We start from the raw sequence: 40,551 nt of genomic DNA on the forward strand, positions 1-40,551 counted from the left end.
TGACCTGCCACGGAACTTTCACCCAGCAGCGACTAGAGCCCCGGCGGTTCTGAATACGCCAAGTGGCGCGGTGTGAGCAACCGGCGGAAACGCGAAGCTTTCATCTTGTGCAGCGTTGGAGCCGGTTGCGGCGATGGTCCCGGCAAAGTCTGCCGGGGTTTTGTATCCGAGCGATGAGTGCGGCCGGAAATGGTTGTAATCGTCCGCCCATTCAGCAATGGCGCTTCGGGCATGATCGAGGCCGAAGAACAGGCTTTCGTTGAGCAGTTCGTCGCGCATGCGCCCGTTGAAACTCTCGACATAGCCGTTCTGCATCGGCTTTCCCGGCGCGATGTAGTGCCATTCGACCTTGTGATCTTTCGACCAGGCGAGGATGGCATTCGACGTTAGTTCGGTGCCGTTGTCTGAGACAATCATTCCTGGCTTGCCGCGTCGTTCGATCAGCGTCGTCAGTTCTCGGGCGACACGTCGACCGGAGATGGATGTGTCCGGGATCGCCGCCAGGCATTCGCGCGTCACATCATCGACAATGTTGAGGACGCGGAAGCGTCGGCCGCAGGCAAACTGGTCATGCACGAAGTCCAGCGACCAGCGGGCATTGGCCTTCGCCTCGACCAGGATCGGCGCACGCGTGCCGACCGCACGCCGCCGGGCTTTGCGCTTGCGAACGGAAAGACCTTCCTCGCGATAGAGCCGGTAGATGCGATTGACGCCGGACGGCTCCGGAAAGACCTTCCTCGCGATAGAGCCGGTAGATGCGATTGACGCCGGACGGCTCTCCGTCCCGCCGAAGCAGGACGAACAGTCGCCGGTATCCGAAACGCCGTCGCTCATTGGCGAGGTCGCGTAGCTTCGCCCGCAATTCTACCTCCGGCGGTCGGCAGGACCGATATCGCACCATCTTCCGATCCGCAGATATAATCTGGCAGGCCCGCCGTTCCGAAAGACCCATGACGGTCTTCAGATGCGCGACGGCGTCGCGTTTGGCGGCAGGCCCTACCATTTTTTTGCAAGAAGCTCGCGAAGTGCGGCTGCATCCAGCATCTGTTCGGCCAGCAGCTTCTTCAGTCTCGCGTTCTCGTCTTCAAGCGCCTTCAGCCGCTTCGCCTCGGAGACTTCCATGCCACCGTATTTGGCTTTCCAATTATAAAACGTTGCTTCTGAAATTCCGTGCTTGCGGCAGAGGTCGGCCACCTTCGCGCCAGCCTCCTGCTCCTTCAGCACCGCAATAATCTGCTCTTCCGTAAATCTCTGCTTCTTCATTCGTCCGTCCTTTAATGGGCCGGACTCTAATCCATTCTGGAGGAAATTCTCAGGGGCAGGTCAAATCTCGACGCGTTCTGTCGACGACCTCGTCAAAGCGATGGGCATGAGCGGCATCTCCAAAAGCCAGGTGAGCCGCCTGTGCGAAGAGATCGACGTCAAGGTGAAGGCGTTCCTCGACAGGCCGATTGAAGGTGACTGGCCATTCGTGTGGGTCGACGCGACTTACCTCAAAGTCCGGCGTGGTGGTCGCATCGTTTCCGTTGCCGTCATCATCGCCGTCGGCGTCAACAGCGACGGGCGGCGCGAGGTTCTGGGCATGGAAGTCGGCACGTCCGAAGCTGAGCCGATCTGGACGGAGTTCCTGCGCAGGCTGACACGCCGAGGATTGCGTGGCGTGAAGCTCGTCGTCTCCGATGCGCATGAAGGCCTCAAGGCTGCAGTCACTAAGGTGCTCAGTGCCACCTGGCAAAGATGCCGGGTTCACTTCATGAGGAATGTTCTGGCGCACGCCGGAAAGAGCGGCAGGCGGGTCGTCTCCGCCTTCATCGCCACGGCCTTCGCACAAGATACGCCCGAAGCAGCCAGCGCTCAATGGCGCAGCGTCGCCGATCAGATACGGCAGAAAGTTCCAAAGCTCGCGTCCATTATGGACGATGCTGAAGAGGATGTGCTCGCCTACATGACCTTCCCGAAAGAGCACCGGGCAAAGCTGCATTCGACGAATCCAATCGAGCGTCTCAACGGCGAAATCAAGCGACGCACCGAGGTCGTCGGCATCTTTCCGAACGACGAAGCCATCGTCCGTCTCGTCGGCGCACTGCTGCTCGAACAGAATGATGAATGGGCCGTCCAACGCGCCAGATACCTGACACTTGAGACCATGGCGCAAATGAGCGATGATCCCCAAATCAGTCTGCCCGCTGTGGCACGCTGATATCCCTCCGGCCCTATGTCTGTGTTTCGGCGTGCAAATTTGGCTCTGACTCATTTTTGATGCAGTCGTAATGATGCTGTGTTGCTGGTTTCCACAAAGGAATCAGCATGATGAGCACGAAGCTCTGCGCTTCTGATTTGGTCCCGGCTGGCTTCATTGCTGAACGCATTACGCGCGTCGGCGATGAGACCTGCATCCTGCTTTCCCGAACCAACGCAACGGCGGCTTGTCCAGCGTGCGGACGAATGTCTCGAACGGTCCGAAGTCGCTATTGCCGCCAGGTCGCGGACCTTCCCCTATCAGGAAGGCGCGTCAGACTTCTCGTGCGGACTCGGAGGTTCGCTTGTGATGCCGTGCTTTGTGGGAGACAGATATTCGCCGAGCGGTTTGGCGATGTACTGCCGCCTTATGCCAGACGAACCGGACGCCTCGAGCATGTTGTCCATCACTTGGCCCTCGCGCTTGGTGGACGCCCGGCGGCCCGTTTTGCCCAACGTCTGATGCTTCCCGTCAGCAACGACACCTTGCTACGCGTCATCCGCAGGCAAGGCCTTCCGCCATCAGCCCCACCCTCGGTGATTGGCATCGATGATTGGGCCTGGCGTCGCAATCATCGCTACGGCACGATCGTGTGTGATCTGGAACGGCGGCGGCCGGTCAGTCTGCTGCCAGACCGCGAGCCAGCGACGGCGGAGGCTTGGCTGCGGCAGAACCCCCAAATCCAAATCGTTGCCCGCGACCGTGGCGGCGCTTACGGGCTGGCAGCCGCAAGGGCGTTGCCTGATGCCGTGCAGGTCGCTGATCGATGGCATTTGATGGAGAATGCCAGTCGTGCATTCCTGGACGCGGTCCGCAAATCGATGCGGCAAATCCGCAAGACGCTCGGCGCAACGCGCGTCGATCCGAAGCTGCTGACTGCGGCAGAACGCCTTCAATACGAAGGTTATCTCCGACGGGAACAGACCAACGCGGCCATCATGGCGCTGTCGAAGGACGACATGACGATCAAGGAAATCGTGCGCCGCACCGGTCATAGCCGCGGCTTGGTCCGCCAGGTGCTCAGAGGGCAACGAAACGATGTCTTTCGGTCCCGAGAAAGTTCGTTGGAAATGTATCTGGAATGGCTCGACGCACAATGGGCTGCCGGCAGGCGGAACGGCACTGAACTATGGCGGCGTTTGAGAACACAGGGCTTTCGCGGTTCGCGCCGAGTCGTGAGTGAATGGGCCACACGGCGGAAGCGGGCCGACAAGGCGGACGCGGATACGTTGACCCGCACTCCCTCCGCCAGGACGATTGCTCGCCTCCTAACAACCAACAGAGACAACTTGACGAAATCCGAAACCGTCACCATCGCCGCGATCGAAAGCGGCGTCCCGCTGCTCATTGCGGCTCGCGATATCATTACCGACTTCCATGTGATGGTTCGGCGCAAAATGGAAAGCCAGCTCATGCCGTGGATCGACCGCGCCCGAGACAGTCTGGTCGCCTCCTTTGGCAACGGAGTAGTGAAAGACATTAAGGCGGTTCGAGCGGCGATCGCCTCACCATGGTCCAATGGGCAGACCGAAGGGCAGATCACCAAGCTCAAGCTGGTAAAACGCCAAATGTACGGACGCGGAAAGCTCGATCTTCTTCAAGCCCGGCTGATCGGTGCGACATGAAAGGGATGCATCAAATCTGCGTCAGAGCCAAAATTGGATGCCGATAAGGGGTGAATTTTGGATGCTGATTGACAGGCGAGAAGCCGGAAAACCATAGAAGGCGATTCCACGATAGCATATTCGGATGTGACCGAGCATCACGAGCGGGAACTGGAACTTTGTCAGCTGAACGATCGCTTGGCGGCACTCGCCAGCACGGACGGGCTGACCCAGCTTCCCAATCGCCGTGCCTTCGATGCTGCTCTGGAGACCGCGTACTCCATCGCCGTTGAAAAAGGCGGCTACATTGGGCTGCTGATGATCGATGTCGACCGCTTCAAGGCCTATAACGACACCTATGGCCATCCCGCGGGAGACGCTTGTCTGAAGAAAGTTACACAAGCAATCAGCGATGCGTTGGCACCGATGAGAGGCAGTGTAGTTGCGCGCTACGGAGGCGAGGAGGTGGCGGTGATTTTGCCGGGCGCTGAGCTCTCAGAGACCCTGGCGATTGGGGGCATTGTCTGTGCCGCAGTTCGAGCTCTCGGCGTCGACCACATCGGCAGCGAAAAGCGTGTCGTGACAGTGAGCATCGGATGTTCGGCGATCAAGCCATCGAAAAACGGCACCAAGAGCCATTTGTTGCGTCAAGCCGACTTGGGCCTGTATGCTGCCAAGGCCGCGGGGCGGGATTGCATTCGAATCGCTGAGACCGAGCAGGAAACTGCGGCAGTCTGACTCGCAGGTTTTTTCGAACCCCCGTGCGGGCAGGCTCAAGATGGCTCGATAGCCTTTGGTACGCGGCGACCCTTGACGACGCCGAGGACCGCGCCCAAAGTTCCACCGGTAACTGCACCTGCGGAGCCACCCGCCAGAACTGCGATGAAGGCGTTCAATAGGGCGGGCAGGAGACCGGACGCGGCTTGTACGAAAATTCCTGCCACCAGCCCCACAACGGCTCCGATAATACCGAGTATAATTGCGAAGCCCGTCACCGTTTCTGACGGATCGATCATTGCTGGAAGTGCCGGATCACTCATCGATGGATGTTCGGTTCGGGTGTCTGCGCTGTGCTCCATTTTCCACTCCCTATCGTCGCTTCAACTGCCTACTTGCGAAACGCCCTTATATCGTTGGCGTTCCTTGTGTGAAGTAAGGCCTTCAACATCGGAGACGCCATCGCCGTCGTTTACGAGGATTCGCGCCGCTGCACCGTCCAAATCGTGGTATTGCCCAGCGCGCAAGGACCACAGGAACGCAGCCAGCCCGACTGCGCCCATAAGGAGTGCCACGGGGATTAGAACCACGAGATAACTCATGATATCATGGCGGGGTGGCCGCTCCATTGTTCCCGGCGAAATACTGGTCTAGCTAACCGCATGGAATTGCACACGACAAGAACCGACGACAACGACATCGCGATCGCTGCAGCTAGTGGCGTGACGTATCCCGCAATCGCAAACGGGATACTGACGACGTTATAGGCCACCGCGAAACCGAAATTTTGGCGGATAAGATCCTTTGCTCGTTTGGCGGTCTCGACAATTTCTCGCACAGCCAACAGATTATCGCCCAGGAATATGAAGTCAGCATGGTTTCGGCCGATGTCCGAGGCCGTTGATGGCGCGATCGAAACATCGGCAGCGGCGAGAGCAGGGGCGTCATTTAATCCATCGCCAACCATCAAGACTTTATCTGATGAGGATTGGAGAGCCCTTATCGCTGCAACCTTGTCAGCTGGGAGCAGTTCCGCGCTGAATCTTTCAATTCCGAGACGGTTTGCAACGCGAGACACGGCACGTTCATTATCTCCCGAGACAATACCGAGTGAGGTTCCACCCATTGTCAGTGATTGAACCAGTTCTGATGCTCCTGGTCGGACCACGTCGTCAAATTCGAAGACTGCAAGTATCTCATCGTCTCTGGTGAGCACTGAAGCGGTCCCAACGAAGTCTCTTGAAAGGTCCGTATGGTTCGTTGCCCAGGATGCACGGCCCAAACGGTAGATCTGCCCGTGCCTCCGGCCCTCGATGCCAAGGCCGTGAAGTTCATCCACGCTGTCAAATGTTTCCGGCTTCAAACCCTGGCGCGTACCGACCTCGGCAACCGCTCGTGCGATAGGGTGGTTTGAAAGCCGCGCAAGGCTGGCTGCAATACCCAGAGCGCCAGCGGGAATTGGCTGGGCATTGACCAACTGAGGTGCACCAAGCGTGAGCGTTCCCGTCTTGTCGAACAACACGGTGCGCGCGTGGCTTACGCGTTCTAGGGCAGAACCGTCCCGGACCATGATGCCCCGTTCGAAAAGCCGCCGTGTGGCGACAACCTGGACCATGGGAACTGCCAATCCAAGTGCGCATGGGCAGGTGATGATCAGGACCGCGATCGCAGTTGTGACGGCTTGGTGAAGGTCTCCTGAGACGTACAACCAGCCGGCAAGCGTGATTGCGGCGATGGAGTGGACCACCGGCGAATACAAAGCTGCAGCGCGATCCGCCACACGCCTGTAGCTTGTTCGAGCGCTCTCGGCTGCGTCCACCAAGCGTGCCATTTCAGACAAAAAAGAATCGTCAGCGGATTTCGTCGCAACGACGACGATTGGGCCGCCAACATTCAGCGCGCCCGCTGACAACGTTGCGCCCACGTCGACGGATTTCCATCGACTTTCACCTGACACTACGGACGAGTCGATTTCGGTTCCTCCCTCGTGCACAACGGCGTCGACCGGCACGCGATCGCCGGACCGGATAAGCAGGCGCATTCCCGGCTGAACATCCTCGAGTGGGGTGTAAGAAAACAACCCGTTTTCATGAATGAGGTTGGCGCCGCGGGGGATCATTTTTTGGAGATCATCGATCGCCGAACGTACCTTGCCCCGCATCATTTGATCCAGGGTTCTGCCAGCCAGAAGGACGAAGATGAGCGACACGCTGGCATCGAAGTAAACATGTCGCGCGCCTGTAAACGTGTCGTACAAACTGAGGATAAACGCGACCATGATGCCGACACTAATGGGTACATCCATGTTGGTGCTCCCGCTCCGCAGAGCCCTCCACGCGGAGACGTAAAATATCCTGCCGGAGTAGAAAACAGCGGGAACGGCCAAACCAGCGGAAATCATGTGAAATGCGTTTCGTGTTGCCGGATCTGCCCCTGACCAGACCGAAACAGAGAGGATCATGATGTTCATTGAACAAAAGCCGGCAACCGCAAGCGCTACCAACAGTGACGACAAAGATCCGTCGGCGGACACGTTAGTGATGATGTGAGCAGAATAGCCGGCCCTGGCTAACTCCCCAATGAAATCGGGGCAGTCGGCCCTTCCGCTGTTCCAACTGACTGTGACGCGTCTTTGGGACAGGTTCACACGCGCGGATTCAACAGCTTGGAGGTCGCTCAGCGCACGTTCGATCTTGGCGATACAACTTGCGCAATGCACTTCAGGTGTTGAAAGGGTCACCTGTCGAAGTCCATTGCCAATACCCCTGCTTGCCAGGAGTATTTCCTCGCCACGGGAACGAACCGCATCGTTGTTTAGAGAAATGTCAGCGAAGGAGCAGCAAGCCATGGCTACTTCACCGCTTTATACGCATGCCAAGTTGCGTGGCCGAGAAGGGGGAAGATTACGATCAACCCTATGCCCGCCGTGGCCACTGCGATCACAAATAGAGCCAAAATTAGCGCACCCCAGAGCAACATTGGACGCAAATTGTTCCAAACCAACGCGGCACTGACACCCATTGCCGTGAAGGCATCGATCTCCTGGTCGAGAAGCATTGGAATTGAAAAGGCGCTGATTGCAAAGGAGAAACCGGCGAACAAGGCCCCCACAAATACGCCCACGACTAGCATCGCCCAGCCGGTCGGAGTGGTGAGGAGCAATTCGGCGACGTGCCGGAGGCCGGGGAAGGGGCGAACGCCAAAAAAAAGTGCATAAATCAAGACTGCGGCTCGCATCCACAGAAGCATGAGCATGCAAAGGAGCAGCCCTGTGAAAAATACCTGTGCGCCAGCTCTCGGGCGGACGCCAAGCATTCCACCGAACGTGGTCTGCTGCGAGTTTTCAAGGCGCGCACTCTTCAAATAAAGACCAGACGCCAGAAGTGGTGCGATGATCATCAGACCTGCAACAACAGGAAAGAGAAAGTAATCACGTCCTGTTGCAAACAATACCCACACCGAGAGGATCCAAAGAACGAAGACGGCGATTCCATAGGCCAGACTTTGGGCGGGGGAGATCGAGAAGTCGCACCAGCCTTTAGCCAGCCAGGTGAACGGGGCGTTGATGGGAAGGTGTCGTTGCCACTTGGGGTTCCAGGTTTCTTCTATACCCGAGACCTCACTAATGAGACGCCTGGTTTTGTTGTGCGAAACCATATGACTCTCCTTAAGCTTGGGATCAGCACGATGACTTCGCTGCCTTGAACTGCCCCGGTGAGGTTCCCGTATTCTTCAGATGCGCTACACATCCAGGATCGCTGTCGTATGCCACAAACAACAAATGAGCATTCGCGCCAACAAAGAGCGCGCATGCCGCAGCAATGAGAGAGAAAACTAGAATGGGCGATTTTGATCGGTGTCTTGTCGTCATCACGGCTTCTCTACTCCAAGGGAGTTCACATAAAGAGCCAGGGCCTTGATCTCGAGGGGCGTCAACCTCTCGTCCCAAGTTGGCATGTGGCCCTGCCGTCCGCCGTGAACTGTGTCGATGATGTTCTGGAGGCTGCCGCCATACACCCAATACTGGTCTGTAAGGTTGGGCGCGCCAACCTCCCGGTTCCCTTTGGCATCCTCACCATGACACGCGGCGCACGTTGTCAGGAAGACTTCGCGGCCGCGCTCCATTTGCCCGACATTATCGGCAGTAGAGGCGGCGGGATCAGTTAGGGAGCGAACATACAACGCAACATCCCTGACCTGATTGCGATCCAACATTTCGTCACGGCCAAAGGCGGGCATCTGCGCCACCCGGCTTTCCGCATGCTGGGTGTTGATCCCGACTTTGAGTGTCTGAGCGATGTTTTCCGGACTGCCGCCCCACAGCCAATCGTCATCCGTGAGGTCTGGGTAGTTATTCCTACCCCTCCCATCGACGCCATGACAGGCAGCACAGTTATCTCCGAACAATTGGTGACCCATCGATCTGACGGTGGCCATCAAACGTTCGTCGGCTCTGATTTCGTCGAAAGATAGCGTTTCAAGTTGTGTCGTCAGAGCGGCCCGGTCTGACGTGGCAGTTGCCAATCTCTCTTCGACGGTTTTGCGCTGGTCGATTCCCAGTAGCCCCTTGGTGTACGTTGACCCAAGCGGCCATGTAGGAAGCAGCACCCACCACACAAGCGCGAAGATATGCGTAATAATCAGGAAGAGAAGGACCCCGCGCGGCACCGGAGTGTCCAGTTCCTTGATGCCGTTCCATTCATGCCCAGTTGTCTTGCGGCCGCTAACGGGATCGATTTCGTCTACTTCCATGGCACATCGTCCTCATCGAGAATGTTGTGTTTAGCGCGATCGAACCGAGCCTTGTTCGACGGCCAGAAAGTGTAAATAAGCACGCAAATTGAAAAGCCGATGAGGTAGAACAAGCCCCAACTCTTGGCTGCTTCAACCAGAGTATCGTGCGTAAACATTTCGGCTCTCCCATGGGTTCAATCGTTGGGATCGGGTGCTTGTTCCGTCGCTGCCGTGTTGGCATGGGCGGCTTCGGTCAGACGGCCGAGCACTTGGAGGTAGGCGACGAGCGCATCCATCTCGGTCACGTTCGTGGCAACGCCATCGAAGGCACTGACTGTCGTTTTCTCACCGTATCGCTCGGAGACACCTGACGATTGCGGGCTGTCGGGCATTGCCTGGCCGTAGGCGTCAGACGAGGCGTTGGCAATCATCTCGTCCGTGTACGGCACACCAACCATTCGCTGAGCTTGAAGATGCTCGGCGAGGTCGTTCACCCGCAACGGCGTCCTCGCAAGCCAAGCATATGCCGGCATGTTCGATTCCGGCACAACGTCACGAGGATTGCTTAGATGAGCGACGTGCCAGAAGTCTGAGTACTTCCCACCAATGCGGGCAAGATCGGGTCCCGTGCGTTTGGATCCCCATAACATTGGATGATCGTATTTCGACTCGACTGCAAGCGAGTAGGGGCCGTACCGTTCAACCTCATCGCGTAGCGTGCGGATCATCTGGCTGTGACAGGCGTAGCAACCTTCCCGGACATAGATATTGCGGCCTGCCAACTCGAGCGGCGTGTAAAGCCGCATGTCGTCCACGGTCTCGACCGTCTCGTCGATCGTGAACAAGGGGGCAATCTCCACAATGCCTCCCACACTTGCCGCAGCGATGATCGCCAGTACAAATCCAATTGCAGTCCGTTCGAGCTTGCGATGAAACAGTTCTGGCATCGCCTTACTCCGCTGGGTCTGTTGCGGTGTTCTGTGGAATCGACGTGATAGGCGGCGCATCTGCTGCGTAACCACCCACAGGGACTTCCCGAACGGTCATCCAAATATTGTAGGTCGCAACGATCGCACCCAACAGGAAGAGGAGTCCTCCGAAGGCTCGGGCGATATAATAGGGATACATTGCGACAAGCGAATCGATGAACGAGTAGGCAAGATTGTTGTCCTCACTATAGGTGCGCCACATTAGACCCTGGATGATGCCCGAGTTCCACATGGCAAACACATAGATCAGGGTGCCTGCGAGGGCGAGCCAGAAGTGGACTTCGACCAGCGTGGCTGAATACATGCGTTCGCGTTTCCAGATTGCGGGAACAAGCGTGTACAGCGATCCGTACGTGATCAGCGCTACCCATCCGAGTGCACCCGCATGCACGTGCCCGACGGTCCAATCCGTATAATGGGAAAGGGAGTTCACCGGGCGTATGGCGAGAAACGAACCTTCGAACGTAGACAACCCATAGAAAAAGGCGGCGGTCATCATGAAACGAAGTGTGGCGTCATCCCGCACCTTGTGCCACGCGCCGTTGAGCGTGAGCAGCGCGTTTCCCGCTGACGCCCATGATGGAACGAGCAACATGACCGAAAATGTCATGCCCAAATTTTGTACCCAATGGGGCAGTGCCGTGTAGTGTAAGTGATGGGATCCGGCCCACATGTAAAAGAACGTGATACCCCAGAAGCTTAGTATCGATAGGCGATACGAAAAAATGGGGCGTTCGGCTCGTTTCGGCAAATAGTAATAAAGCATTGCCAAAAAGCCGGCGGTCAAAAAGAAAGCAACGGCGTTGTGCCCATACCACCATTGAACCATAGAATCCTGGACGCCTGCCCATATTGTGTAGCTTTTTGCATGGCCGAATGAGACAGGGACCGTCAGGTTGTTGACGATGTGCAAGATGGCGACCACGAGGATGAAAGCCATATAGTACCAGTTGGCGACATAGATATGGGGTTCGCGGCGGCGCGCCAAAGTCCTGATGTACAGGATAAAGTAGGTCACCCAGACAACTACCAGCCAGAGATCAGCATACCATTCGGCCTCGGCGTATTCTTTCGATTGGGTGATTCCCATGAAATAGCCGGTGACTGCCAATATGCAGAAAAGATTATAGCCCATCAGCACGAACCACGGACTGAGCTGGTCTGCCAACCTTGCACGGGACGTTCTCTGGACGACGTGGAATGAGGTTGCGATCAAGGCATTGCCACCAAAACCGAAGATGACGCCGGTCGTATGCGCTGGACGGATACGACCGAAACTTGTCCACGCCGTATCGAAGTTAAGGCTAGGCCAAGCTAGCTGTGCCGCCGCCCAAACTCCGATGAACATCCCAAAGATCGCCCAGGCCAGGGTGAATGCGACACCGGCTTTGATCGGGTCATCATAATATCGCTCGATCCGGGTCGGATCGGGCAAACCCTCGAAGGCACGCGAAATGATGATGAATATGAGCGCGACACTGTAGAAGAAGATTATTGCGCCATGAACGCCCAGCGGGTCCGTTCGACCAGCCGCTCCCATCGCGATCCCGATAATCGCGAGCAAAATTAGTATTGCGGACGCCAATCCCCGTTCGGTGGTCGTCAACTGTCCCATTGTTGGCCCCCTCCTGCAGTGCCTCGTCTTCGACCATCTATCTCCGATAGTGCGCATTTCAAGTGCGAAATCAACGAATTGATATTTGTCAGTCGGAGGCGGAGGTACTTCAAAACGGCCTCCACCGCTCTCAAGGCGGCTTGGTCAGTTCATCGCACCGTGGCAAGATAGCAGAACCATCTTCTGAGCGAGGACTATGATTTGTCCAAATCGGCTGCAATCTTGTTGTTGGCTCTCGTAGTCGCGATCATCGCAGCTCTCCTCTACGGCCTGCCCGGTCAAAACGAAGCGGGTCGGGGAATTCCGTCAACTGACGGCGTCGAGATCGTTGATTGAAGAATGCTCTCTTCAGGCACGTCAGTTCTGTTCCACATCCTCGCCCGGGGAGCGCCCATGCCTGCAATTTGGTCTGCACTCCCGCGCCTAATGCACGGTACAAAGACCGGGTTTGAGGCACTTCGGCGGTATTTGAAGAGAGGGGGTTTGGCGTTTCACCAGCCAGTGGGCACATTCGAAGAGGCAGCGCTCATCGCGGTTGCCGTAGCAAAACTCGGTCACGAGGAACCTTGCAAGGTACTGTCCTCTCGGACCGACCGGATCGATGTTCTCCGAGGTGCAAATGCGGTCAAAGATGTGACGAACGATTTGGCCATCATCGCGCGTTTGCCCGTTCCCCGAATACCCACTTCGACAAAACACGTCGGCCTCCCAAATGACGCCTGAAGCACAGTCTATTCTAGCTCCCTTAGGCAGTCTACAGGGCTAAAATTGGGCGGATTGAAGACCGAATAGTCCAACGGGTGCTCTCAATGATTCGGCCGGGAGTGCTGGCGTTCTGCCTGAAGTGAGGCGAGCGCACGGCCAAATTTGAGCGCAGGAAATGTCACGAACGCCCTCTCGGAGGGCTCATGTTGCTCAACCGCACTGCCCGCAGGCGCTCGGTCTTCTCCTGCCGTTGCTGGATCTCGAGTGCAATTGTCGCCCTCGCGATATCGGATGTGCGTTCAAATTGTAGGCGGCGCTCATCTAGTGGTAGTGCTCGACTAGGGCGGCGGTGGCTACGGTCTTCCGGTCCATCTCTGTTCGTCGTCATGGGTCAGGAAATTGGAGCGGCATTTTCCATGGGCAAGTACCAAGCACAGCAGTTCGCCCCTTCAGAAAAGTAAACGCGGTCCGCCGACCGCCGCCCCAATCCGATGTTTTAAACGGCAGATAGACCCTGCCATTCGAAATTTTTCACACTGCGATACCGACGTGTTTTGCGCTGCAGAGATCTGGAGGCAATCAGTTTACGGTATTGGCAGATGTTCGGCCCTCGGTTTGCGGGCGTGGCCGGAAGCTCACGATTTGCTCCGCATCCGGTCATCGGTTAGCTTCCGGATCGTCACCAAGCAGAGGCGCATGATGCTCGAAGAACTTTTTTCCAGGAACAAAAAATGGTCCGAGGCGCGCAAGGTTGAGAAGCCGGATTATTTCGGGCGCTTGTCTAAATTGCAGCAGCCAGAATATCTTTGGATTGGATGTTCCGACAGCCGGGTGCCAGCCAATGTCATCGCCGGGTTAGAGCCAGGCGAGGTCTTCGTGCATCGCAACGTCGCTAACCTGATTCATGCGACAGACCTCAACATGCTGTCGGTCGTCGAGTATGCGGTGAACCAACTCGACGTAAAGCACATAATCATCTGCGGCCACTACGGTTGCGGTGGGATCAGAGCCGCTGTCACCGGTGGGCGTTTTGGCTTGATCGACCATTGGCTCCAACCAATTCGAGATACAGCCGATTCACACTTCGAATGCCGGGAATGCAACCGCTGGAGCGACGAAAATCTCGATCGGCTCTGCGAGGCCTCGGTTGCCGAACAAGTCCAGCGGCTTGCTCGAACGCCGACAATGCAAGCAGCATGGCTGCTCGGGAAAGACGTCTCCATCCATGGCTGGATCTACGGATTGAATGACGGACTACTTTCTGATCTCAACTGCACGTTAACAGGCAATCAACTGCCAGCTAAGGCAAGACGCGCGTATTGAGTTTTGCCATCAATAGAAGAGGCGGCGTAGGACCAGCTTCGCTTCAAGGCATTCTGATGCACTGTCTGCAAATGCACAGTCAATTTCTCGAATGCGCCTGAGGGCCTCTGCCCTTGCTCGTTCATTCACTTGATCGACAGGTAATGTCTCAGATGTCCCGTCCCTGTTCTCGATCCTGCACTCCGTTCCATAGCAGACCGTCGTTTGCGCCTGGGCGGCACCAAGTATCGAAATGGTGAGCGTTATTCCGATAAAGAATCTCGCTATATTAATCACTGTCATCCCCATTTGATCGCTTCACGACAGTTTGCAACGCCTTCGGCGGCCAAGGCCGCGAATGGGAGTAAGCACGGACGCGACGCGAAGCTACCCCTCAATCCACTTTGATGATCCACGAACGCCAGTAACAAGTACCAGTGCAGCTTGGCCATTTCGTAGGACATTCGTCGTTCGCTCGGATCGGGCGAGCCGAACACGGATCGGCTCTCAAGTGGGCTGGAGGGCGAAGGACGATATCCTGTCTGCAAGGGCTTTCAGTTTGCCACTAATTTCGCGCGCCTGGAGCTCAGTCAGCGCGAACTGAAGTGCTGACACGTCTGTGTTGTCGGGATTGACGCTGAACTCGAGCCTAAGGAAGACGTCGGCTTCGTTGTTGATCAGCGTTGCCGCTTTCCAGCCGACGACCGGTGATACTCTGACGCTGCCGCGCCCATCCTTGTTCCAACCATTCATGTTGTTGCAAACCTCCGGCTGAGGAAGTCAGATTAAAGCAAAACAATGACAGGTTGTCGACTGCCGCGACGATTTCACGGTTCCGGCCCCCGGGCAGGGCGACATTTCCGAGGGCATCGGGGTCAATTTAACGTTTTGTCGCTCACCGCGGCTACTGCAAGTTAAACAGAAAGCAACCCAGGGGTGGGCGATCACAACTATTTTGCAAGTCGCCGAGGGAATGCGTGCGGATTATCGCGGAACGTTGATCTGGAGCAATGTCGCTCGCCCCGCAACAGGTATCTATCGAGTGTCAAAGCGGGAGATCCATGTTGTCACTGGTGTATGGAAAATGGGCAACCTATCTGCGCTTGCTCTGCGCGATCGCCCTGTTTTCCATATCATTTGCCCATAACCCTCCTGTCACCGCGTTCGTTGCTCACGGCTCGGATATTTCCGCTTTCTCTCTGCCAGACGGCACGCCACCCGACCTATGCCTTACAGGCGACCATGATGACGAGAAGGGCAACGCCGCTTCGGGAACCTGTGAGGCGTGTCGCCTCACTGCGTTAATGCTGCTTCCGTCTCCGACAGACTGCGTTGGCGCGCCAATAGCTGGTTCTCTGAAGAGGGGTTTCTCCTCTCGCCCTAACGTAGATCGGCGTCCACTGCGGACCGCCAATGCGTCACCGCGAGCGCCTCCCGCCGACATCATGGTTTGATTGTATCGCCGCGCCTTAGGCCGGCGGATTGCAACCATGACAGCCGTGCCGCATTTTACGGACAAGGCGGCTGCCGAACGCCGGACCAAATCCATGTTTACTATATCGAATCCCGAGGAGGGAGCGCTTGCGCTGCCGCCGGATTTCGCGGGCTTGCCCCTAACGCCATTTGTCAAACGTAACCGGTTGTTTTCTCCCGGAGCGACGATCTACGCTCAGGAGGATATTGCCCCACCAATCTACAGGTTGCTGGATGGCTGTGTCGCGCTTACCCATTTGCTCAGCGACGGACGACGTCAAATCCTTGACATCGTTGGACCTGGCCGTCTGTTTGGCTTTGCCCTTGGCGGAAGCAACCATTGCGGAGCCCAGGCCCTGACGTTCAGCCAAGCCGAAAGCCCCTGGCAAAAAATCGATCAATCAGCCCTCGACCAAGCCCTTTTGCGAATGCTTGGTCGGGCATACAGCCATGTCACGCTTCTTGGCCGCAAGACTGCGATGGAAAAAGTCGCCTCGGCTGTGTGCGATCTTGCCGGAGAGTTCAAGCGGCCGATGCGCAAGAGCCAGCGTGGCGTGCTCACATTCAATCTTTACCTGACCCGCGCCGATCTTGGTGATTGGCTTGGTCTAACGATCGAAACGGTCAGCCGCTGCCTCAACCAGCTCAAGCGGGATCGGATCATCGATTTCTCGCATCCCGAAATTGTGAGGATACTCGACATCGAGACACTGCAAGCGCTGGCCGCAGGCAGGTACGTCGATGCTGGCATCTGCAGGGCTTGAACCGAAACCCACTTCGATAAACGAAACGGAACGTTCCGATGAAAAAAACTATTGCGCTTCTCGCTATGGCTTGTGCTCTGATCTTTGCCGGACAAGGCCACGCGGAAATCACTGTTACTGACGTCAAGGGCCGCCACGTCACGCTGGCCGCGCCTGCTAAAAAGGTCGTTTTGAACTTCTACTACGAGGATTTCATCGCAGTCGTCGGTCCGGGCGCGATGGACAAGGTGGTCGCGCTGTCGCTCTCGACATGGAAGGATTGGCGGCCGAACCAATTTGCGGCCTATCTCGACGCAATTCCGTCCATCGCGGGGCTTCCGGATGTCGGCGATACGGAGAACGGTACTTTTTCGGTCGAAAGAGTAATCGCCGCGAAGCCGGACCTCGTCATCCTTGCGGCCTGGTCGTACGATGCGCTCGGCGAGGGCGTCAACCAGATCGAGGCTGCGGGCATTCCTGTCGTGGCGCTCGACTACAACGCCCAGACACTCGAAAAGCACATTCAGTCGACACTTGTGCTGGGAACGGTCATGGGATCCCTCGACCGCGCTGAAAAGCTCGCCGCCCAGTACGAGGCAGCCATAAGGGATATCGACCGGCGCATCAAAAGCGCAGGTCCGGCGAACAAAAGGGTCTATGTTGAGCTTGCGCAGAAAGGGCCTTCCGAAGTCGGTAACAGCTACGGCAACGGGATGTGGGGCGCACTCATCGATCGGCTTGGCGGGACCAACATCGCCAAGGGGCAATTACAGAATTGGGGGCCGCTCAGCCCAGAATACGTGCTTGCTCAGAAACCCGACATTATCTTTCTCGCTGGCTCTGAATGGTTGAACAAGCCCCAGGCCGTGACGGTCGGGTTCGGCGCCAACGAGGAAATTGCACGCGAACGCATGAAGGCCTACCTCGGTCGTCCGGGCTGGGATGCTTTGCCTGCCGTCAGAAATTACGATGTCCATGCCATCTACCACGGCGGGGCACGCACGCTCTCCGACTACGTATACGCCCAGTACATCGCCAAGCAGCTCTATCCGGATGCCTTCAGAGACATAGATCCCGCAGCCGAGATCGAGCGCTTTTACGACGCGTGGATGCCGATCAAGGCTGAGGGCGTCTTTCTCCTCCCCTATCAGGTCGACAGCCAATGACCGACGCGGCCCTTCAACTCGATATCCTTCGCTCGCACTATCGCCGTGAAGTTTTCATTCGCCTCTCGGCACTCGGCGTCGCAGTGGCCGGGCTCGTTTTCCTGATGTTGGTCGATTTGGCAAAGGGCCCCTCAGGCATGCCGCTTGGCGATGTGTGGGCGACGCTCTTGGCCGGGCCCCATTCCGGGGACCAGATGGCGACCACGATTTTGTGGCAATTGCGCATGCCTCAGACGATTATGGGTGTGCTGGTCGGTGCCTGCCTGGGGATCGGCGGATTGCAAATGCAGACGATACTCTGCAATCCGCTGGCGAGCCCGTTTACGCTCGGCTTTTCGGCTGCTGCGGGCTTTGGTGCGGCGTTGGCGATCATGTTTGGCAGCTTCCTGCCGTTGCCGGGTTTCGTCTTGGTGCCGGCTTCGGCCTTTTTCATGACGCTCCTTGCCTGCGCGCTCGTCTACTTCGTTGCCGCCTTGCGAGGCACGACGCCGGAGATCCTCGTTCTGGCCGGCATTGCCGTCCTATTCTTGTTTCAGTCGCTGCAATCCCTGCTGCAATTCATGGCCTCACCCGAAGTGCTTCAGCAAATCGTCTTCTGGCTGTTCGGCAGCCTCCTGAAGGCCAGTTGGACCACGGTTAGCGTCACTGCCGTCATTCTGGCAGTTTGCCTTCCTTTCGTCATACGGGACAGCTGGAGGCTTACGTTGCTGAGGCTGGGAGACGTTAACGCCTCCAGCCTCGGCTTGTCGGTTGATTGCCTGCGCAGGCGCAGTTTCGTTCTCGTCTCGCTGCTGACCGCCGCCGCCGTGTGCTTCGTCGGGACGATCGGCTTCGTCGGCCTGATCGCACCGCATGTGGCGCGCGCTGCCGTCGGCGAGGATCACCGTTTTGCCGTGCCGATGGCCGCAACGGCAGGGGCGATCATCCTGCTCGGCGCTTCGGTCTTTGCCAAGTTGATCTCGCCCGCCGCCGTCATACCCGTTGGCATCATCACCGCAATCGCCGGAATTCCCATGCTCATTGTCGTCATTGCGCGCCGGGGCAAAGGAGAACGGCCATGACAAATGGGCTGACTTTGACGGACGTCAGCGTGGAGCGCGGACGAAGTCGCATTATCGACCGGGTCTCGCTCACGCTTGCGCCAAGCCAGATCGTCGCCGTGGTCGGTCCGAACGGTGCCGGCAAATCGACGTTGCTCGGCGCTATTGCCGGGCGCATCGCGCAATCGGGCTCGGTCCGGTGGGCGGGGAGCCCCGTCGATCGCGGTACTGTCGGCTTTATGCCGCAGCAGTGCTCGGTGAATGCTGACCTGTCCGTTCTGCAGACCCTTCTTCTGGCCCGCCATGAGCAATTGGGTTGGCGCGTCGGCGAGCCGGAGATCAGGAGGGCTTCTCTGATGCTTTGCGAGTTGGGCCTCGAGCATTTGGCCAACCGCCGGATCAACACGTTATCGGGCGGCCAACAGCAACTCGTCCTGCTTGGGCAAAGGCTGATGCGTCAGCCGCGATTGCTCATTCTCGACGAAGCGACTTGCGCACTCGATCTGCGCCATCAGCTGACCGTGCTTGGTCTGTTGCGGGACTATGTTTGCACATCGGGTGCGCTTATCCTCATGGCGGTTCACGATCTCAATCTCGCGGCGCGCACCACCGACCGACTGCTGCTGCTGCAGGCGGGCAAGGTCGCTGCCTGCGGAAGCCCGGCGACGGTGCTGACGGCGCCAACGCTCGGCATGGTCTACGGGATTGATGTGGAGGTTGTCGCTGGCGGGCGGGATATCCCGTTCGTCGTCCCGATTGCGCCTCGACCATCCCGGGCCGCCTAGTTGGCACGTGCCGTTCACGTCCGGACCAGACATCCGTGGACATCGATAAAACCTTCCTATTCTACTCAGCTTATCAGCGTTGTTTGCGCTGGCACAAAGTCGGCCACCGTGGGATCGCCGATATCCCTTTCAACTTAAGGGGTTGAAAGGATAGGGGCATGCAAAGGGCGGGCTGGCAAGCTTTGGTGGTGGGCAGTGCGTTGGCGACGGGCGTTTCAAACCTGGCGTTGGCACAATCGGCGACGCCAGGCGCCACAACGACGTTGCAAACCATAACCGTGACTGGCAGCAGGTGGGCGGATACGGCCGATGAAACGGCGCGTCGACTGCAGGCTCTGCCTGGGGGCGTGGCGTCCGTCGACGTTGACGCGACGCCCGCGCCTGCAATACCGACCGTTGCCCAGGCGCTGGAGGCTGTGCCCGGCGTGGTGGTCCAGCGGTTCTTTGGCGGCAATGATCAGCCGCGCATCCAGATCCGGGGTTCGGGGCTCCAGCAGAACCCGGTAGAGCGCGGCATTCTCGTGCTCAAGGACGGACTTGCGATCAATCGCGCCGACGGATCTTACATCGTTGGTCTTGCGAATCCTGGCGAAGCCAGCCTGATCGAGGTCTATCGCGGCTACCTTGCCAATCGCCTCGGCGCGAGCGTGCTTGGCGGCGCGATGAATTTTGTTTCGCCCATCGATGACGAAACCGTGCTTGCCGCCGGTGGTGGAAGTTTCGGGCGTGCGGACGCATCGGCGAGAACAGGTTTCGATGGCGAGCGCTTCGCCGCAGGTATTTATGCCGATATCAGCCGCCGGGACGGGTTCCGCGTTTATAACGGCTCGCAGCGTGTTTCCTTAGGCGGCGTGGTTGAGCTGGAGCTTTCCGATACCGTTTCGACGCGGCTCTTCGCTGGCTACACCGACCTATCCTTCGACGTCGCGGGGCCACTGAACCGCGAGGCGCTTAATGCGGATCCGCGGCAGGTTTCTTCCGGCCCGCCGTCAAGCATAGGGCCGAATGTCTTGCGCGACCGGCCGCGACGCGAAGCCAGCCAGTTTCTCATCGGTTCGCGCACCTCGATCGCGCTTGAGGAACACCTGTTCGATATCGGGCTCGGATATACCTACACCAGGGATATGTTTCGCTTTCCGATCTCGAGCGGTGTGCGCAACACGGATGGCGGAGATCTGACCGCGCAACTGCGGTATGCCTATCAGCCGGACGAGATTGCAGCGCTGCCTCTGTTCGAAGCCACCGCGCAATATGTGGTTGGATCATCCGATCGGACCTATGCGATCAATCGCAACGGCACGGCGGGCGCGCTCTTTGGCACGAACGACCTGGATGCCTCGACGCTATCGCTGACCGGCGGTTTCAACATACCGCTGTCAGACGCGGTAACGCTTTCACCGTCGCTGTCCTACACCTACGCCACGAGGGACAATGACGACCAATGGTCCGCGGCGTCGCGTCCAAGGCTCGCGTTCGGTCCCGGTGGAGCGGTGAACTCCACCGTTCCGGCGGCGGACACGAGCTACGGGCGGGATTATGGCGGCTGGAGCCCGGCGCTGGCGGTAAGCTGGCGGCCGAACGAAGACCAGATGTTGTTCGCGGCACTCAGCCGCAGCTTCGAGCCGCCGACGCATGACGATCTTCTGGGCACGACCGGCGGCACGCCCAACGCGTCGCCCAGCGGTTTCTCGACGCCTGACCTGGATGCTCAGACGGCCACCACCCTGGAGGCCGGGTGGCGCGGCCAGCAGGGGGCATGGTCCTTCGACGCTGTGACCTATTACTCCTGGGTGCATGATGAATTGCTCAGCCTGCGCGATGAAAGCGGCTCGCTGCTCGCGGCGTTCAACGCCGACAAGACCACCCATTTCGGTGTGGAATTCGGGCTTTCCCGGCCGATCACCGACAAATGGAGCGCGCGTCTTGCCTATACCTACCAGGACTTCCGCTTTGATGACGATCCGCTGCGGGGCGACAACAGACTTGCGGGCGCACCGCGCCAGGTCGTGCATGCAAGCCTTCAATATGCGGCGAACGAAGACTGGGATCTGATCGCAGCACTGCAATGGGTCCCGTCGAAAACGCCCGTCGACAACATGAACACCGTCTATGCCGATCCCTATGCGGTCGTCGACCTGAGGACTGAGTACCGCGTCAATGACGTCTTCTCGTTCTACGGCGAAATCACCAACCTCTTCGACAAGACCTATGCGTCATCGACACTGATCGTCGATCAGGCGAGCGCCAACCAGGCGGTTTACCTGCCAGGCGATGGTCGCGGCTTTTACGCCGGTCTCAAGGCGCGCTTCTAGCACAAGGAAAACACCGATGGTTGTTCTTACCCGCCGCAAGGCATTGGCCGGCCTGTCCGTCATGGCGCTTTCGGGCCTCGGTGCGCCGCCGATAGTGCGCGCCCGCGAGGTGCCGACGATTTACGGCCCACCGGCTGCGCCAAGTGCGGTGCTGGCGCATGCGATCAAATCAGGCCTGCTTGCCGATGTCATGCCGCGTGCCGTCTTTAAAGCGTGGAAATCGCCTGATGAAATGCGTGCCGCAGTGGCGTCGGGCAACATGGGTGCCGTGGTGATGCCGAGCTACGGTGCCGCAAACCTGCGCAACCGCGGCCTGGACATAGGCCTGCTCAACATTCTCAGCAATGGCCTGCTCTATATCGTCTCCAAGGACGAGACGCTGACGACGCTTGAAAGCTTGAGAGGCAAGTCTCTCGCGCTTCCGTTTCGAAACGACATGCCGGATCTCGTCATCGGCCGGCTCGTTCAGGAGGCGGGGATGGAGACATCGGCGATCCGTCTGGAATATGCGGCGACACCGCCCGAGGCCGTTCAACTACTCCTGACCGGCCGGGTGGATGCAGCGCTGCTCAGCGAACCGGCGGCGACCGGGGTGATCCTGAAGGCCAAATCCCTGTTCATGGATGTGCACCGGGTGATCGACGTCCAACAGGAATGGGCGAAGTTTTCGGGAAAGCCAGCCATTCCTCAGGCAGGCCTGGCATTGACACGTGAGATGTGTGACCGGATCGGTCCGTCAGGGGTGGAAGGGCTTCAATTGGCCCTGGAAAAGGCACTTGAGCAAGTGCTTGCCGATCCGCTGACGGCCTCCGCCAGCGCTTCAGAGGTCCTGGGCTTCCCGCCCGAGATCATCGCTGCGTCCTTTCCCACAAGCCATCTGGTTGCTTCCCGCGCACGCGCGGCGCGACCCGATCTGGAGCACTTCTACGACATTCTTGCGCAGACAAACCCCGCGATCATCGGTGGAAGGCTGCCCGACGACGGTTTCTATCTGCTGTGACCCTGCGCGCCAACTGCCTTGCTGCCGGGAGCTGGCTTGGGCGGTACCTCTGGTCCGCCTGGGCCGGTGGTGCCGGGATCTGCTGCTTTCTCGCCGCGTGGCAGGCCGGTCACGAGATCTATGGCTCTTTCATCCTCCCGTCTCCATTGGAGACGTTTTCGGCGATCGTGCGGATTGCAGAGGATCCGCTGTCTCCATCCATTATCGCGCAGAGTGCCGGACGCGCGCTGACAGGCTTCGCACTGGCAGCGGTTTTCGGAACCGCTCTCGGTCTTGCCGCAGGCTATTCCTTCGCGGCGATGCGATTGCTGAAGCCAGTGGTCACCGTCATGCTCGGGGTCCCACCGATCGGGTGGATCGTGCTGGCGCTGATCTGGTTCGGTTCTTCCGGTGGCACCGCCGTCATGACCGTGCTCATCGCCTCGCTGCCGGTCTCCTTTGCCGGCGCGCTTGAGGGCGTGGCCAAGCGTGACCGCCAGCTGGAGGTCATGGCTAAGGCGTTCGGTGCGTCTCGCTTCTACCAGCTGCGCACGGTCACGGGGCCGCATGTCCTTTCCTATCTGTTTCCCGCCTGGACAACGACCGCCGGCAGTGCCTGGAAGGTGACTGTCATGGCCGAGCTGTTGTCGAACTCCGGCGGGATTGGAGGCGCGCTGGCGGAGGCTCGCGCGCTCTTCGACATTCCACAGGTCACGGCCTGGCTGGCGATCACCGTGGTGCTCGCACTTCTGACGGACTATGGCTTCCTGCATCTGCTGCGCGAAGCACTGGAGCGGTGGCGCGCCGCCGGTTTGCCCTGGGGGGTGAAGCGATGAAGCTGACGATGAGCCGCGTCGGACATGCATTTCTCGGACGCACGGTGTTTGAGAATTTCGATCTGTCGATCGACGGCGGAGAGATCGTAGGGCTGCTCGGCCCCTCTGGATGTGGCAAGACCACGCTTCTCCAGATTGCCGCCGGCATCGTCGAGCCGGCGAAGGGAAGGGTCGTGCGGACCTATCGGCGGCATGCGGTCGTGTTCCAGGAACCGCGCTTGCTGCCCTGGCTGACCTTGCTCGACAACATCGCTTACGGGCTGGCCGCTGATGGCGTGCGTTTGTCCGAGCGACGCAAACGAGCAGGCGAATGTTCGCTCGGTGTTGGGCTTCGCGAGACGGATTTCGGCAAGTATCCCTCGGAGCTTTCCGGCGGCATGCGTCAGCGGGCCGGTGTTGCCCGGGCACTGGCGGTCTCTCCCGACATGATGTTTCTCGACGAGCCGTTCAGCGCGGTCGATGTCGGGCTGAGGCGCCTTCTTCAGGACCAGATCATGGCGGCTGCGCGCCAGCAGGGTTTCGGCGCTCTTTTCGTCACCCATGACCTCGCAGAAGCATTGCGCATCTGCGATCGCCTGCTCGTATTGTCGGCCAGGGATGGATCGGTTCTGACGCACAAGACCATCGAGGGACGGCCGGGCGAGCGCACCGATCTCGAAATCTTCAATTGCCTGACCCAATGGGCACAGGATCGGGACTTCGCGGAGCTTTTTTCTGCCGAGGAAAGATCGACATGAGGCCGGCGCCTGTATTGAAAGAGGCACTGCGCCTCTTTTTCCCGCTTGCGGCCGCGCACGGCGCGTTATGGCCAGTGCTATGGGTCATCGTCGACGCCTACGACCTGCCGCTTGCAACCAGCATTCCGTCATCGCAATGGCACGCGCACGAGATGCTCTTTGGGACTTACGGCATGGCCTTGGCGGGCTTTCTCGCATCCGCAGTGCCGGAATGGACGGATACGAACCCGACAAGGTCCCGCGCCCTTGTCATGTTTGCGCTCCTCTGGCTGCCAGGACGTATCGTCGGTGTTGTCGGATGGGATGCTCTAAGTCTGTTTGCCGGACTGACGGACATGTTGTTCTATTGCGCGCTACTGGTCGTGATCATCAGGCCGATGATCGCCCGCAGAACCACGCATCATATCTCGTTCGCCTTGTGGCTCGTCGCTTTCATGTTTGCCGAGGCCGGTATCCGGGTCGCGTGGCACCTGGGCGAGTACGAGCTTTCCGCGCGCTTTCTCGAAGCTGCGCTGTCGATTTTCGTGGTGTTCTTTTCTCTTTCAGCGGCGCGCATCAGCGTCGTCGTCATCAACCTCGCCCTTGACCCAACCGGTGCAAGCTCGCCTTACCGACCGCATCCGGGACGCCGGCATACGGCAAGCGTCATGGCGGCGGCCTCTATCGCCTCGGCGCTGGTTCTTCCCCAATCGCTCGTGCCGGGCTGGATCGCCTTGGCAGCGGGAGCGGCCTTCTTCGACCGGTTGGCCGAGTGGTTCATTGGCCGTGCCGTGCTCAAGGCCGAGGTGCTGACGCTTGCTATGGCCAATATGTTCGCGGGCCTGGGCTTCTTGGCGCTTGGCGCTGCGCGTCTGGGTGCGGATGTGCCGGCAATCGCGGGATTGCACCTGCTTGGCATCTGCACCCTCGGGCTTGCCGTTATCGCCGTTTTCATCGTCGCAGGGTTGCGCCATACCGGTCGGGATCTCGTCGCCTTGCCGTGGCAGGCATACGCCTCAATCGGACTTGTGGTCGCGTCGGCCGTCTTGAGGGTTCTGCCGGAGTTCGGCTTCGTGCCGGATTTTTATGGCCCACATCATGTCGCAAGCGCCGTTTTGTGGTCGGCCGCCTTCGCCATATGGCTGCAGGGCTTTGTCCCGTTCCTCGTTCGGCCGGGCCTGGCGGACGGCACTTGCGGTTAAGCTGCCTGTGGCGCTGTCGTAAGGCCGCTATCTACAGCTGCCTTGCGGGCAGCTTGAGCGCGTTCGGTCCGATGTTGAGGCCGATCTGCAGGCTGTCGGCGATCCGCCTTGCTCGGTCGAGAAAGAAGCTTGCCGCTTCACCGGCGCAATGTTGAGATATTGTTGCCTCGAAAATTGAGAGCCAATGCTCGAAGTGTTCCGGTACGAGGTCAAGGCCTTGGTGGACGACGTGAGGCCGGCCGCTGTACCGGCCCGTTTTCAGGGCTATCGAGGACCAGAAGTCGGCAAGCGTCGAAAGATGCAGATCCCAATGCTCGCCGATGCGCGCGTTGAAGATCGGCCCGAGAAAGGGGTCGCGACGGATACGGCCGTAGAAGTCGTGAACGATCGTCCTGATCAGGTCTTCGGATATGCTGGTCGGAAGCAGCGTTGCACCCATGATGTTTCCATCAATGTCTTTTGATTGGGCATTCCTTAGTCCACGGGAACGACGCTGTAAATCCGCAGCCATGCGGCATGGTGTCGTGCTGGCATATCCCGTTTCGGTGGTCGAACGACGATCGCTTGCGTCAGCGCAAACAGAGGCCGCCGTTTTGCGCCTATCAAGGATCTGCAAGAGTTCGCGTGGAGAAGCCGTCTTCACGGATCAGGCGGAGATGCAGGACATGACCGAGTTTGGAATGAGGGATGAGACATTGTGCGATTGCACGATCGAGGTCGCCGAATGGTTCGCCTGCATGCCGGGGTATAATGCTGAGGCCGGGCAGTTGCTCGATCTTCTGACGCACCGTCTTGAGCGATCACGCGACCGCTCAGAGCGATCGATAGCCATGCCGGACGTGCGCCGGTCGACCTCGGCGACGCTCGTTTGATAGGAATATCGGGATCGGCGACGGATCCCGATTGCATACCGAGCGCTTCGACACGCGGTCAATGTCAAGTTCCGGCTTGAGATATCTTGCAAGGGCGCTCTATCCTTCATGACGATTACCTTGCCCTCACGGAGACCCGTTCAATGCTGACGCTGACTAAAAGGCGGGTTGCTCGCGTCGAACGCGACGTCGGGGGCGATTTTTCCGTGCCCGCGGCAACAATGTCATCGGCACTTCGTCTGCCACCGGCGGAGTTGAAGAACCGCCTGAACCGAGGTGAGGTCAAGAGCCAGGTCGAGGTCGGTCAGGGCGAGCACCTTGGGACGTTCAGGTTGACATTGCGATGCGGCGGCCGTTGCTGGACTGCGACGGTGTCGGCCGACGGAACGGTGATCGACGAGGTCTTTTCGTTTGATCGCGAGCGCTTGGCGAACTGGCGCCGGCGCCACCTGGAGCCAAGTCAGCGTCGCTGACGAGCGTGACGATTGTCGTGACTTTCGGTGCGTCGGCCTCGTGAGGTGCCAAAACCAACGCGCGCTCGTTTATCTGCCCGCAGTCTCGCAAGATGGAACTTGCGTTTCGACAAAGAACGATCAGCCGAACTAGAGCAACGTCTCTCATCACATGACCTTGCGGGGATCGAGGAGAGTACATTGACTGAATTGAACTTGAACGCCACTGTCGGGACGATTGCATGCGAACTTCCGGGTGCAGCCGAACTGTTCAGACGGCATGGTATCGGCTTTTGCTGTGATGGCGATGTGTCGCTTGCGGATGCGGCGGCAGATGCCGGGATTGTGGCGAACGACCTTCTCGACCATCTTCGGACACTTGAGCAAGCCGCAAAGCGCGGTGCGCCGGACGGCACCAATGAGCTTATCGCTCATATTCTGGAGCGATATCACCAGACACACCGAAACGACCTCGAGTGGCTGATCCCGCTTGCGCAGAAAGTGGAGCACGTTCACGCCGCGCATAGGAATGCGCCGCTGGGTCTAGCGAAGGCACTTGTCGACCTTCAAGACCAACTGATCCCCCACATGGCCCGCGAGGAACTCGCCCTCTTTCCGATGATGCGCCTCGAGCCGGATCCCGACATCGAGCACTTGATCAGCAGAATGCGAGACGATCATGCGTGCGAAGGCCAAAGCCTAGTCAGCATCGAGCATCTGACCCAAGGGTTCGCACTTCCAGGTGACGCCTGCCGATCCTGGACGGCTCTTTACATTGGTCTTCAAAAGTTTTCCGAGGACCTGGTCACGCATATGCATCTGGAAAACCAGGTTTTGTTTCCTCGCTTCTCCAGCGTTGACGCACAGGAGGACGCTGTCCCGCCGTCATGACATCGTCCATTGGTGGATCGTTTGGCACTTGGCGTTTACGCCGATTGAGAATGATATTCAATTATAGTTCTCAATTGCGAGACAATATGACAAGGTGCGTGCGCCGTTTCACATCCGGCATCAAGGTCTTCACCTGGCGGAATCTCTGGGCGGTATCGAAAGCCTCATCGCCCACTCTGCCACGATGACACACGCCTCGATGGGCGTTGAAGCGCGCCAAACCGCGGGGATCGGCGACGGATTGCTGCGCATGTCCGTTGGCTTGGAAAGCGAGCGCGATCTGAGAGACGATCTTGCCGAAGCCCTCGGAGGGATCGGCTGATGCACAATGAACGGGCAAACGCCCGGCGGCGTGCTGATTTCTCCCACAATCCCGGTTCGTTGCATGGGTAAGGTGCTGGAAATCGAGGGAGACGTCGGAGTGGCCCGACTTTTGCTTGCCTCTGTTTGAAACCGAACGGATGGGTTGGACAGCCGATGTGGAATGGATTGTTGCTATCGTTGTTGTTGAGCATTTCCATGGGGCTCAGCCTGATGGAAATTCGCTCAGGGTTGCGTGAACATGTCCAGAAAGCGCGCGGCGACGCTGTGCGGGCAACAGTTGCCACATCCGTCGGCCTGACAGCGCTTGGGCTGGTGTTCAGCTATCAGGGGCCATGGCTTGGCGTCGCGGCCGTGTTACTCGCAGTTGGGCTTTGGCTTATGGCTCGCCGCCTGGTGTCGCCGACGATCTCACTCATCATCTCGGCCGTCGCCCTCTGCTCCTATGTGCAGCTCGATCAGGCGTTGGTCTCTACCTTTTGACAGAACTTCGCCGATGAGGCCTTGCGGATAGGCTATGTTCGCAATCGCGTCCGTTCCTCGGTGACGATGGTGTCCATGGCGATGTCGTGCCATTGCGGATGGATACTCTCAATCTTCTGCAGTTCGAAACCTACCCCGATTACAAGCGGTCTTGGCTCGAGGACGGCCAGCGTACGGTCATAGTAGCCGCCGCCATAGCCAAGGCGGAAACCGCGTTCGTCGAAACCGACTAAAGGTGCGACGACGATCGACGGTCTGACATCCATTCCGGCGGCCGGTATGGGAATGCCCCAGACGCCCCTCTCCAGTGGCTCGCCCTGTCGCCACGATCGGAAACTCAACGGCTGCGTTTTTGCAATAACGACTGGCAACAGGCAGAGGGCGCCGCGAGCGGCCAGCGCGTTCATCCAGGGGCGCAGGTCTGGTTCGCCTCGAAACGGCCAATAAAGAGCAATTGCTTTGCCTGCGACATCAGCGACGATTGGATCAATCGCCGCTTGGATCGCTCGCCCCCACGTTGCGCGTTCCGCCGCAAGTGGTGCCTGTCTTGCGTTGATCAGCTCTTGACGTCGTAGTTTACGCCATTCGTAGATCGAGGCGGGTTGGGCACCCACAAGACCCATGTAGCTAGGGTCCACCTCGTTCATAAAACATGGAGGAGAGGAATAGGTCGAAGGAATGTCATCCTCATTGTTCCCGTGCATCGGCGTCTGCCTTTCTTCCTATCCGGCGAAGTTTCGAAATTCAGTTCCCGCTGTCGCCTTGATTGTCATTCTGATTTAGAGAACAATAAGGCAGTTTCATTCTTCTTGCAGGCAAATAATGGACTTTACGGGCCTCGAAATCTTTCTGGCGGTCGCCGAGCATGCCAGCGTGACGCGTGCCGCCACGGGTGCGGGCCGTGCGCCTTCCAATGTGACGAACCGCATTCGCGCACTTGAGGATGAGTTGGGTGTGGACCTCTTCAGTCGCGAAGGTAAGAAGATGACGTTGACACGTGACGGCCGGCTGTTTCGCTCCTATGCGACCCGTCTCGTCGCACTCGGAAAAGAGGCGCGCGATGCTGTTAAGCCGACGACAACGCCCAATGTGCTGCGTGTCGGCAGCATGGAAAGCACCGCGGCGGCTCGGCTGCCGCTGGTGCTTCAAGGCTTCAAACTGGCAAACCCGCATGTTTCCGTTCGATTGACCATCGGCTCGTCGGAAGAACTGATCCGAGCTGTCAGCGCCGAGGAGATCGATTGTGCATTGATCGCTCGTATGCCGGCCGACATCGCCGATCCCCGATTAGATCGTCTGGATAACCTCGATGCCGAGCCGATCTACGATGAAGAAGTTCTGATCGTTCTTCCCAGTACTCACCCGCCAATCAATAACGTTGCCGATGTGCGGGTCGCGACCATGGCCGCGCTTGAACCTGGCTGCACGTATAGGCGCGTGGCTGAGCGGTGGGCGAGGTCGACCGGGACGATCACCACAACCCAAGTGTCATCCTACCACGCAATTCTGGCAAGTGTCGCTGCGGGTGACGCGATCGGCGTCGTGCCGAGATCCGTGTTTGATCTGATGGATTGGCCGGGAAAGGTCGGAGTATATCCGTTGCGCGAAGTTCAAACGCTGCTTGTCTGTCGCGCAGGCGCGCGTTCGGCTGGAGTAGATATCCTGCACCAGGCGCTCCTGGCCAACCCCGGTGCGCCAAAACACTGACGCCCCCCTTCGCGCAACTGATTGTCGCGCTACCGACCGCCCCGCTATCAACGGATAAATCCATGGCCAATTCGCCCAACTCCGCCCCACCCTTAAGGCAGCGTCCCCGCTTCTTTGTGCCAATCCTCGCCGGTGCGACATTACGCGAGCGGCTGATTGGGTGCGTCGGCGCGCTGGTGGGTATTCTGTTGACTGGCATGATCAGCGGCAGTGTCTTTGGCGGTGGGGCCAGCCTTCCCTTGATCGTAGCCCCCATGGGTGCATCCGCCGTCCTTCTGTTTGCGGTACCGGCCAGCCCGCTTGCTCAACCCTGGTCAATCATCGGGGGCAACACGATCTCGGCCTTTATAGGCGTGCTGTCGGCAATGCTGGTGCCGGATCCGTTGATCGCGACCGGTATCGGTGTTGCGCTCGCGATCGCGGCCATGTCGTTTGCGCGCTGCCTCCATCCGCCAGGCGGAGCGGCTGCCTTGACCGCTGTGCTGGGTGGTCCAGTTGTCGCAAGCTGGGGGCTTTGGTTTCCTCTGGTGCCGGTTGCACTGAATTCCTGTCTGCTGGTGGGGCTCGGTGTTCTGTTCCACAAGTTGTCCAGGCGCAGCTACCCGCACGTCGCGGTGCCTGTTTCAAATGCACATCAGACGGTCGACCCACCGTCTGATCGTCGGGTGGGCTTCACGGATGCAGACCTCGACGCCGCACTGGAGGCGCTGGCAGAGACTTTCGACATTAGCCGCGATGATATCGACCGGCTTTTGCGGCAGGTCGAATTGCAGGCTGCCATACGAGCGACACCGGAAATTCTCTGCAGGGATATCATGTCGTGCGACGTCATCAGCGTTCGTAATAACGACGACAGCGAACTGGCGCGCTCGCTATTGCTCAAGCACAATGTTCGCGTGCTGCCAGTTACGGACGACGATGGCCGGCTCGTGGGCACAGTTGGTCTCAGAGAACTCTCACAAGCCGGCGCTGCACTTACCTCTACGCTTGCGATTCCCGTCACTGCCAGCCCCGATGACCGGGCCATGAGCCTCCTACCAGCTTTGACGAGCGGCAAGATTCACGCCGTTATCATCATCGACGGGCAAACTCGTGTGCTAGGGCTCATCTCGCAAACCGACTTGCTGGCAGCTTCAGCAAGGGCGATCTTTGAAAGCAAGGATCTCGGCAATGAGGCGGCATAGATCTGGAAACGACGGTCGATAGCAAACCCATACGGCTACCGCTTAGGCGCGACGTACTCGCCGAGCTAGATCGGACCACCGCACGCGCTGATTAGCACTTGCGAATGAAAATAGCCGCTCTGATCTCATCTGGGCCGAAGTATTTGCGACCTGTGCTAGAAGACCAGTGGACTGGATCTGACTATCCGCAACGACGCCGTCGTGAGAGCCGCAAGGAAATTGGCGATAGCGATGCTCAATTCCAAACCCATCAATAATTCGCGCTAAAGCAGCAACAGTGCCGGCTTCATATCAAATGGCTTCCCCCCAAATCGCAGATTGCTGCCTTGTCGGCGGTTATTCCCCTATTCGTCTGACGATCTGAAACCGAATGTCATTGACCGAACCGATTGACCGGCAGACCGCAAACACCTGGCCGCACCCCGAACACAGACCCCTCGCACGGGTTGTCGGCAAGGTGCGCGTCGGTCATCGTGAAGCGTGCTGAGGTAACGAACAGCGTTTCAAGTCCAGGCCCGCCAAAAGCACAGCTGGTTGGCCACGAACAGGGCAGATCGACAATGCGGTCTATTATCCCGCTCGGCGTGAAACGAACCACGCAACCGCCACCGGCGACGCGACAATTCCAGATGAAACCCTCCGCATCGACGCAAGATCCGTCTGGAAGACCACGATTGAAGCCAGAAAGGATCGTCCGCCGGTCGTGAAGAGACCCGGATTTGTCATCCAAGGCATAACTGTAGATCGTGTTGTCTTCGGTGTCGGCCGTAATGAGCCGACCGTCTTCAGTCCATATTAGTGTGTTGGTGATGCTAAAGCGGTCATCCGAAACCGAGCATAGCACTCCGCCCGCATAACGATACAGCCTTCCCGTCTTTGCCGATATCGCCTGCGGCGTGCCATCGAGACCGATATTGTCCTGCATGGTGCCAACCCAGAATGCGCCATCTGGCCCGACAACGCCTTCGTTCAGGCGGTTTCGCGGAAGCTCCGATTCAACCTCTGCTATGGCGCGGAGTTGGCCGCCGAAGTCCCATAGCGCAATTGACTTCCTCAATCCGACAATGGCGCCTCCGTCCTTACGAAGGCCAATTGAAGTCACGAGATCATGGAAGTTCCACTTTTCGTGCTTGCCCGAGTTAGGGCGTAAGCGATGGATCGATTTCCCGACGATGTCGACCCAGCATAGCGCATGTTCTCGTTCGTCCCATACGGCACTTTCTCCGACGACGTTTTTCGCGGCGAGAACAACGTCAACCTCAACTCCCATGGAATTCCCCCCGTTTGGTCTTCAATTTCAATCTTGACATACAGCTTACGCATAAACTATGAATCGGATCAAGTAAACCTGTCCGACAGGTTGTGGCATTTTGGGAGGCAACGTATGAACCTGCGGCCAGTTGAAGATGAGCAACATATAGCCGGCAGCCTGGTCGGCACCGCGATCGGCGCGATCACCCAGCACATCCGGACAAATGAACTCGGCCCCGGCGATCGGCTGCCTAGTGAGGCAACGCTATCGAAGGAACTCAGCGTATCTCGATCGGTGGTCCGCGAGGCGTTCAGGTCGCTCGCCACGATGCGCTTGATTGATCTCAGTGCGGGTAAGCGCGCCACCGTCGCGCAGCTCGATCACGGAGCAATGTCCTTGATGATCGAGCACGGCGTACACACTGCCCAGATCAACATCAATCAGGTCTACGACGTGCGCCGAACCATAGAGACCCGTACAGCGACGCTCGCCGCACTGAGGCGGACGGACGCGGAAGCGCGCACCATTCTCGGACTTGCGAAGGCAATGGAGGACAATTTTGTAGACGCGGAGAAAGTAATGGAGAGCGACCTCGCGTTTCATCTCGAGATCGCCCGCGCTTCAAAGAATCCGATCTTCTCGATGATTGTCGGCGCCTTCCAGGGCGTGTCGCGGCAGACTTGGCCGATCGGTTGGCGCAGCCGCGCCTCGGACGCAGAGCGGCACGCAATGAACGCAATCCATATCGAGTTGGCGCAAGCGATTGCTGCGGGCGATCCGCAAGCAGCCAGTCAGCTCATGGCCCGGCATTTCGACGAGAGCGTCAAGGCGCTTCTTGCCGCCGGCATCGCATAGGAAGCAGCCTTATGAAAATAACGAAACTGGAAACGGTCCGCGTCGCGGAGCGCCCGAACCTTCTCTGGCTCCTGGTCCATACGGATGATGGGCTGACCGGGCTCGGGGAAACTTTCTTCGGCGCCGAGACCGTCGAAACCTATATTCATGAATATGTCGCGCCTCGGGTCATCGGCCGCGACCCCTTGCAGATCGACCTCCTCGCCGCCGATCTTGTGGGGTACCTCGGGTTTCGCTCCTCCGGGGCTGAAGTGCGAGGCAACTCGGCCTTTGACATCGCGCTGTGGGACATCTTCGGCAAGGCAACGAACCAGCCGATCGCACAGTTGCTCGGCGGTTTCAGTCGCAAGGAAATCCGTACCTACAACACATGCGCGGGCACTGAGTACATCAAGAAGGCGACCGGCCAGACGACAGCGAACTATGATCTGTCCTCGTCGTCCGCGCGCAATTACGACGACCTCAATGGCTTCCTGAACAGCGCCGACGAACTTGCCCATTCCCTGCTTGAAGAGGGTATCACGGCGATGAAGATCTGGCCGTTCGATATCTCTGCGGAAAAGACGCGCGGCCAATATATCTCCCTGCCCGATCTTAAGTCGGCGCTTAAGCCCTTCGAGAAGATCCGTTCGGCGGTCGGCGACCGGATGGATATCATGGTCGAGTTCCATTCGATGTGGCAGCTGTTGCCAGCAATGCAGATCGCCAAAGCACTCGCGCCATACCAAACATTCTGGCACGAGGATCCCATCAAAATGGACAGCCTCTCGAGCCTCAAGCGCTACGCAGCAGTCTCGCCGGCACCGATCTCAGCCTCGGAAACGTTGGGCTCGCGCTGGGCCTTTCGCGACCTTCTGGAAACCGACGCTGCCGGCGTGGTCATGCTCGACATCAGCTGGTGCGGCGGATTGTCGGAAGCACGCAAGATCGCCGCTATGGCGGAGGCATGGCACTTGCCCGTCGCGCCGCATGACTGCACCGGCCCGGTCGTCCTTTGCGCATCGACGCATCTATCGCTAAACGCGCCCAATGCGCTGGTACAGGAGAGCGTCCGCGCCTTCTACAAGACCTGGTACCGCGACCTCGTCACGGCGTTGCCCGAAGTCAAGAATGGCATGATCACAGTACCGCCAGGCGCCGGACTGGGCATGGAACTCAATCCGGACCTCGATAAGGCATTCACCGTATTCCGCCGCAGCTCGGATACGAACTGACACGGACCTTCAGCTGCAATCAAAATGAACCAAGGGAGGAGTAAATATGAGAAGGATTTTGACTGGGTGCGCTTTGAGCATAGCGCTTTTGGGCTCGACAGCGCTCGGGGCATCCGCGGAACCGCTGAACATCGTCTTCACGCACCATTCGTCGGCGTCGAATACGTTTTGGCAGGCGGTGAAGAAGGGCTTTGACGACGCCTGCGAGAAGATCGCAGCCAACTGCCAGATGGTCTTTACGCAGAACGAAGGCTCCGTCGAGCAGCAGCTTTCGAACATGGAGGCGGCCCTGGCGCGCAAGCCTGATGCCCTTCTAACTTCGATCGTCGACGACAAGGCGTTCGATGACGTCATCGCCCGCGCCACCAAGGACGACGTCGTCGTGATCGGGGTCAATGTGGATGACAGTCAGGGCGCTCAAGGAAACATGCGCGCTGCTTTTGTCGGCCAGGGATTCCGGCCAGCCGGCCACTCGCTCGGTCAGGCCATGGCGGAGAATTTCCCGAAGGAGGGGCCGATCAAGGTGCTGGTCGGAGTTTCGGCTCCAGGCCAGAACTGGTCTGAGGCGCGCGGGCAGGGCGTCATGGATTTCCTGGAGGAATACAAGGCCGCCAATCCCAACCGAGAGGTTTCCTGGGAGCGAATCGACAGCGGCACTGATCTTGCGATTACGGCCGATCGTGTCGGCGCCTATCTCAACGCCCACCCCGACACCACCGCCTATTTCGACACTGGCTTTTGGCATGCGGCGGTCGCACGGGTGCTGAAGGATCGCGGCGTCGAGCCGGGCAGGGTGCTGCTAGGGGGCTTCGACCTCGTGCCGGAAGTCGTTCAGCAGATGCAGACCGGCTACGTCCAGGTTCAGGTCGATCAGCAGCCCTACATGCAGGGCTTCATGCCAGTCATGCAGGTCTATCTCGCCAAGACTTTCGGGCTCGCCCCGTCCGACATTGACACGGGGCAGGGCATTGTTCGCCCCGCCGATGCCGAGACGATCATGGAGTTCTCCGCCAAGGGTCTTCGCTAACGCACTTCCCGGGGGCCGGAGCGGATTCTTCGGGAAAGACAAACTAGCCTGTTCAGGGAGTTAGAGTGTGCTTTGCCCGTCAAGTTGAACGGGCAGAGCGCCAAATTTGGCCGAGAGGGTACGGCGAGTACATCGCCGCCCTCTCGCACTGGAGCCGCATGCAATGAAACGTTTTTTGAAAATCTACATGGATAAGCCCGAACTGGCCGCGCTTATCCTTCTCCTACTTCTAATGGGTATCTTCCAGAGCCAGTCCGAAGGCGTGTTCTTGAGTCTTGACAATTTGCGCGGCGTTTTGGGGATCCTGCCCGAGATGGCACTGGTCGCGATCGGTGTGACGGTTCTCATGATCTGCGGTGAATTCGACCTTTCAGTGGGAGCCGTATTCGCTCTGATGCCGATGTCGATGGCGGTGCTGATGGTTACAGGGATTTCGTTCCCACTGGCACTGATCGCCGGCCTTCTTGTGTGCGTCTTTATCGGCCTTCTGAACGGTTTTCTGACCATTCGCTTCGCGATACCAAGTTTCATCACCACGCTTGGCATGATGTTTGTCGCCAGATCCCTGACTGTTGTGATCTCGGGCGGATTTCCACCGCTTCTACCGGCCGATCTCCCCACGTGGCTCTTCACTAGCTTCGTCGGGCCGGGCGAACTGGTGAGAATGTCATTCATCTGGTTTGTGGCCATCGCTGGTCTCGTGTCGTTGCTCCTCAGCCGTACGAACTTTGGCAACTGGATCCGAGCAACCGGCGGATTCCTGCCGGCGGCAGCGGCACTCGGCATCCCGACAGCGCGCGTCAAGATCGCCTGTTTCATTCTCTGCTCGGTACTAAGCGGATTTGCCGGATTGATCCAGGTGCTGCGCCTCGGTTCGCCCCTGCCGTCAATCGGCGAGGGAATGGAGCTTCAGGCCGTGGCGGCGGCGGTCATCGGTGGCACTGCACTGACCGGCGGGGTCGGCGCCGTTTTGGGCGGCATCGTGGGCGTTGCGCTGATCCGCGTGATCGACAATGGTCTCGTTCTCAGCCAGGTCGACGCCAACTGGTTCAAGTTCGCCATCGGCTCGCTGACCATCTTTGCGGTGGTCGCCAATTCTTGGCTGCGCAAGCGCGCAAAGTCGATCAAAGTGGAGGTCTGAACCATGAAGGATACCATCGTTTCCGTCAAAAACCTGCACAAGTGGTATTCGGGCGTGCATGCGCTGAAAGGCGTCTCGGTCGATTTCGCCCGCAACGAAGCAGTGGGCCTCATCGGTGATAACGGTGCCGGCAAATCCACACTGATCAATATCCTCTCCGGTGTGCAGAAGCAGGATGAGGGTGACATCTATATCGAATCCGAGAAAGTCGCGATCTGCAGCCCGCGCGATTCCATGCGTCTCGGCATCGAGACGATCTACCAGTACAACTCCATGGTTCCAACCATGTCGATTGCGCGGAATTTGTTCATCGGTCGAGAGCCGCTGAAATACTCGGTGTTTGGCGTCGGTGTTATGGATCTACGGAAGATGCGCGAGGAAAGTGTCCGGGCGATCGCAGATGTCGATCTGCATCTCCGCTCGCCCGATGCGCTGGTTGGTGAGCTTTCCGGGGGGCAGCGGCAGGGTGTCGCCATCGCCCGAGCCATGCACTTTAAATCCAAGGTGATGATCCTCGATGAGCCGACGAACCATCTTTCGGTCAAGGAGACCAACAAGGTCATCGGTTTCGTTCGTTCGCTGAAGGAACAGAACGTCACGGGGATCTTCATTAGCCACAATATGCATCATGTCTTCGACTGCTGTGACCGTGTGGTCGCGATGGCGCGTGGACAGATCGTGCTCGATAAGCGTGTCGCCGACACGTCGATCGACGAAGTGCAGTCGGTGCTTTGAAGGGAACGCAAATGGAAACGCTTCAAGGAAAGGTGGCACTCGTCACCGGAGGCCTCGGCACGCTCGGTCGAGCACAGGCAAGGAAGCTCAATAAGGAAGGCGCGACCGTCGTCATACTCGACCGTCCTGGGCTGGAGGATGCGCAAACGCTGGCACTAACCCTTGGCGAAAACGTGCGCTTTCTCGGTTGTGATCTGAACGATCTCGCCACATCGGAAAGGGTCATTCGGGAAGAGGCGGAGGCCTCAGGTGGCATCGACATCCTGATCAACAACGCCGCGCTCATCATCAACAAGCCGTTTCAAGAATTCAGCCTGGAGGAGTACGAAGATCAGATCCGGGTCAACTCCTCAGCTGCCTTTGCTGCTGTCAGAGGCTGTGCGGACTTGATGAAGCGCAAGGGGGCAGGCAAGATTCTCAACTTTGCTTCCATCACGCTCAATGGCCAATGGGAAGGCTACGTACCGTATGTGGCGTCAAAAGGTGCGATGGTCGGCCTCACGAAGGCGCTGGCCCGTGAGCTTGGTCCACATGGCATCAATGTCAATGCGGTTTCGCCGGGCGCAATTGTTTCCGAAGCGGAAGACCGGATCTTTGCAGATAGGCTCCAGGAATACAACGATTGGATCCTGACGCGGCAATGCCTCAAAAAACGCATCCGGCCCGAAGATGTGGCCGAACTCGTTTTCTTCCTCGTCTCGCCGGCCTCCGACATGATTTCTGGGCAGAACTTCGCGATCGACGGCGGCTGGTAGATGGTGGCCGAGCGGATCGTCCTGGATAATGGCAACGCGCGCGTCGAACTCGTTCCGGCGCTCGGAGGGGGGATTGCGCGGCTTGATGTGCGACACCCGAACGGTGCACTACTTCCCGTGTTGAGGCCATGGAACGGGCGGATGGAGGATGGCCCCTTCGCACTCGGCTGCAATGTGCTAGTCCCATTTTCCAATCGCATTTCCGGGGGCGGCTTCGAGCACGATGGTACGTTCCATCCTGTTCCTGCCAACCTTCGTGGCGAGCCTTTGCCCATTCACGGGGACGGCTTTCAGCGACGTTGGCGCACACTTGCCCGGCGCTCAGAGTTCCTCGAAGTAGAATGCGACGGGGAGATCGGTCCATTCCGCTACCGGGCACGGCAAATCATCACGCTCGCCGTGGGCAAACTGACGGTAAAGCTCGACGTTGAAAATCTCTCGGAGCAGGCATTGCCGTTCGGCGTGGGATTTCACCCGTGGTTTCCTAGAAACGCGGACACTCGGCTGCGATTCCGTGCCGCGGAGATATGGCTGGAGGACGAGCATCATCTTCCAGCCGGGCGGCAAGAGATCGGTGACGCTTCAGACTGGAACTTCGATGAAGGGCGGAACTTGCCCGACGACTGGATCAACAACGCCTTCGGCGAGTGGGGTGGAGAAGCCGTGATCACGCAAGGCGAGGGGGCCGTCTCTCTCAGGCTCTCCGCTTCGGATAACCTCGCATATGCGTTGGTCTTCTCGCCGGGGTCGAAGGCCGACTTCTTTTGCATTGAGCCGGTTTCCCACCCTGTCGACGCGCATAATCTTGAGGGTCACCCCGGCCTTCAGGTGCTCGAACACCGCCAAAAACTGACTGCTTCAATGACGTTGAAATGGGATGAACGATATGGAACTCAGTAAGAGCGGCACCTTCGTAGGTCGCGTCTGGCTGCCGCAAGAAGAGGGGCCGGCACTGGTGGCTGTTAGGGCCGGCGTACTCTTCGATATTACCTCGAAAGATGCGCCAACGATGCGCGATCTCGCCGAGATGGACGATCCAGTCGGGTTTGTTCGTGCCCAAGAGGGAAAAGCGATCTGCAATCTCGACGATGTTTTGTCCGGCCGGGCCGCTAACCCGAGCATGCCCCGGCTGCTCGCCCCATGCGATCTTCAGGCGATCAAGGCCTGCGGGGTGACCTTTGCGCGCTCGATGCTCGAGCGGGTGATCGAGGAGCGCGCGGCAGGAAATCCCGACCTCGCCTCCAAAATCCGCGAACGCGTGACGGCGGTCGTCGGAGACAGCCTGCGCAATCTCAAGGCCGGTTCGCTGGCAGCCGCGAAGGTCAAGGAGGCACTGATCGAGGAGGGTGTCTGGTCTCAATATCTCGAAGTCGGAATCGGTCCTGACGCCGAAGTCTTCACAAAGGGACAGATCATGTCAGCGGTCGGTTATGGGGACGAGGTGGGGCTCCACCCGATCTCGAGATGGAACAACCCTGAACCGGAGGTGGTACTGGTTGTGGACAGTAGGGGCCGGGTGAAGGGAGCGACGCTCGGCAACGATGTGAACCTGCGCGATGTCGAAGGGCGTTCGGCGCTGTTGCTCGGCAAAGCCAAGGACAACAACGCCTCCTGCGCACTCGGGCCGTTCATTCGACTGTTCGACGAAAGCTATTCGATCGATGACGTTCGCGATGCCAAACTCGATCTGAGGATTGAAGGCGAAGATGGCTATGTCCTGACCGGCAGCAGTTCGATGAAGGAGATCAGCCGCGATCCACTCGACCTCGTGGCGCAGACTATCGGTCCCCATCACCAATATCCCGATGGCTTGATGTTGTTCATGGGCACGCTGTTCGCTCCGGTCGAAGATCGCGACGTCCCGGGTCAGGGCTTCACACACAAGATCGGCGATATCGTGACGATTTCTAACCGACAACTGGGGTCTCTCGTCAACACAGTGCGGCTGTCAACGGAGTGTATTCCATGGACGTTCGGCGCATCCCATCTCATGCGGAACCTCGCCGCACGCCAGCTGATCTAGGAACCCCATTATGACATTGCACCAGAACCTGATTGCCGGCGAATGGGTTGGCGGTGATGGCGTTCTCAATATCAATCCGTCCGACACCAACGACGTGATCGGGGAGTATGCCCGCGCCTCGGTCGAGGATGCGAAGGCGGCGATTGCCGCCGCCAAGGCCGCCTTTCCGGCCTGGTCGCGCTCCGGCATTCTCGAGCGCCACGCCATCCTTCGAAAGACCGCCGACGAGATTTTGGCGCGCAAGGACGAACTCGGACGGCTGTTGTCGCGCGAAGAGGGCAAGACGCTGGCCGAGGGCATCGGCGAGACCGTGCGTGCCGGCCAGATCTTCGACTTCTTCGCCGGTGAGGCGCTGCGTTTGGCCGGCGAGGTCATCCCCTCGGTGCGCCCGAACATCGGCGTCGAGATCACCCGCGAGCCGGTCGGCGTCGTCGGCATCATCACGCCGTGGAATTTCCCGATCGCCATTCCCGCCTGGAAGA

At 58.7% G+C, this 40,551-nt stretch carries 40 protein-coding genes and 2 pseudogenes; 29 read left to right on the forward strand and 13 right to left on the reverse strand.

All coding sequences use genetic code 11. From position 1 onward, the window contains the following. Positions 1–18: 18 nt before the first annotated feature. Positions 19–1,263: pseudogene (locus BLJAPNOD_RS27815) on the reverse strand (IS3 family transposase). A 64-nt stretch (positions 1,264–1,327) separates the two neighbouring features. Between BLJAPNOD_RS27815 and BLJAPNOD_RS27820 the strand changes: the two are divergent. The 3 genes and pseudogenes from BLJAPNOD_RS27820 to BLJAPNOD_RS27830 form a co-directional block, all read left to right on the forward strand. Further along, positions 1,328–2,200 (forward strand): annotated as a pseudogene (locus BLJAPNOD_RS27820) (IS256 family transposase); the annotation flags it as partial. 110 nt (positions 2,201–2,310) lie between these two features. Beyond that, positions 2,311–3,864: an ISL3 family transposase gene (locus BLJAPNOD_RS27825; protein WP_115422239.1), complete on the forward strand. Its 1,554-nt coding sequence runs from the start codon at positions 2,311–2,313 to the stop codon at positions 3,862–3,864. Positions 3,865–3,990: 126 nt separating this feature from the next. Next, positions 3,991–4,581: a diguanylate cyclase gene (locus BLJAPNOD_RS27830; RefSeq protein ID WP_158556187.1), complete on the forward strand. Its 591-nt coding sequence runs from the start codon at positions 3,991–3,993 to the stop codon at positions 4,579–4,581. Between the two features lie 35 nt (positions 4,582–4,616). Here the strand turns inward: BLJAPNOD_RS27830 and BLJAPNOD_RS27835 are convergent, their stop codons facing one another. The 8 genes from BLJAPNOD_RS27835 to ccoN all read right to left on the reverse strand — a co-directional run bounded on the left by BLJAPNOD_RS27835 (position 4,617) and on the right by ccoN (position 11,898). Next, positions 4,617–4,922: a hypothetical protein gene (locus tag BLJAPNOD_RS27835; RefSeq protein ID WP_115422204.1), complete on the reverse strand. Its 306-nt coding sequence runs from the start codon at positions 4,920–4,922 to the stop codon at positions 4,617–4,619. Between the two features lie 21 nt (positions 4,923–4,943). Next, on the reverse strand, positions 4,944–5,189 hold the full coding sequence (gene ccoS / locus BLJAPNOD_RS27840; RefSeq protein WP_343215832.1) for a cbb3-type cytochrome oxidase assembly protein CcoS: 246 nt from the start codon (positions 5,187–5,189) through the stop codon (positions 4,944–4,946). Continuing rightward, on the reverse strand, positions 5,159–7,408 hold the full coding sequence (locus BLJAPNOD_RS27845) for a heavy metal translocating P-type ATPase (RefSeq protein WP_115422206.1): 2,250 nt from the start codon (positions 7,406–7,408) through the stop codon (positions 5,159–5,161). The genes ccoS and BLJAPNOD_RS27845 overlap by 31 nt, the downstream gene beginning before the upstream one ends. A 2-nt stretch (positions 7,409–7,410) precedes the next feature. Then, positions 7,411–8,217 (reverse strand): DUF2189 domain-containing protein, encoded by an 807-nt coding sequence (locus BLJAPNOD_RS27850; RefSeq protein WP_115422207.1) that lies wholly within the window; start codon positions 8,215–8,217, stop codon positions 7,411–7,413. A gap of 213 nt (positions 8,218–8,430) precedes the next feature. Beyond that, positions 8,431–9,312, reverse strand: coding sequence for a cytochrome-c oxidase, cbb3-type subunit III (ccoP, locus tag BLJAPNOD_RS27860; protein WP_115422209.1), 882 nt, complete (start codon positions 9,310–9,312; stop codon positions 8,431–8,433). Continuing rightward, a complete protein-coding gene (locus BLJAPNOD_RS27865; RefSeq protein WP_115422210.1) occupies positions 9,303–9,470 on the reverse strand; it encodes a cbb3-type cytochrome c oxidase subunit 3 in 168 nt (55 codons plus the stop codon). The genes ccoP and BLJAPNOD_RS27865 overlap by 10 nt, the downstream gene beginning before the upstream one ends. Before the next feature lie 18 nt (positions 9,471–9,488). Next, positions 9,489–10,241 carry a cytochrome-c oxidase, cbb3-type subunit II gene (gene ccoO / locus BLJAPNOD_RS27870; protein ID WP_115422211.1) on the reverse strand — a complete coding sequence of 251 codons (753 nt, stop codon included), beginning with the start codon at positions 10,239–10,241 and terminating at the stop codon, positions 9,489–9,491. 4 nt (positions 10,242–10,245) lie between these two features. Beyond that, complete coding sequence (gene ccoN / locus BLJAPNOD_RS27875; RefSeq protein ID WP_115422212.1) at positions 10,246–11,898, reverse strand: cytochrome-c oxidase, cbb3-type subunit I; 1,653 nt, start codon at positions 11,896–11,898, stop codon at positions 10,246–10,248. Between the two features lie 1,404 nt (positions 11,899–13,302). On the opposite strand from ccoN, the gene BLJAPNOD_RS27885 reads away from it, so the two are divergent. After that, entirely contained in the window at positions 13,303–13,926 is a 624-nt protein-coding gene (locus BLJAPNOD_RS27885) for a carbonic anhydrase (protein WP_115422240.1), read from the forward strand. Between the two features lie 486 nt (positions 13,927–14,412). Here BLJAPNOD_RS27885 and BLJAPNOD_RS27895 read toward each other — a convergent pair whose 3' ends face one another. Further along, positions 14,413–14,658, reverse strand: a complete 246-nt coding sequence (locus tag BLJAPNOD_RS27895) for a hypothetical protein (RefSeq protein ID WP_115422215.1) — start codon at positions 14,656–14,658, stop codon at positions 14,413–14,415. Between the two features lie 737 nt (positions 14,659–15,395). On the opposite strand from BLJAPNOD_RS27895, the gene BLJAPNOD_RS27900 reads away from it, so the two are divergent. From BLJAPNOD_RS27900 to BLJAPNOD_RS27940, 9 genes are all read left to right on the forward strand, one after another. Next, entirely contained in the window at positions 15,396–16,142 is a 747-nt protein-coding gene (locus tag BLJAPNOD_RS27900; protein ID WP_115422216.1) for a helix-turn-helix domain-containing protein, read from the forward strand. 38 nt (positions 16,143–16,180) lie between these two features. Further along, positions 16,181–17,287, forward strand: coding sequence for an ABC transporter substrate-binding protein (locus BLJAPNOD_RS27905; RefSeq protein ID WP_115422217.1), 1,107 nt, complete (start codon positions 16,181–16,183; stop codon positions 17,285–17,287). After that, positions 17,284–18,348, forward strand: a complete 1,065-nt coding sequence (locus tag BLJAPNOD_RS27910; protein WP_115422218.1) for an iron ABC transporter permease — start codon at positions 17,284–17,286, stop codon at positions 18,346–18,348. Before BLJAPNOD_RS27905 ends, BLJAPNOD_RS27910 begins: the two co-directional genes overlap by 4 nt. Further along, complete coding sequence (locus BLJAPNOD_RS27915; protein ID WP_115422219.1) at positions 18,345–19,112, forward strand: ABC transporter ATP-binding protein; 768 nt, start codon at positions 18,345–18,347, stop codon at positions 19,110–19,112. Before BLJAPNOD_RS27910 ends, BLJAPNOD_RS27915 begins: the two co-directional genes overlap by 4 nt. Positions 19,113–19,390: 278 nt before the next feature. Then, complete coding sequence (locus BLJAPNOD_RS27920; protein ID WP_244611124.1) at positions 19,391–21,424, forward strand: TonB-dependent receptor; 2,034 nt, start codon at positions 19,391–19,393, stop codon at positions 21,422–21,424. Between the two features lie 16 nt (positions 21,425–21,440). Next, on the forward strand, positions 21,441–22,424 hold the full coding sequence (locus BLJAPNOD_RS27925) for an ABC transporter substrate-binding protein (protein ID WP_115422221.1): 984 nt from the start codon (positions 21,441–21,443) through the stop codon (positions 22,422–22,424). Beyond that, entirely contained in the window at positions 22,421–23,239 is an 819-nt protein-coding gene (locus BLJAPNOD_RS27930) for an ABC transporter permease (RefSeq protein ID WP_244611125.1), read from the forward strand. The genes BLJAPNOD_RS27925 and BLJAPNOD_RS27930 overlap by 4 nt, the downstream gene beginning before the upstream one ends. Further along, the gene (locus tag BLJAPNOD_RS27935; RefSeq protein WP_115422222.1) at positions 23,236–23,976 is read left to right on the forward strand and encodes an ATP-binding cassette domain-containing protein; all 741 of its coding nucleotides are present in this window, start codon (positions 23,236–23,238) and stop codon (positions 23,974–23,976) included. The genes BLJAPNOD_RS27930 and BLJAPNOD_RS27935 overlap by 4 nt, the downstream gene beginning before the upstream one ends. Continuing rightward, a complete protein-coding gene (locus BLJAPNOD_RS27940) occupies positions 23,973–25,157 on the forward strand; it encodes an NnrS family protein (protein ID WP_115422223.1) in 1,185 nt (394 codons plus the stop codon). Before BLJAPNOD_RS27935 ends, BLJAPNOD_RS27940 begins: the two co-directional genes overlap by 4 nt. Positions 25,158–25,188: 31 nt before the next feature. On the opposite strand, the gene BLJAPNOD_RS27945 is transcribed toward BLJAPNOD_RS27940, so the two are convergent. Then, positions 25,189–25,596, reverse strand: a complete 408-nt coding sequence (locus BLJAPNOD_RS27945; protein WP_115422224.1) for a group III truncated hemoglobin — start codon at positions 25,594–25,596, stop codon at positions 25,189–25,191. A gap of 226 nt (positions 25,597–25,822) precedes the next feature. On the opposite strand from BLJAPNOD_RS27945, the gene BLJAPNOD_RS35240 reads away from it, so the two are divergent. The 5 genes from BLJAPNOD_RS35240 (at position 25,823) to BLJAPNOD_RS27970 (ending at position 28,176) form a co-directional block, all read left to right on the forward strand. After that, positions 25,823–26,029 carry a hypothetical protein gene (locus BLJAPNOD_RS35240; protein WP_147294598.1) on the forward strand — a complete coding sequence of 69 codons (207 nt, stop codon included), beginning with the start codon at positions 25,823–25,825 and terminating at the stop codon, positions 26,027–26,029. Between the two features lie 143 nt (positions 26,030–26,172). Further along, a complete protein-coding gene (locus tag BLJAPNOD_RS27955) occupies positions 26,173–26,502 on the forward strand; it encodes a DUF6522 family protein (protein ID WP_115422226.1) in 330 nt (109 codons plus the stop codon). A gap of 180 nt (positions 26,503–26,682) precedes the next feature. Continuing rightward, complete coding sequence (locus BLJAPNOD_RS27960; RefSeq protein ID WP_115422227.1) at positions 26,683–27,372, forward strand: DUF542 domain-containing protein; 690 nt, start codon at positions 26,683–26,685, stop codon at positions 27,370–27,372. A gap of 184 nt (positions 27,373–27,556) precedes the next feature. Then, the gene (locus BLJAPNOD_RS35730; protein ID WP_199566048.1) at positions 27,557–27,694 is read left to right on the forward strand and encodes a PLP-dependent transferase; all 138 of its coding nucleotides are present in this window, start codon (positions 27,557–27,559) and stop codon (positions 27,692–27,694) included. A gap of 197 nt (positions 27,695–27,891) precedes the next feature. Further along, positions 27,892–28,176 (forward strand): hypothetical protein, encoded by a 285-nt coding sequence (locus BLJAPNOD_RS27970; protein ID WP_147294599.1) that lies wholly within the window; start codon positions 27,892–27,894, stop codon positions 28,174–28,176. A 32-nt stretch (positions 28,177–28,208) separates the two neighbouring features. Here the strand turns inward: BLJAPNOD_RS27970 and BLJAPNOD_RS27975 are convergent, their stop codons facing one another. Beyond that, the gene (locus BLJAPNOD_RS27975; RefSeq protein WP_115422230.1) at positions 28,209–28,880 is read right to left on the reverse strand and encodes a 5-formyltetrahydrofolate cyclo-ligase; all 672 of its coding nucleotides are present in this window, start codon (positions 28,878–28,880) and stop codon (positions 28,209–28,211) included. A 118-nt stretch (positions 28,881–28,998) separates the two neighbouring features. Here BLJAPNOD_RS27975 and BLJAPNOD_RS27980 point away from each other — a divergent pair, with 118 nt between their 5' ends. Next, positions 28,999–29,883 carry a LysR family transcriptional regulator gene (locus tag BLJAPNOD_RS27980; protein ID WP_115422231.1) on the forward strand — a complete coding sequence of 295 codons (885 nt, stop codon included), beginning with the start codon at positions 28,999–29,001 and terminating at the stop codon, positions 29,881–29,883. Positions 29,884–29,945: 62 nt separating this feature from the next. Next, the gene (locus BLJAPNOD_RS27985; protein WP_115422232.1) at positions 29,946–31,067 is read left to right on the forward strand and encodes an HPP family protein; all 1,122 of its coding nucleotides are present in this window, start codon (positions 29,946–29,948) and stop codon (positions 31,065–31,067) included. 373 nt (positions 31,068–31,440) lie between these two features. Here the strand turns inward: BLJAPNOD_RS27985 and BLJAPNOD_RS27990 are convergent, their stop codons facing one another. Continuing rightward, positions 31,441–32,337 (reverse strand): SMP-30/gluconolactonase/LRE family protein, encoded by an 897-nt coding sequence (locus BLJAPNOD_RS27990; protein ID WP_115422233.1) that lies wholly within the window; start codon positions 32,335–32,337, stop codon positions 31,441–31,443. Between the two features lie 114 nt (positions 32,338–32,451). On the opposite strand from BLJAPNOD_RS27990, the gene BLJAPNOD_RS27995 reads away from it, so the two are divergent. From BLJAPNOD_RS27995 to BLJAPNOD_RS28035, 9 genes are all read left to right on the forward strand, one after another. Further along, a complete protein-coding gene (locus BLJAPNOD_RS27995) occupies positions 32,452–33,174 on the forward strand; it encodes a FadR/GntR family transcriptional regulator (RefSeq protein ID WP_025430665.1) in 723 nt (240 codons plus the stop codon). An 11-nt stretch (positions 33,175–33,185) separates the two neighbouring features. Beyond that, positions 33,186–34,388 carry a mandelate racemase/muconate lactonizing enzyme family protein gene (locus BLJAPNOD_RS28000; protein WP_115422234.1) on the forward strand — a complete coding sequence of 401 codons (1,203 nt, stop codon included), beginning with the start codon at positions 33,186–33,188 and terminating at the stop codon, positions 34,386–34,388. Between the two features lie 46 nt (positions 34,389–34,434). Continuing rightward, on the forward strand, positions 34,435–35,415 hold the full coding sequence (locus tag BLJAPNOD_RS28005) for a sugar ABC transporter substrate-binding protein (protein WP_115422235.1): 981 nt from the start codon (positions 34,435–34,437) through the stop codon (positions 35,413–35,415). A 163-nt stretch (positions 35,416–35,578) separates the two neighbouring features. Continuing rightward, positions 35,579–36,556: an ABC transporter permease gene (locus BLJAPNOD_RS28010; protein WP_025430662.1), complete on the forward strand. Its 978-nt coding sequence runs from the start codon at positions 35,579–35,581 to the stop codon at positions 36,554–36,556. A 3-nt stretch (positions 36,557–36,559) separates the two neighbouring features. After that, a complete protein-coding gene (locus BLJAPNOD_RS28015; protein WP_025430661.1) occupies positions 36,560–37,291 on the forward strand; it encodes an ATP-binding cassette domain-containing protein in 732 nt (243 codons plus the stop codon). Between the two features lie 11 nt (positions 37,292–37,302). Then, on the forward strand, positions 37,303–38,046 hold the full coding sequence (locus tag BLJAPNOD_RS28020) for an SDR family oxidoreductase (RefSeq protein ID WP_115422236.1): 744 nt from the start codon (positions 37,303–37,305) through the stop codon (positions 38,044–38,046). After that, positions 38,047–38,946, forward strand: coding sequence for an aldose 1-epimerase (locus BLJAPNOD_RS28025; RefSeq protein ID WP_115422237.1), 900 nt, complete (start codon positions 38,047–38,049; stop codon positions 38,944–38,946). After that, positions 38,933–40,069 (forward strand): fumarylacetoacetate hydrolase family protein, encoded by a 1,137-nt coding sequence (locus tag BLJAPNOD_RS28030; protein ID WP_115422242.1) that lies wholly within the window; start codon positions 38,933–38,935, stop codon positions 40,067–40,069. Before BLJAPNOD_RS28025 ends, BLJAPNOD_RS28030 begins: the two co-directional genes overlap by 14 nt. Positions 40,070–40,079: 10 nt before the next feature. Then, positions 40,080–40,551: aldehyde dehydrogenase family protein (locus BLJAPNOD_RS28035; RefSeq protein WP_115422238.1), on the forward strand; the 472-nt coding region annotated here is incomplete at its 3' end.

The sequence above is a fragment of the Ensifer sp. M14 genome (assembly GCF_003355565.1).
Classification (GTDB): domain Bacteria; phylum Pseudomonadota; class Alphaproteobacteria; order Rhizobiales; family Rhizobiaceae; genus Ensifer.

What these genes read in the sequence shown, in the direction of transcription:
- BLJAPNOD_RS27825 (WP_115422239.1), top strand. Translation starts at nt 2,311, where the DNA reads ATGAGCACGAAGCTCTGCGCTTCTGATTTGGTCCCGGCTGGCTTCATT.
- BLJAPNOD_RS27835 (WP_115422204.1), bottom strand. Translation starts at nt 4,922, where the DNA reads ATGGAGCACAGCGCAGACACCCGAACCGAACATCCATCGATGAGTGAT.
- ccoS (WP_343215832.1), bottom strand. Translation starts at nt 5,189, where the DNA reads ATGGAGCGGCCACCCCGCCATGATATCATGAGTTATCTCGTGGTTCTA.
- BLJAPNOD_RS27845 (WP_115422206.1), bottom strand. Translation starts at nt 7,408, where the DNA reads ATGGCTTGCTGCTCCTTCGCTGACATTTCTCTAAACAACGATGCGGTT.
- BLJAPNOD_RS27850 (WP_115422207.1), bottom strand. Translation starts at nt 8,217, where the DNA reads ATGGTTTCGCACAACAAAACCAGGCGTCTCATTAGTGAGGTCTCGGGT.
- ccoP (WP_115422209.1), bottom strand. Translation starts at nt 9,312, where the DNA reads ATGGAAGTAGACGAAATCGATCCCGTTAGCGGCCGCAAGACAACTGGG.
- BLJAPNOD_RS27865 (WP_115422210.1), bottom strand. Translation starts at nt 9,470, where the DNA reads ATGTTTACGCACGATACTCTGGTTGAAGCAGCCAAGAGTTGGGGCTTG.
- ccoO (WP_115422211.1), bottom strand. Translation starts at nt 10,241, where the DNA reads ATGCCAGAACTGTTTCATCGCAAGCTCGAACGGACTGCAATTGGATTT.
- ccoN (WP_115422212.1), bottom strand. Translation starts at nt 11,898, where the DNA reads ATGGGACAGTTGACGACCACCGAACGGGGATTGGCGTCCGCAATACTA.
- BLJAPNOD_RS27885 (WP_115422240.1), top strand. Translation starts at nt 13,303, where the DNA reads ATGCTCGAAGAACTTTTTTCCAGGAACAAAAAATGGTCCGAGGCGCGC.
- BLJAPNOD_RS27895 (WP_115422215.1), bottom strand. Translation starts at nt 14,658, where the DNA reads ATGAATGGTTGGAACAAGGATGGGCGCGGCAGCGTCAGAGTATCACCG.
- BLJAPNOD_RS27900 (WP_115422216.1), top strand. Translation starts at nt 15,396, where the DNA reads ATGACAGCCGTGCCGCATTTTACGGACAAGGCGGCTGCCGAACGCCGG.
- BLJAPNOD_RS27905 (WP_115422217.1), top strand. Translation starts at nt 16,181, where the DNA reads ATGAAAAAAACTATTGCGCTTCTCGCTATGGCTTGTGCTCTGATCTTT.
- BLJAPNOD_RS27910 (WP_115422218.1), top strand. Translation starts at nt 17,284, where the DNA reads ATGACCGACGCGGCCCTTCAACTCGATATCCTTCGCTCGCACTATCGC.
- BLJAPNOD_RS27915 (WP_115422219.1), top strand. Translation starts at nt 18,345, where the DNA reads ATGACAAATGGGCTGACTTTGACGGACGTCAGCGTGGAGCGCGGACGA.
- BLJAPNOD_RS27925 (WP_115422221.1), top strand. Translation starts at nt 21,441, where the DNA reads ATGGTTGTTCTTACCCGCCGCAAGGCATTGGCCGGCCTGTCCGTCATG.
- BLJAPNOD_RS27935 (WP_115422222.1), top strand. Translation starts at nt 23,236, where the DNA reads ATGAAGCTGACGATGAGCCGCGTCGGACATGCATTTCTCGGACGCACG.
- BLJAPNOD_RS27940 (WP_115422223.1), top strand. Translation starts at nt 23,973, where the DNA reads ATGAGGCCGGCGCCTGTATTGAAAGAGGCACTGCGCCTCTTTTTCCCG.
- BLJAPNOD_RS27945 (WP_115422224.1), bottom strand. Translation starts at nt 25,596, where the DNA reads ATGGGTGCAACGCTGCTTCCGACCAGCATATCCGAAGACCTGATCAGG.
- BLJAPNOD_RS35240 (WP_147294598.1), top strand. Translation starts at nt 25,823, where the DNA reads ATGACCGAGTTTGGAATGAGGGATGAGACATTGTGCGATTGCACGATC.
- BLJAPNOD_RS27955 (WP_115422226.1), top strand. Translation starts at nt 26,173, where the DNA reads ATGCTGACGCTGACTAAAAGGCGGGTTGCTCGCGTCGAACGCGACGTC.
- BLJAPNOD_RS35730 (WP_199566048.1), top strand. Translation starts at nt 27,557, where the DNA reads ATGACACACGCCTCGATGGGCGTTGAAGCGCGCCAAACCGCGGGGATC.
- BLJAPNOD_RS27970 (WP_147294599.1), top strand. Translation starts at nt 27,892, where the DNA reads ATGGGGCTCAGCCTGATGGAAATTCGCTCAGGGTTGCGTGAACATGTC.
- BLJAPNOD_RS27975 (WP_115422230.1), bottom strand. Translation starts at nt 28,880, where the DNA reads ATGCACGGGAACAATGAGGATGACATTCCTTCGACCTATTCCTCTCCT.
- BLJAPNOD_RS27980 (WP_115422231.1), top strand. Translation starts at nt 28,999, where the DNA reads ATGGACTTTACGGGCCTCGAAATCTTTCTGGCGGTCGCCGAGCATGCC.
- BLJAPNOD_RS27985 (WP_115422232.1), top strand. Translation starts at nt 29,946, where the DNA reads ATGGCCAATTCGCCCAACTCCGCCCCACCCTTAAGGCAGCGTCCCCGC.
- BLJAPNOD_RS27990 (WP_115422233.1), bottom strand. Translation starts at nt 32,337, where the DNA reads ATGGGAGTTGAGGTTGACGTTGTTCTCGCCGCGAAAAACGTCGTCGGA.
- BLJAPNOD_RS27995 (WP_025430665.1), top strand. Translation starts at nt 32,452, where the DNA reads ATGAACCTGCGGCCAGTTGAAGATGAGCAACATATAGCCGGCAGCCTG.
- BLJAPNOD_RS28000 (WP_115422234.1), top strand. Translation starts at nt 33,186, where the DNA reads ATGAAAATAACGAAACTGGAAACGGTCCGCGTCGCGGAGCGCCCGAAC.
- BLJAPNOD_RS28005 (WP_115422235.1), top strand. Translation starts at nt 34,435, where the DNA reads ATGAGAAGGATTTTGACTGGGTGCGCTTTGAGCATAGCGCTTTTGGGC.
- BLJAPNOD_RS28010 (WP_025430662.1), top strand. Translation starts at nt 35,579, where the DNA reads ATGAAACGTTTTTTGAAAATCTACATGGATAAGCCCGAACTGGCCGCG.
- BLJAPNOD_RS28015 (WP_025430661.1), top strand. Translation starts at nt 36,560, where the DNA reads ATGAAGGATACCATCGTTTCCGTCAAAAACCTGCACAAGTGGTATTCG.
- BLJAPNOD_RS28020 (WP_115422236.1), top strand. Translation starts at nt 37,303, where the DNA reads ATGGAAACGCTTCAAGGAAAGGTGGCACTCGTCACCGGAGGCCTCGGC.
- BLJAPNOD_RS28025 (WP_115422237.1), top strand. Translation starts at nt 38,047, where the DNA reads ATGGTGGCCGAGCGGATCGTCCTGGATAATGGCAACGCGCGCGTCGAA.
- BLJAPNOD_RS28030 (WP_115422242.1), top strand. Translation starts at nt 38,933, where the DNA reads ATGGAACTCAGTAAGAGCGGCACCTTCGTAGGTCGCGTCTGGCTGCCG.